The 54587-nt window shown below is 55.4% G+C and carries 65 protein-coding genes and 1 pseudogene (2 of these 66 cut by a window edge); 43 read left to right on the top strand and 23 right to left on the bottom strand.

Going from position 1 to position 54587, the window contains the following annotated elements; all coding sequences use genetic code 11:
* The 16 genes from urtC to ACGK9W_RS12355 form a co-directional block, all read left to right on the top strand.
* A protein-coding gene (urtC, locus tag ACGK9W_RS12430; RefSeq protein WP_053112905.1) for an urea ABC transporter permease subunit UrtC crosses the window boundary here: on the top strand, positions 1-75 show its 3' portion. It extends 1050 nt beyond the left edge of the window; only the last 75 of its 1125 coding nucleotides appear in the window; its start codon lies beyond the left edge, outside the window; the stop codon is at positions 73-75.
* Complete coding sequence (gene urtD / locus ACGK9W_RS12425; protein ID WP_053112904.1) at positions 72-896, top strand: urea ABC transporter ATP-binding protein UrtD; 825 nt, start codon at positions 72-74, stop codon at positions 894-896. Before urtC ends, urtD begins: the two co-directional genes overlap by 4 nt.
* A complete protein-coding gene (gene urtE, locus ACGK9W_RS12420; RefSeq protein ID WP_405417012.1) occupies positions 896-1594 on the top strand; it encodes an urea ABC transporter ATP-binding subunit UrtE in 699 nt (232 codons plus the stop codon). The genes urtD and urtE overlap by 1 nt, the downstream gene beginning before the upstream one ends.
* Positions 1591-2487 carry an urease accessory protein UreD gene (locus ACGK9W_RS12415; protein WP_092031968.1) on the top strand — a complete coding sequence of 299 codons (897 nt, stop codon included), beginning with the start codon at positions 1591-1593 and terminating at the stop codon, positions 2485-2487. Before urtE ends, ACGK9W_RS12415 begins: the two co-directional genes overlap by 4 nt.
* A gap of 41 nt (positions 2488-2528) precedes the next feature.
* Positions 2529-2831: an urease subunit gamma gene (ureA, locus tag ACGK9W_RS12410; RefSeq protein ID WP_092031965.1), complete on the top strand. Its 303-nt coding sequence runs from the start codon at positions 2529-2531 to the stop codon at positions 2829-2831.
* 10 nt (positions 2832-2841) lie between these two features.
* Positions 2842-3159, top strand: coding sequence for an urease subunit beta (locus tag ACGK9W_RS12405; RefSeq protein ID WP_008175206.1), 318 nt, complete (start codon positions 2842-2844; stop codon positions 3157-3159).
* Entirely contained in the window at positions 3156-4859 is a 1704-nt protein-coding gene (gene ureC, locus ACGK9W_RS12400) for an urease subunit alpha (RefSeq protein WP_092031962.1), read from the top strand. The genes ACGK9W_RS12405 and ureC overlap by 4 nt, the downstream gene beginning before the upstream one ends.
* Positions 4860-4906: 47 nt before the next feature.
* A complete protein-coding gene (locus ACGK9W_RS12395) occupies positions 4907-5491 on the top strand; it encodes an urease accessory protein UreE (RefSeq protein WP_092031960.1) in 585 nt (194 codons plus the stop codon).
* On the top strand, positions 5457-6176 hold the full coding sequence (locus ACGK9W_RS12390) for an urease accessory protein UreF (protein ID WP_092031957.1): 720 nt from the start codon (positions 5457-5459) through the stop codon (positions 6174-6176). The genes ACGK9W_RS12395 and ACGK9W_RS12390 overlap by 35 nt, the downstream gene beginning before the upstream one ends.
* A gap of 22 nt (positions 6177-6198) precedes the next feature.
* Positions 6199-6837 (top strand): urease accessory protein UreG, encoded by a 639-nt coding sequence (ureG, locus tag ACGK9W_RS12385; protein ID WP_041645525.1) that lies wholly within the window; start codon positions 6199-6201, stop codon positions 6835-6837.
* 44 nt (positions 6838-6881) lie between these two features.
* A complete protein-coding gene (locus ACGK9W_RS12380; protein ID WP_139216036.1) occupies positions 6882-7067 on the top strand; it encodes a hypothetical protein in 186 nt (61 codons plus the stop codon).
* A 173-nt stretch (positions 7068-7240) separates the two neighbouring features.
* Positions 7241-8077, top strand: coding sequence for an NERD domain-containing protein (locus ACGK9W_RS12375; protein ID WP_405417008.1), 837 nt, complete (start codon positions 7241-7243; stop codon positions 8075-8077).
* A gap of 127 nt (positions 8078-8204) precedes the next feature.
* Positions 8205-9392, top strand: a complete 1188-nt coding sequence (locus ACGK9W_RS12370) for a DUF3800 domain-containing protein (RefSeq protein ID WP_405417006.1) — start codon at positions 8205-8207, stop codon at positions 9390-9392.
* A gap of 217 nt (positions 9393-9609) precedes the next feature.
* Positions 9610-10092, top strand: a complete 483-nt coding sequence (locus ACGK9W_RS12365) for a hypothetical protein (RefSeq protein WP_405417004.1) — start codon at positions 9610-9612, stop codon at positions 10090-10092.
* The gene (locus ACGK9W_RS12360) at positions 10092-10859 is read left to right on the top strand and encodes a DUF1828 domain-containing protein (RefSeq protein ID WP_405417002.1); all 768 of its coding nucleotides are present in this window, start codon (positions 10092-10094) and stop codon (positions 10857-10859) included. The genes ACGK9W_RS12365 and ACGK9W_RS12360 overlap by 1 nt, the downstream gene beginning before the upstream one ends.
* 51 nt (positions 10860-10910) lie before the next feature.
* Complete coding sequence (locus tag ACGK9W_RS12355) at positions 10911-11387, top strand: hypothetical protein (RefSeq protein WP_405417000.1); 477 nt, start codon at positions 10911-10913, stop codon at positions 11385-11387.
* 98 nt (positions 11388-11485) lie between these two features.
* Here the strand turns inward: ACGK9W_RS12355 and ACGK9W_RS12350 are convergent, their stop codons facing one another.
* The 4 genes and pseudogenes from ACGK9W_RS12350 to ACGK9W_RS12335 all read right to left on the bottom strand — a co-directional run bounded on the left by ACGK9W_RS12350 (position 11486) and on the right by ACGK9W_RS12335 (position 16428).
* On the bottom strand, positions 11486-11845 hold the full coding sequence (locus ACGK9W_RS12350; RefSeq protein ID WP_405421062.1) for a 4-oxalocrotonate tautomerase family protein: 360 nt from the start codon (positions 11843-11845) through the stop codon (positions 11486-11488).
* Between the two features lie 104 nt (positions 11846-11949).
* Positions 11950-13493 (bottom strand): IS3 family transposase gene (locus ACGK9W_RS12345; RefSeq protein ID WP_085986444.1). Its coding sequence is split into 2 segments (ribosomal slippage): positions 11950-13022 and positions 13022-13493, totalling 1545 coding nucleotides; the frame shifts between segments, so codons are not numbered across the junction.
* Between the two features lie 498 nt (positions 13494-13991).
* A pseudogene (locus tag ACGK9W_RS12340) lies at positions 13992-14151 on the bottom strand (transposase); the annotation flags it as partial.
* 114 nt (positions 14152-14265) lie between these two features.
* A complete protein-coding gene (locus ACGK9W_RS12335; RefSeq protein WP_405416999.1) occupies positions 14266-16428 on the bottom strand; it encodes a hypothetical protein in 2163 nt (720 codons plus the stop codon).
* Between the two features lie 330 nt (positions 16429-16758).
* On the opposite strand from ACGK9W_RS12335, the gene ACGK9W_RS12330 reads away from it, so the two are divergent.
* From ACGK9W_RS12330 to ACGK9W_RS12315, 4 genes are all read left to right on the top strand, one after another.
* Positions 16759-17616, top strand: a complete 858-nt coding sequence (locus ACGK9W_RS12330) for a hypothetical protein (protein WP_405416997.1) — start codon at positions 16759-16761, stop codon at positions 17614-17616.
* 114 nt (positions 17617-17730) lie between these two features.
* Positions 17731-19236, top strand: coding sequence for an IS21 family transposase (gene istA, locus ACGK9W_RS12325; protein WP_082640780.1), 1506 nt, complete (start codon positions 17731-17733; stop codon positions 19234-19236).
* A complete protein-coding gene (istB, locus tag ACGK9W_RS12320) occupies positions 19223-19963 on the top strand; it encodes an IS21-like element helper ATPase IstB (RefSeq protein ID WP_053112996.1) in 741 nt (246 codons plus the stop codon). The genes istA and istB overlap by 14 nt, the downstream gene beginning before the upstream one ends.
* An 88-nt stretch (positions 19964-20051) precedes the next feature.
* Positions 20052-20330 carry a helix-turn-helix transcriptional regulator gene (locus ACGK9W_RS12315; protein WP_405416995.1) on the top strand — a complete coding sequence of 93 codons (279 nt, stop codon included), beginning with the start codon at positions 20052-20054 and terminating at the stop codon, positions 20328-20330.
* Between the two features lie 173 nt (positions 20331-20503).
* Here the strand turns inward: ACGK9W_RS12315 and ACGK9W_RS12310 are convergent, their stop codons facing one another.
* Positions 20504-20935, bottom strand: coding sequence for a tautomerase family protein (locus ACGK9W_RS12310; protein ID WP_273070600.1), 432 nt, complete (start codon positions 20933-20935; stop codon positions 20504-20506).
* A 242-nt stretch (positions 20936-21177) separates the two neighbouring features.
* Here ACGK9W_RS12310 and ACGK9W_RS12305 point away from each other — a divergent pair, with 242 nt between their 5' ends.
* The 4 genes from ACGK9W_RS12305 to ACGK9W_RS12290 all read left to right on the top strand — a co-directional run bounded on the left by ACGK9W_RS12305 (position 21178) and on the right by ACGK9W_RS12290 (position 23919).
* Positions 21178-22089, top strand: coding sequence for an alpha/beta hydrolase (locus ACGK9W_RS12305; protein WP_405416993.1), 912 nt, complete (start codon positions 21178-21180; stop codon positions 22087-22089).
* 383 nt (positions 22090-22472) lie between these two features.
* Positions 22473-22937, top strand: coding sequence for a nuclease-related domain-containing protein (locus tag ACGK9W_RS12300; protein ID WP_405416992.1), 465 nt, complete (start codon positions 22473-22475; stop codon positions 22935-22937).
* A gap of 22 nt (positions 22938-22959) precedes the next feature.
* A complete protein-coding gene (locus ACGK9W_RS12295; RefSeq protein ID WP_405416990.1) occupies positions 22960-23499 on the top strand; it encodes a hypothetical protein in 540 nt (179 codons plus the stop codon).
* A 117-nt stretch (positions 23500-23616) separates the two neighbouring features.
* Complete coding sequence (locus ACGK9W_RS12290; protein WP_273070596.1) at positions 23617-23919, top strand: hypothetical protein; 303 nt, start codon at positions 23617-23619, stop codon at positions 23917-23919.
* A 135-nt stretch (positions 23920-24054) separates the two neighbouring features.
* On the opposite strand, the gene ACGK9W_RS12285 is transcribed toward ACGK9W_RS12290, so the two are convergent.
* Positions 24055-24228 carry an RSP_7527 family protein gene (locus ACGK9W_RS12285; RefSeq protein WP_405416987.1) on the bottom strand — a complete coding sequence of 58 codons (174 nt, stop codon included), beginning with the start codon at positions 24226-24228 and terminating at the stop codon, positions 24055-24057.
* Positions 24229-24354: 126 nt separating this feature from the next.
* Between ACGK9W_RS12285 and gcvA the strand changes: the two genes are divergently transcribed.
* Both gcvA and ACGK9W_RS12275 read left to right on the top strand, forming a co-directional pair.
* Positions 24355-25233, top strand: a complete 879-nt coding sequence (gcvA, locus tag ACGK9W_RS12280) for a transcriptional regulator GcvA (RefSeq protein WP_288367380.1) — start codon at positions 24355-24357, stop codon at positions 25231-25233.
* Positions 25234-25283: 50 nt separating this feature from the next.
* Entirely contained in the window at positions 25284-25946 is a 663-nt protein-coding gene (locus ACGK9W_RS12275) for a hypothetical protein (protein ID WP_104270657.1), read from the top strand.
* 66 nt (positions 25947-26012) lie between these two features.
* Here ACGK9W_RS12275 and ACGK9W_RS12270 read toward each other — a convergent pair whose 3' ends face one another.
* Positions 26013-26567, bottom strand: a complete 555-nt coding sequence (locus ACGK9W_RS12270; RefSeq protein ID WP_092034361.1) for a hypothetical protein — start codon at positions 26565-26567, stop codon at positions 26013-26015.
* Positions 26567-27460 (bottom strand): hypothetical protein, encoded by an 894-nt coding sequence (locus tag ACGK9W_RS12265; RefSeq protein WP_139216092.1) that lies wholly within the window; start codon positions 27458-27460, stop codon positions 26567-26569. The genes ACGK9W_RS12270 and ACGK9W_RS12265 overlap by 1 nt, the downstream gene beginning before the upstream one ends.
* Positions 27461-27943: 483 nt before the next feature.
* Here ACGK9W_RS12265 and ACGK9W_RS12260 point away from each other — a divergent pair, with 483 nt between their 5' ends.
* Complete coding sequence (locus ACGK9W_RS12260) at positions 27944-29335, top strand: hypothetical protein (protein WP_092034365.1); 1392 nt, start codon at positions 27944-27946, stop codon at positions 29333-29335.
* 84 nt (positions 29336-29419) lie between these two features.
* On the opposite strand, the gene ACGK9W_RS12255 is transcribed toward ACGK9W_RS12260, so the two are convergent.
* Positions 29420-30220, bottom strand: a complete 801-nt coding sequence (locus tag ACGK9W_RS12255; protein ID WP_092034366.1) for a class I SAM-dependent methyltransferase — start codon at positions 30218-30220, stop codon at positions 29420-29422.
* A 131-nt stretch (positions 30221-30351) separates the two neighbouring features.
* Positions 30352-30894 carry a nucleoside 2-deoxyribosyltransferase gene (locus ACGK9W_RS12250; RefSeq protein ID WP_008172520.1) on the bottom strand — a complete coding sequence of 181 codons (543 nt, stop codon included), beginning with the start codon at positions 30892-30894 and terminating at the stop codon, positions 30352-30354.
* Positions 30895-31024: 130 nt separating this feature from the next.
* On the opposite strand from ACGK9W_RS12250, the gene rho reads away from it, so the two are divergent.
* The 8 genes from rho (at position 31025) to ACGK9W_RS12210 (ending at position 35312) form a co-directional block, all read left to right on the top strand.
* Positions 31025-32095, top strand: coding sequence for a transcription termination factor Rho (gene rho, locus ACGK9W_RS12245; protein WP_008172519.1), 1071 nt, complete (start codon positions 31025-31027; stop codon positions 32093-32095).
* Between the two features lie 38 nt (positions 32096-32133).
* Complete coding sequence (locus tag ACGK9W_RS12240) at positions 32134-32346, top strand: hypothetical protein (protein WP_092034368.1); 213 nt, start codon at positions 32134-32136, stop codon at positions 32344-32346.
* A gap of 31 nt (positions 32347-32377) precedes the next feature.
* Complete coding sequence (locus tag ACGK9W_RS12235) at positions 32378-33010, top strand: nucleotidyltransferase domain-containing protein (RefSeq protein WP_273069025.1); 633 nt, start codon at positions 32378-32380, stop codon at positions 33008-33010.
* Positions 32973-33392: a hypothetical protein gene (locus ACGK9W_RS12230; RefSeq protein WP_008172514.1), complete on the top strand. Its 420-nt coding sequence runs from the start codon at positions 32973-32975 to the stop codon at positions 33390-33392. Before ACGK9W_RS12235 ends, ACGK9W_RS12230 begins: the two co-directional genes overlap by 38 nt.
* An 87-nt stretch (positions 33393-33479) precedes the next feature.
* Complete coding sequence (locus ACGK9W_RS12225) at positions 33480-33659, top strand: DUF1294 domain-containing protein (RefSeq protein ID WP_081467527.1); 180 nt, start codon at positions 33480-33482, stop codon at positions 33657-33659.
* Between the two features lie 97 nt (positions 33660-33756).
* The gene (locus ACGK9W_RS12220) at positions 33757-34197 is read left to right on the top strand and encodes a DUF4174 domain-containing protein (RefSeq protein WP_273069023.1); all 441 of its coding nucleotides are present in this window, start codon (positions 33757-33759) and stop codon (positions 34195-34197) included.
* Between the two features lie 167 nt (positions 34198-34364).
* Positions 34365-34910 carry a ferric reductase-like transmembrane domain-containing protein gene (locus ACGK9W_RS12215; protein WP_008172509.1) on the top strand — a complete coding sequence of 182 codons (546 nt, stop codon included), beginning with the start codon at positions 34365-34367 and terminating at the stop codon, positions 34908-34910.
* 6 nt (positions 34911-34916) lie between these two features.
* Positions 34917-35312 carry a hypothetical protein gene (locus ACGK9W_RS12210; protein ID WP_008172508.1) on the top strand — a complete coding sequence of 132 codons (396 nt, stop codon included), beginning with the start codon at positions 34917-34919 and terminating at the stop codon, positions 35310-35312.
* A 157-nt stretch (positions 35313-35469) separates the two neighbouring features.
* Here the strand turns inward: ACGK9W_RS12210 and gtfA are convergent, their stop codons facing one another.
* Both gtfA and ggpS read right to left on the bottom strand, forming a co-directional pair.
* Entirely contained in the window at positions 35470-36912 is a 1443-nt protein-coding gene (gene gtfA, locus ACGK9W_RS12205; RefSeq protein WP_008172506.1) for a sucrose phosphorylase, read from the bottom strand.
* A gap of 17 nt (positions 36913-36929) precedes the next feature.
* On the bottom strand, positions 36930-39203 hold the full coding sequence (gene ggpS, locus ACGK9W_RS12200; RefSeq protein WP_405416980.1) for a glucosylglycerol-phosphate synthase: 2274 nt from the start codon (positions 39201-39203) through the stop codon (positions 36930-36932).
* A gap of 284 nt (positions 39204-39487) precedes the next feature.
* Between ggpS and ACGK9W_RS12195 the strand changes: the two genes are divergently transcribed.
* Positions 39488-40375 (top strand): MFS transporter, encoded by an 888-nt coding sequence (locus ACGK9W_RS12195; RefSeq protein ID WP_405416978.1) that lies wholly within the window; start codon positions 39488-39490, stop codon positions 40373-40375.
* 121 nt (positions 40376-40496) lie between these two features.
* Here the strand turns inward: ACGK9W_RS12195 and ACGK9W_RS12190 are convergent, their stop codons facing one another.
* Both ACGK9W_RS12190 and ACGK9W_RS12185 read right to left on the bottom strand, forming a co-directional pair.
* Positions 40497-40931 carry a DUF3010 family protein gene (locus ACGK9W_RS12190; RefSeq protein WP_053115454.1) on the bottom strand — a complete coding sequence of 145 codons (435 nt, stop codon included), beginning with the start codon at positions 40929-40931 and terminating at the stop codon, positions 40497-40499.
* Positions 40932-40958: 27 nt separating this feature from the next.
* Positions 40959-41303: a PBPRA1643 family SWIM/SEC-C metal-binding motif protein gene (locus ACGK9W_RS12185; protein WP_104270645.1), complete on the bottom strand. Its 345-nt coding sequence runs from the start codon at positions 41301-41303 to the stop codon at positions 40959-40961.
* 260 nt (positions 41304-41563) lie between these two features.
* Here ACGK9W_RS12185 and ACGK9W_RS12180 point away from each other — a divergent pair, with 260 nt between their 5' ends.
* Positions 41564-41857 carry a hypothetical protein gene (locus tag ACGK9W_RS12180; RefSeq protein ID WP_008172497.1) on the top strand — a complete coding sequence of 98 codons (294 nt, stop codon included), beginning with the start codon at positions 41564-41566 and terminating at the stop codon, positions 41855-41857.
* A gap of 27 nt (positions 41858-41884) precedes the next feature.
* Here the strand turns inward: ACGK9W_RS12180 and ACGK9W_RS12175 are convergent, their stop codons facing one another.
* The 5 genes from ACGK9W_RS12175 to ACGK9W_RS12155 form a co-directional block, all read right to left on the bottom strand.
* Positions 41885-42499, bottom strand: a complete 615-nt coding sequence (locus ACGK9W_RS12175; protein ID WP_014578102.1) for a PEGA domain-containing protein — start codon at positions 42497-42499, stop codon at positions 41885-41887.
* A gap of 36 nt (positions 42500-42535) precedes the next feature.
* Entirely contained in the window at positions 42536-43087 is a 552-nt protein-coding gene (locus ACGK9W_RS12170) for a hypothetical protein (protein WP_139216062.1), read from the bottom strand.
* A gap of 200 nt (positions 43088-43287) precedes the next feature.
* Positions 43288-43968, bottom strand: coding sequence for a hypothetical protein (locus ACGK9W_RS12165; protein ID WP_008172492.1), 681 nt, complete (start codon positions 43966-43968; stop codon positions 43288-43290).
* A gap of 30 nt (positions 43969-43998) precedes the next feature.
* On the bottom strand, positions 43999-44166 hold the full coding sequence (locus tag ACGK9W_RS12160; RefSeq protein WP_273017554.1) for a hypothetical protein: 168 nt from the start codon (positions 44164-44166) through the stop codon (positions 43999-44001).
* Positions 44167-44287: 121 nt separating this feature from the next.
* Positions 44288-44731: a YHS domain-containing (seleno)protein gene (locus ACGK9W_RS12155; protein ID WP_405416974.1), complete on the bottom strand. Its 444-nt coding sequence runs from the start codon at positions 44729-44731 to the stop codon at positions 44288-44290.
* 196 nt (positions 44732-44927) lie between these two features.
* On the opposite strand from ACGK9W_RS12155, the gene ACGK9W_RS12150 reads away from it, so the two are divergent.
* Entirely contained in the window at positions 44928-47069 is a 2142-nt protein-coding gene (locus ACGK9W_RS12150) for an ATP-binding protein (RefSeq protein WP_405416972.1), read from the top strand.
* Here the strand turns inward: ACGK9W_RS12150 and ACGK9W_RS12145 are convergent.
* Positions 47066-47713: a response regulator transcription factor gene (locus tag ACGK9W_RS12145; protein WP_008172487.1), complete on the bottom strand. Its 648-nt coding sequence runs from the start codon at positions 47711-47713 to the stop codon at positions 47066-47068. The two genes, ACGK9W_RS12150 and ACGK9W_RS12145, sit on opposite strands and share 4 nt — an antisense overlap.
* A 172-nt stretch (positions 47714-47885) precedes the next feature.
* On the opposite strand from ACGK9W_RS12145, the gene ACGK9W_RS12140 reads away from it, so the two are divergent.
* Entirely contained in the window at positions 47886-48683 is a 798-nt protein-coding gene (locus ACGK9W_RS12140; protein ID WP_405416970.1) for a hypothetical protein, read from the top strand.
* Between the two features lie 9 nt (positions 48684-48692).
* Positions 48693-49982, top strand: a complete 1290-nt coding sequence (locus ACGK9W_RS12135) for a hypothetical protein (RefSeq protein ID WP_405416968.1) — start codon at positions 48693-48695, stop codon at positions 49980-49982.
* Positions 49983-50132: 150 nt separating this feature from the next.
* Here the strand turns inward: ACGK9W_RS12135 and ACGK9W_RS12130 are convergent, their stop codons facing one another.
* The 3 genes from ACGK9W_RS12130 to ACGK9W_RS12120 form a co-directional block, all read right to left on the bottom strand.
* Positions 50133-50339, bottom strand: a complete 207-nt coding sequence (locus tag ACGK9W_RS12130) for a cold-shock protein (RefSeq protein WP_008172483.1) — start codon at positions 50337-50339, stop codon at positions 50133-50135.
* A 282-nt stretch (positions 50340-50621) separates the two neighbouring features.
* Complete coding sequence (locus ACGK9W_RS12125) at positions 50622-51431, bottom strand: OmpA family protein (RefSeq protein ID WP_405416966.1); 810 nt, start codon at positions 51429-51431, stop codon at positions 50622-50624.
* Between the two features lie 27 nt (positions 51432-51458).
* Positions 51459-51845: a DUF4398 domain-containing protein gene (locus ACGK9W_RS12120; RefSeq protein ID WP_405416964.1), complete on the bottom strand. Its 387-nt coding sequence runs from the start codon at positions 51843-51845 to the stop codon at positions 51459-51461.
* A 228-nt stretch (positions 51846-52073) separates the two neighbouring features.
* Here ACGK9W_RS12120 and ACGK9W_RS12115 point away from each other — a divergent pair, with 228 nt between their 5' ends.
* From ACGK9W_RS12115 to ACGK9W_RS12105, 3 genes are all read left to right on the top strand, one after another.
* Complete coding sequence (locus ACGK9W_RS12115) at positions 52074-53831, top strand: DEAD/DEAH box helicase (protein WP_405416963.1); 1758 nt, start codon at positions 52074-52076, stop codon at positions 53829-53831.
* Between the two features lie 89 nt (positions 53832-53920).
* Entirely contained in the window at positions 53921-54403 is a 483-nt protein-coding gene (locus ACGK9W_RS12110) for a peptidylprolyl isomerase (protein WP_008172475.1), read from the top strand.
* Between the two features lie 16 nt (positions 54404-54419).
* Positions 54420-54587, top strand: the beginning of a protein-coding gene (locus ACGK9W_RS12105) for a metallophosphoesterase family protein (protein WP_039881955.1). The gene runs 288 nt beyond the window's last position; only the first 168 of its 456 coding nucleotides appear in the window; the start codon lies at positions 54420-54422; its stop codon lies off the right edge, out of view.

Raw genomic sequence — 54587 nt, 5'->3', positions numbered from 1 at the left:
GCCGGGCTGCTGCAGAAGCGTCGGAAAGCCAGGGAAGATGACGATACCCCCACCGAGCAGGAGGCGACTGTATGAGCTTTTTTCAGGAGCTGACCGACCGCGAGCATGTGTTCGAGTTTTTGACCCAGGTGCAGTCCCCGGTGGACGTGCGCCACGGGCCGATCCTGTATCTGGAAGACGTGAACGTAAGCTTTGACGGCTTCAAGGCCATCAACAACCTCAACCTCACCATCGACGACGGCGAGCTGCGCTGCATCATCGGCCCCAACGGCGCGGGTAAAACCACCATGATGGACATCATCACCGGGAAAACCCGCCCGGACACCGGCTCGGTCTGGTTCGGTAGCCGCCACAATCTGCTGACCATGAACGAGCCGGACATTGCCTCCCTGGGCATCGGCCGCAAGTTCCAGAAACCCACGGTGTTCGAGGCCCTCACCGTGTTCGAAAACCTGGAACTGGCCATGGCGGCGGACAAGCGCGTGTTTCCCACGCTGACCGCCGTGATGAAAGCCGAATACCGGGACCGCATCGACGAAGTGCTGGAAATGATCGGCCTCGAATCCCTTCGGGACCGCCTCGCCGGCATCCTCTCCCACGGTCAGAAACAGTGGCTGGAAATCGGCATGCTGCTGATGCAGAAGCCCCGGCTGTTGCTGGTGGATGAGCCCGTTGCCGGCATGACCGAGCAGGAAATGGAACGCACCGCCGAACTGCTCACCAGCCTGGCTGGCAAACAGTCGGTTGTGGTGGTGGAGCACGACATGGGCTTTGTGCGCTCCATTGCCCGCAAGGTGACCGTGTTGCACCAGGGCAGCGTGCTGGCCGAGGGCAGCATGGACCAGGTCTCCAACGATCCGGAAGTGATCAAGGTGTATCTCGGGGAGGAGGCGTAATGCTGAAAATTGAAAAACTCAACCAGTTCTACGGCGAAAGCCATACCCTCTGGGATCTGGACCTGGACGTGCCACAGGGCCAGTGCACCTGCGTGATGGGCCGTAACGGCGTGGGTAAGACCACCCTGATGAAATGCATCATGGGCGAGGAAACCACCAAGAGCGGCCGCATTGAATTTGCCGGCGACGTGGAACTCACCAAAAAGAAAGTGGAAGACCGCTCCCGGCTGGGCGTTGGCTACGTGCCCCAGGGCCGGCAGATCTTCCCGCTGCTGACCGTGGAAGAAAACCTGCGCACCGGGCTGGCGGTGCGCAAGGACGGCAGCAAGAAAATTCCCGAACGGGTGTACGAGCTGTTCCCGGTGCTGAAAGAAATGCGCCACCGCCGAGGCGGTGACCTGTCCGGCGGCCAGCAACAGCAACTGGCCATTGGCCGGGCCCTGGTGATCGAACCGCGTCTGTTGATCCTCGATGAGCCGGGCGAAGGCATCCAGCCCAACATCGTGGCCCAGATTGGCGAGGTAATCCGAAAGCTCATCGAGGAAGACGGTCTCACCGTGTTGCTGGTGGAGCAAAAGCTTCCGTTTGCCCGCAAATACGCTGACCGCTTTGCCATCCTCGACCGGGGCCGCCGCGTGGCGGACGGTGAGATTGCCGAGCTGACCGATGAACTCATCAAGAAGCACCTGACGGTATGACGGTTTTTGAACGCATCGAACCCGCCCACGACTCCGGCCATCGTTTCGACGCCGGGCGGCACTGGGCCGCGTCCATTGCCCTGGGCTTCGACGCCCGGCCGGATGGCAGCAACACCGCCACCCGGATGACCCATGTACGCCACAAAGGCCCGTTGCGGGTGCAACGTCCGTTTTACCCGGAAGGCCGTCATGGCTGCTGCCACGTGTACCTACTGCATCCGCCGGGCGGATTGGTGAGTGGCGATGCACTGAGTATCGAGGCACGTGTAGGTAAAGACTCGCACACCCTGCTGACCACGCCAGCGGCGGCCAAGCTCTACAAGGCCGACAGCCATGGGGTGGCCTGGGCCCAGCACACCCGGCTGAAGGTGGAGCAGGGCGGCATTCTCGAATACCTGCCCCAGGAAACCCTGGCGTTTGATGGTTCCCGGGGCGAACAGACCACCACCATTGAACTGGAAGCCGGCGCCCGATGCATCGGCTGGGAAATCCTTGCCCTCGGGCGCCCGGCCAGCAAACTGCCGTTTGTTTCGGGCCACCTGGAGCAGAAATTCCGCCTGCTGATGGACGGCCGCCCCCTGTGGCTGGAACGCCAGTTGATGGACCCGAACCACGCCAGGTTCAAAGGCCACTGGGGCCAGGGCGGCGCCACCGTGCAGGCCACCCTCTGGGTGGTCGGCCTGGACGACGAAGCCGCCGCCATTGAAGAACTCAGGGAAACCCTTCCGGAAAGCCACCGCTGGGCGGTGACCCGCCGCCGGGGTGTGGTGCTGCTGCGCTACCTGGGGCAGGAACGAAACGAAGCCTGGGCCCTGTGCCAGCAAGCCTGGGAACTGATCAGACCAAGACTCACCGGCCAGCCTGCCAGCGTTCCCCGAATCTGGCTGACCTGAATAACAAGCAGAATGCGACGCGATCAACGGAGCAAACAACGATGGAATTAACGCCAAGAGACAAAGACAAACTGCTGCTGTTCACAGCAGCCCTGCTGGCCGAGCGCCGGAAAGCCAAAGGCCTGAAGCTCAACTATCCGGAAGCCGTGGCCCTGATCAGCGCCGAAATCATGGAAGGCGCCCGCGAGGGCCGCACCGTGGCCGAGCTGATGGCCGCCGGCACCGAAGTCCTCACCCGTGATGACGTGATGGACGGCATCGCCGAAATGGTCGACGAAGTGCAGGTGGAGGCTACCTTCCCCGATGGCACCAAGCTCGTCACCGTCCACAACCCCATCGTGTAAGGAGCGCGCCATGATTCCCGGTGAATACCAGCTCAAAGACGGCGACATCGAACTCTGCGAAGGCCGTGAGCGCATCCAGATAGACGTGGCCAATACCGGCGACCGCCCGATCCAGATCGGCTCTCACTACCACTTTGCCGAAGCCAACCCGGCCCTGGATTTCGACCGTGCCAAGGCCCGTGGCTACCGCCTGGACGTGGCGGCCGGCACCGCCATCCGCTTCGAACCCGGCCAGAGCCGCGAAGTGACGCTGATCCCGTTTGCGGGCGGCCGTGAAATCTACGGTTTCCGGCAGGAAGTCATGGGCAAACTGGAGGGCCAGAAATGAAAATTACCCGACAAGCCTACGCCGACATGTACGGCCCAACCACCGGCGACCGGGTAAGGCTCGGCGACACCGACCTGTGGATTGAAGTGGAAAGCGACGCCGCCCACTACGGCGACGAAGTAAAATTCGGCGGCGGCAAGGTTATCCGCGACGGCATGGGCCAGAGCCAGCGTGCCGATGCCGCCGTGATGGACACCGTGATCACCAACGCCTTGATTCTCGACTGGTGGGGCATCGTCAAAGCCGACGTGGGCATCCAGAAAGGCCGCATCGCCGCCATCGGCAAGGCCGGCAACCCGGACACCCAGCCGGACGTGACCATCGTGATCGGCCCCGGCACCGAAATCATCGCCGGTGAGGGCAAGATCCTCACCGCCGGCGGCATCGATGCCCACATCCACTTCATCTGCCCCCAGCAGGTGGAAGAAGCGCTAATGAGCGGTATCACCACCATGCTCGGCGGCGGCACCGGCCCGGCCACGGGCACCAACGCCACCACCTGCACGCCGGGCCCGTGGCACATTGGCAAGATGCTCCAGGCGGTGGATTCCCTGCCCATGAACATTGGTTTTCTGGGCAAGGGCAACGCCTCCCTGCCGGAATCCCTGGAACTGCAGATCCAGGCTGGCGCCATTGGCCTGAAGCTGCATGAAGACTGGGGCACCACCCCGGCCAGCATCGATAACTGCCTCACCGTGGCCGACAAATACGATGTGCAGGTGGCGATTCACACCGACACCCTGAACGAATCCGGCTTTGTGGAAGACACTCTGGCCGCGTTCAAAGAACGTTGCATCCACACCTACCACACCGAAGGCGCCGGCGGTGGCCACGCACCGGACATCATCACCGCCTGCTCCAAGGATTACGTGCTGCCGTCGTCCACCAACCCGACACGACCCTACACCGTGAACACCATCGACGAACACCTCGACATGCTGATGGTGTGCCACCACCTGGACCCGAACATCCCGGAAGACGTCGCCTTTGCCGACTCCCGCATCCGCCGCGAGACCATCGCCGCCGAGGACATCCTGCAGGACATGGGCGTGATCTCCATGATCGCCTCAGACTCCCAGGCCATGGGCCGGGTGGGCGAAGTGGTGTGCCGCACCTGGCAGACCGCCCACAAGATGAGACAGCAGCGCGGCCTGCTGCCGGAAGACGAAGACCGTGGCGCCGACAACCTGCGCGCCAAACGCTACATCGCCAAGTACACCATCAACCCGGCCATCACCCATGGCATCGCCCATGAAGTGGGTTCCGTGGAAGTGGGCAAGCTGGCGGACCTGGTGCTCTGGAGCCCGGCGTTCTTCGGCGTGAAGCCGGCCACCATCCTCAAAGGCGGCATGATTGCCGCTGCACCCATGGGCGACCCGAACGCCTCGATTCCCACGCCCCAGCCGGTGCATTACCGCCCCATGTTCGGCGCCTTCGGCAAGGCGGCCAGTGCCACCCGCCTGAGCTTTGTGAGCCAGGCGGCAATTGATGCCGGTATTGGCAAAGAGCTTGGCCTGGACAGCCCATTATCCGCCTGCAAGGGCGTACGTGAGGTGCGCAAGGGCGACATGAAACTGAACGACGCGTGCCCGCACATCACCGTGGACCCGCAAACCTACGAAGTGCATGCCGATGGCGAACTGCTCACCTGTGAGCCCGCCACCGAACTGCCCCTGGCCCAGCGCTACCATCTCTTTTAATCAATACAGCTCAAGGCTGTTCTGAGCCGGGTACTGGAGAACTGATTATGTTGGAACTGACAAAACGCCTGAGCGAACAGGAAGCTGCCGAAATCGACAGCTCCGAAATCCTCGATAACCTGATTTTGCCGTACGAGCTGCGCATCCGTGGCCGCCTGCGCGCCACCACCCAGACCAGGGTGGACGTGGGCCTGTTTCTTGATCGCGGCCCCGTGCTGCGGGACGGCGACCTGCTACTGGCAAAAACCGGAGAGATCATTCGCATCCGCGCGGCCGAGGAACAGGTGGTCACCGCCCGAATCGAAAACGGCCAGCCCCTGGCGCGCCTGTGTTACCACCTGGGCAACCGCCACGTGACCCTGGCCATCGGCATGGACGACAAAGGCGCCTACGTGCGCATTACCCCGGACCACGTGCTGGAAGAACTGGCGGAACGCCTGGGTGCCACACTTGTGCACCACACCGCGCCATTCGATCCGGAACCCGGAGCCTACACCCAGGCCGGGTATTCCCATGGAAACGGGCACAGCCACGGCCATTCCCACGGCCATTCCCACGGCCACAGCCATTCACACGATCACGACCACGGGCACAGCCATGGCCACAGTCACAGTCACAAACACACCCACTGAGGCCGCCACCCCGCAGGTGGACGACCTGGCATTGCTGGGCCTGATGCAACTGGTCAGCCCCGCACTGCCCATCGGCGCCTTCGCCTGGTCCCAGGGCCTGGAAAGCGCCTTCGAACTGGGCTGGGTGAACAACGAAGCCGAACTGGCCCAGTGGATTGAAGGCGTGCTGGAAGACGGCCTCAGCCGCTGCGAACTGCCCCTGCTGGTGCGTTTGCAGACCGCCTGGGCCGAAGGTGATGCCATTGCGCTGGCAAAGTGGAACGACTGGCTGCACGCCACCCGGGAAACCGCCGAACTGAGCGACGAAGACACCCGCCTCGGCGGCGCCCTCGTTACTCTCTTGCGCAACCTGGAGCTGCTGCCAGAGCCACACCTGATTCCGGAAGAGCCCGGCTACATCACCATGTTCGCCTGGGCCGCCCATAAACGCTTTTTACCGGTGCGCCAGACGCTGCTCGGCTTCGCCTGGGCCTGGCTGGAAAACCAGCTCGCGGTGGCCTGCAAGGCATTGCCCCTCGGCCATACCGCCGCACAGCGCATTATCGAACGGCTGCGGCCGCAACTGGCGGTGGCGGTAGACACGGCCCTGGAACGAAACGATCACGAACTCGGGCCCATCCTGCCGGGACTGGCGCTCGGAAGTGCACTGCATGAAACACAGTATTCACGGCTTTTCAGAAGCTGAATAACAATTGAGGAGATCTGCCATGACACATTGTCTGAGAGTTGGAGTGGGTGGCCCGGTTGGTTCCGGCAAAACCGCCCTCTTGCGCCAGTTGTGCAAAGCCCTGCGGGATCACTACGACATCGCCGTGGTGACCAACGACATTTACACCCGGGAAGACGCCGACTTCCTCCTGCGCCACGAAGCCCTGGCCGCAGACCGCATCCTCGGCGTGGAAACCGGGGGCTGCCCCCACACCGCCATTCGCGAAGACGCCTCCATGAACCTGGCGGCCATCGACGACCTGCAAAACCGCCACCCGAACCTGGAACTGGTGCTGGTGGAATCCGGCGGCGACAACCTTTCCGCCACCTTCAGCCCGGAACTGAGCGACCTCACCCTCTACGTGATCGACGTCTCCGCTGGCGACAAGATCCCCCGCAAAGGCGGCCCCGGCATCACCAAATCCGACCTGCTGATCATCAACAAGATCGACATCGCGGAACAGGTGCACGCCTCCCTGGATGTGATGGAGCGGGACAGCAAGAAAATGCGCGGCGAACGCCCCTTCGTGTTCACCAACCTTTACGACGGAGTAGGGCTGGAGACGATCATCAGCTTCATTCTGGAGCGGGGCATGCTGCCGGAGCGCCGGCCTGAGAAGCTTGCCGAGACTGCTTAGAGAAACCGGATTTTGAGATTTAAACGAACTACGGAGAGAAAACTATGCAACTGACTAACCGATTGACTATGACTGCCGGCCTGCTACTGATCTCAGGTGCTGCCTTTGGTCACGCCGGCCATGAAGCACTTGGTGATGGAGTGCATATTGAATACTTCCTGGCGGCTGGTGCTGCGGTTGCTGCTGGCATCTACGCGCTGATGCGGCATAAACGAGGCGGGCAGGATTGAGGAGAGACCTAGACTGATTTGCTCCTTATTGGTTTGAAAAGCCGCTCCTGATTCGGGCGGCTTTTCCGTTTTTGAATTACTAAATTTTACGTCCGAAGGGTAGGAAGTTACCTTACGATTAGGCTAGTGTGTATTCAGAAGAAACGGACTGACGCCGCTGTTAAGGATAACGGATGGACCACACCCAGCTACTGCACACCCTCCAAAACGCCATTCCAACGGCCATCTGGTATCTGATTCCGTTCTTCCTCGTTGCGGCGGTCATCAAATCGCCTTGGTTCAAAGGCAGAGCCGGGGAAGCGGTGGTTAACCTTTCCGCCAAACTCTTTCTCGATAAAACCCGTTACCACCTAATCAAGAATGTCACCCTGCCCACGGAAGACGGCACCACCCAGATCGACCACATCATCGTTTCCCGGTACGGGGTGTTTGTGGTGGAAACCAAGAACATGAAGGGCTGGATCTTCGGTAACGCCAAACAGCGGTATTGGACACAGAAGATCTTCAAGTACTCGCAGAAATTTCAGAACCCGCTGCACCAGAACTACAAACACGTTAAGACACTGCAAAGCCTGTTGGAGCTGAGTGATGAGCAGGTGTTTTCGGTAGTGGTCTTTGTGGGGGATTCGACGTTCAAAACGCCAATGCCGGAGAACGTGACCCACGGTGGTGGGTATGTCCGCTATATCAAAGCCCAAACCGAGCAGCGGCTGTCGGATGTTGAGGTTCAGAAGGTAATCGAAGCCATTGAATCCGGGCGGCTGGCGGCTACGTTCAAAAATCACAGATATCACGTCAAGCATGTGAAGGAGGTCGTGGCGAAGAAAAACAGTGAGCCACGATGCCCGAAGTGCCAGGGTGAGATGGTAAAGCGCACGGTGAAGCGTGGAGAGAATATTGGGAAGGACTTTTATGGCTGCAAGGCATTTCCCAAGTGCCGGGGGATGGTTGGTGCTTCGTTATTGCAGAAACGAAGCTCTCAAATGATTACGGAGCGACCAGAATGTTAACGCAACGGAGCGTATTGATTTAAGTGGTTTAACTGGCGAAATCTGAGTTTTTGGTTCTGAGCTTTTATTGACGCTCAAATGATTCCAATAAAGAAGCGCGCTATCTATTTACTGTTAGGCTTAAATTATGTTTTTCCACATCGACGAGTCAGGGAATACAGGCAACAATCTTTTTGACGAAGCTCAACCTCGACTAAGCTATGGGGTGCTCTCTAGCAAGAGAAACGTCGATGCACTGTGCCTTTCTACACATAAAAAGATATTAAAGGAAATTGGCCAACCTCAAATACATGCAAATGAGCTAGGGTTTGGTGGTCTCGTAAAAATAGCTGATCACTTGATCGAACTTCAGGAAAGGATGGAATTCGACTTCGACTACTATTTTATCGAAAAGCCTGATTATGCGCTTGTTTTGTTTTTTGATGCAGTATTCGATGCTGGACTAAATGAGGCAGTCAAGTGGGATGTTTATTGGACTCCCATGAGATACCTTGTAATTCACAAATTATCTATCTTGTTCGATGAAAAGCTACTTCGCGAGTCGTGGCGCTTATGCATAGCAAAGCGAATAGAAAGATATACCGATGACATTGTCAATCTGCTTTCCGAAGTGCGAGACCGCGTTGTCCAGTCTGGGCTGGACGCTCGCTCTGTAGAAATCATCGTTGATGCGATGAATTATGGGATTGCGAATCCACTGCATTTAGACTTTGGTCACCCAGATCAAAAGATGATTTCTCCAAACGCAGTGGGCTTTCAGTTTGTGGTTTCATGTATTGCTCGTCGGGTTCGAAAGAAAAGGCGAAAAAGAGCTAACTCAATAATCGTCGATAGACAGAATCAATTCAATAATGCTCAGATTGGAACCCATTACAACCTTTCAAGAATTTCTGAGGGAATTAGGAAGGCGCCTCAGAAAGAGAAGGACATTTATCTTAATCATCCACTTTTTTCTACATTTGAAAAATCTGAAATATTGAACGAGGGCCTTTCTGATAAAGAGCTCACGATTTCAAAGAGTTCGGATTCTATAGGTTTGCAAATCGTTGATGTCTATCTCTGGATAGCAAATAAAATAGTTTCCGGACAAGAGTTGCCTTATGAACTTTGGAATCTATGGTCCATGTTTGTTGACAGGAGTACTATTGATGGTATTTCTTTAGATGGTATGGCGGCGCGATTTAAAACTTTTGAGAGGACATTGCCAAAGCTAGAAGAGCTATCTGAGGAACAAAAAAAGGTAGTAGCACAGTCTGTAGAAGCACACCGAAAAAAAGTTCAGGCGCTTGGAAGCGATAAACATTCTGAAGCCTAACAAATCGCGTCACTCGGAGGTTCTGTATCCCTGTTCAATGGAAACAATATTCGGGTAAAGTACCCGCACCGTCGACCAGGTGGCGGAATTAAGATTGTAATCCAGAATTCATCAGAGCATGGGACTGAAGAATATTCCGCTCAACACGTAGTTGATAACAATATCAGGATCATTGGCCGCGTATTTTGGTGGTCAGTACTGAGGTAGGAGGAAATGGATGTTCACCCGCCAGCAGGTCAGGGACCATATCAGGCACCCAAAGGCCGTCCGCTCCATCGTTTTTAGACCCGCCAGCAAATCGAGGGATATGCCGAAGTTCCTCAACATGAAGAGTCGTAGGGTCGAACACACAGATTTAATGGATGCTGGTGGGAACTACCGAGCTTTGTTTCTATGGCGAGATGGCGCCTACTTTGACAAGCGAAAATTCTCAGCTTGGCTATTCTTATCGCAGGGTGAAGATCTTATTCCAATCGCAAGAATGGACTATCACCCGTCGCACAAAGGGTTTCACGTCCATTTCAACTGTGAGGATGGCCGTGATTTAACCAATAGAGCTCTTCCAGGAGTCAAGGAGTTGGCTTTCGGTAAAACTCGACGGTTGGACCCGAAATTGGATATTGATCGTATTAATTTGGTCGACCAAGCTCTAAAATGCCTTGGCATTTCGTTGCCCAGCGAGCAGGGAGGGCTGTTCTAATGGACACAAAACAACTTCAGTCGGAGCTATGCAAAGGCTTCTATATTCGTCCGACAGAAGCCGGAGGTGTATCCATTTCCACGCCTTTCACCTATGACGACGGTGACAGCGTTGTTCTATTCGTTTTGCCTATATCCGACGGAACCTTCCGAATAGACGATAACGGCGAGGCCGCATTTCGGCTGATGACGGATGGCGTCAGCATCGAAAAAGGCAAGCCCCAGGCTTGGATCAAATCTTTGGAGTTCAGTCACCAGGTATTTTGGGACGAGGTGGACGAAGAGTTATTTGCTGTAGCTAGTTCAGCTGCTGAGGTGGCTGACGCGGCAATGCGTGTAGCAGAGTGTTCCGCGCAGATGCAGGTCCTGTCTGCGTTTCGGCAGGATCGCAAGATATCTGACTTCAAAGATCAAATCATGAGTGTTCTTCGGGAAGTGGAGAAGGAAACGCAGATTGAAGCTCGCTATGACTTCGCTGCTGACCCGAACCAGCAGATCTTTGTCGACGCTTACTTCATGTCGAAAATTCCGATTTCCGTTGTGGTTGCAACCTCTGGCGAGCGCTTAATGGAAGCGGAGCTACTGTGGAGCATGAGCCAGCAATTGAAGGATCCCATGCGGGTAATCGCAGTGTTTGAAGATATGACGAAATTCAGCGACAAGCAGTTGGCGCGGGCTAGTTATTACACAGATAAAGCCGTTCCTTGGAAGGGCATGCCTGCAGCCTTTCGTAAGCTTATGACAACGGAAGTTACCGGAAAACACTGATGTGGAAGTTGCTTCTGGTGTTTTCCTCTTGCCAAGGAAATTAGGTGCCCAATGAAAAATGAATCTGCTGACGATATGTGGGCGGAGCTGAAGTCCAGCAAACCCAAGATGATATTCATGATCGTCTTGGTTGTTGGTGCTCTGGCCGGTGTTTTCAGCAAAAGCTTCCAGATCCCCGGTTTTCAGGCCGAACACCTAAGCCTGTCCTATGACCAGATGATGGATCAGATCTATACTTCTGGTCTCACGTCAGCCCAGGAAGCTGAAAAGAAATCCCAGTTCGTCGGCAAGCGCGTGACCTGGACGGGGACCGTTATCGATGTTGAGCCGGGCTACCGGGGCAATAGGATTGAGCTTAGCGACGGGGATCAAAGAGCGCTGGCCGATTATTTCCTTGAGGAAGTCCCCGACAATCAGGCGCTCTCACTCTCCCAAGAAGACGTCATCCGCTTTACAGGAACGATCGATAGATTCACCGATGGAGTGCTTACCGGATATGTCCATTTTACTGATGTCGATTTAAAGTAACTCCCTGCTTTATTTGCAATACTCCGACAGCTTTAATATCTATCTATTTGCGCTTTGTCCTCAATTTTCTGAAAACCGGGACAGATCTATTAATGCGGTTATTTGGGCAAGTTGGCGCGCTTTTCCGGAGACATTCCCTTTTCCCATTCAGCTTCCTCTCCCGGCGCTGGCAAAAACCGCCCAAACTCGATCATCTGGGTGGCCGGAACGTCTTGCAGATAGATCCAGACATTTTCAGCTGTGATGTCCACGATTTGGGCAATTTCTTCAAGCATCTGGCTCATCAGGGCTTGTTTGATCTGGGTGGTTCTGCCCTCCCGAACCAGGCCGTACACATACACCTCAGGCGCGGTGTTCACTCTGCCACCCACAAAGTGATCGCCCTCATTGGCCGCATAAAACAGAACCTGGGCAAAGAACCGGGGAGCGCCGGTTTGGGCGTTGTGGGCCGTTGTGATGGCCTCGGCGATCTGTGATTTCTGCTGCGGCGACAGAGACAGATTCGCGACCGTGACGGTGCGGAGTCTGTCAACGTAGATGTCGCGTTTAAGTCATCAGCTCTTTAACAATTGGCCGCCTTTTCCGGGTTCAGAGTGACTGATTCCGGCAAGCTGAAGTTTCGGATATCACCAGACCAGCGACGCGGGTTCTCGGCTTTCGCCGCTTCGATAATCTGTTTTCGCTGGGCCAGGATCTGATCAGCTTCGCCCGTATGGCGTTGCTGAGGTGTTACGTAGTTCAAGGCGCTGTGTCGGTGCTCGGTGTTGTACCAGCGCACGAACGCCAGTACCCATTTGCGGGCCTCCTCGATCGTTCTGAAGCCGTTTACCGGGAACCCCGGGCGGAACTTCAGGGTTTTGAACAACGACTCCGAGTAGGCATTGTCGTTACTGACCCGGGGGCGACTGTTCGAGGGCGTAATACCCAGATCGTACAGTTTCTCCAAGAAGGTCGAGGCCTTCATGGGGCTGCCATTGTCGGAGTGCAGCACTAGAGGCTTGTCCTTCGTCGCCAGGTGTTCACGCCAGTAGGCCTTCTCGATGAACTCGCTGGCAAGCTCGCCGGTCTCACTGTGATAGACCTCGTGACCGACGATCTTGCGGCTGTATACGTCCAGCATCAGATACAGGTAGAACCAGGTGCCTTTTGCTGGCCCCGGCAGCCATGAGATATCCCACGACCACAGCTGGTTCGGTTCTGTGGCCTTGTGTGTAGTTGCCCTGCGCTTGCTCTGGGGCGCTTTTTGCCGACCTCTGGGGTGTACTTGATCCTTCTCCCGCAGAACCCGATAGAAGGTGGATTCCGAGGCCAGGTAGCGACCCTGATCCAGTTGATCCGCAACGATGAAGGCCGGCGGACAGCTTCGATATTCCTTCTGGTTGCACAGTGAGACCACGGCCTGACGCTCCGCCTCCGAGAGTTTATTGGTGGGTGCTGGTCTGGGCACCACCGGTCGTTGATCGGCGCTGACGGCCTTATCTGCCGTCCAGCGCTGATAAGTGCGTATACTCAGGTTCAGCAAGGCGCAGGCCTTGACCAGCCGGGCTCCGTTACCCTGAGCCTCTTGGATCAGGGTAACCGCCTGCTGGCGATCCGGGAGGCTGGTCATTCGTCCTCGTCTTTGGGGCCCCAGATCGCCTCGGCTTTTTTTGACAGCGTCAGCAGTGCAGCCGTTTCTGCCAGAGCTTTTTCCTTGCGTCGCAACTCGGCTTCGAGTTTTTTGACTCGTTTTTTCTCAGCCCTGGCCGCTTGCCGATTCTGCTTGGCCTGTTCATCCGACAGGGCATTGGCTCCCATGCAGGCGGCTTTCCAGGTTTCGATTTGTTCCGGGTAAAGGCCGTTCCTACGGCAATATTCACTAACTTCCGCCTCCGTCATCGGGGCGGTTTCCAGAACAATGCGGAACTTCTCTTCGCTACTCCACTTGTCTGGATGAGCTGAATTCGATGGCAAAACGGCACCTCGTCCTCTGGCGGCTTTACGCCAATTGTACAAGGTTGCGGTACTGATGCCTTCCTGGCTGGCCAACTCGGCAACAGTCAGACTGTGAGGTGGGGCCATCTTCTGGAGAATGGCTTCTTTACGTTCCGGTGAATAATGGGGCATGGTTGTCCTCTGAAATATTCAGGCGACAACTACGCTGACACATAGGGGGTGTAAGTGGGCATGGGAAACTCCTGCCATGGGTTGTACGTTTGCACTGGATCTCGCCACTATTGGAGTGAGGCGGGTTTGTTTCACTATAGCAACGCTTATCTGCCGGGCCCCGGCGATTTACGCTGCCGATCACGGTTGGACGGTTGCAGGTACGTGAAGACAGTGTGGTTGGTGAGATTATTGAACTGGCGGTTTGATCAGATGGGGGAGCCGTGACATGCTCCGGTTTCTGCAGGTTTCAAATTCGACTCTCACCTAAGTCGATATACCGCCGAGTTAAATAGGGAGAAGCCTTTAAGGGCCCCGCCTGCCGTATTCGCAACCTTCGGTACGACAATTAACGGAAAACCGGGACAGATTTATTTTTGACTAGGTGACAGGACAGTCACAAGATAATTAAGAGGAAACACAATGCAAAAAAGGAACGCAGTAGCCCTTTCGGCTGTTCCGGATCTGGTTTTCCATCCGGTTGTTGTCGATGGGCACTGCGCCATCGTCCAGGTAGCGCGTGATGCAGTGTATCGGCAAGCGGTTTGGCTCTGGTTTGTCGGATTTTCTAGCGCTTATCCGGTGGCAGGTCTTTGGTTTCCCGCTCGATTTCGTAGAGGGGTTCTACCCCGTTACTGCGGACACTTCTAAAAAGAGGCACAATATGCCAAAGGACTGTTAACGTCCTCCGGGCTGCACGCAGCATGCCCAGAGAACGGATCGTCCATCGAATTTACAAACCTAAAAATGCGCTGGTTTCGGCTTCGGTTCCCTGTGGAGTTGCGACCACAGAATAGGTATATTCACACACAGACTCGCTACCATCGATAGACCAAGACAACGTAATGGTTTCCGCGAGTTCTCCAATAAATGCACCTTGCTCTGAATCCCAAGTGTATGACTCGCTGATATCAAAGACATTTTCAAAGATGTCACCCGGTTCGCCCGTTGGATCAGCTTCCGTTTCTTGATAGGTCTTACCAACCGTCAGAGTCGACTGAGTGAAATCCAGAAGCCAGAATGATCCGGGCTCAGAGGCGTCACTGGTTACGGTAACCTCTGTCCCGTCTCGAGACCACGTCTGGGTTTCGGTTCCTACTTCACCCACGGTTGGGCCCCCGCCCGAATCACACTGCATGGTCGCAGACTCGGTTTCAAAAAGATCACCCTGAGAGTACGCAGTCAGCTCGGCTTCCCAGCTTACCGTAAGCTCTGGATTAGCATTTTGCTCAGCGACATAGGCCTCAGCATCACTTTTATTTAGAAAATTTAGAAATTGCTCCGAAGCGGGGCACTCTAAAGCTGCCAGTTCCGTGTCCGCGGAGCACGCGTAAAATGCCTGCCGGTCAGAATCAAAAGATTTGCGAGCGATGTATTCTCCAAAACCTGGCCAGAAGATAACCCCAGAAGACAGCACTTCATAACTTCCGGTTTCGATATCCGTTCCGGTCCCGCAAAGATCCAGTGTGTAGCTGGTGCCATCGAAAGACGTTTCTTCCACTAACCAGTCAGGCCCGCAGTCCTCAGGTTCCTGTAGAGCGGCGTACCAGGTTAAGTTTTGAAGTTCGCTCTCAGTAAAGGCAAGCGCCCTCGGTTGTGTCGCCGGATCTTTCAGGAAGGTGGTTGGTTCTTCGCTATTAGGATTGAACACAATTGACGTGTCAGATATCGATGCGCTGATCGTGCTTGGAGATCCCACGCCATTGACAGGTCCGGTATCGCCGTTGTTGTCGAATAAACCGGTAAAAGTGATCGCGTCCGAACCCGGTGAAACAGAGTAAGTGCCCCATTCCATGCCTGACGTTTCTGGCTGCTCATCGAACGGTGCCTGCTCGTCGATTTCCATGTGCACGTAGGTGCCATCAGCGAAAAAGATGAGCGCGAGGGTATCGTTGAAGTCGGCAACATTAGCAACTTTCCAGATCCCGACAAGCTCGTCCATGGTCTCTGAGGCTGAGCGGGAAAAGACTGTGGACTCACCGTCATCGATACTTGAATTCCCGTTTTCGTCGATTTCAAAGGTGAGTTGATCACCAGATACTCTGGCGAAAATATCGAGACCGCCATTCACACTGCTCGTGAGGCCAGTGTCGAGGTTCCGATCGAAATCGATGTCGACGGTCAGAGCTCTCGTCTCTGGATCGAGCGAATATGTTCCCCATTCCATACCTGATGTCTCAGGTTGCTCGTCCAAAGGCAGCTCTTCATCCACTTCAAGGTGGACGTATGTGCCATCTCTGAAGAAGACGAAGGCCAACAGTTCATTGTCGGTATTTTCATTCACCCATATACCGTTAATGCCAAGGTTCGCAACAAATTCGACGCCTTCGCCCACCAAAATGCCCTCGAAATGCTCAAGAGCCTCGCTGGTGCTGATGAGACTGGTAGTCGGAGAGCCAGAGTTTTCGACTAGGACCTTAACTGCCGTCAAGTTTTGAAACTCACTTTCACTGATAAAGAAATCAACTGGGGTCGCGTTGTCTTTAGCCAACTGATTGATGGTGATTCCAGTACTTGTAATGCCGTCGTCATCTAAGCTTTGGAGCAGGCGAATGATATTGATGACAGTGGGGTCGGAGGTGTCGGTAGAGCCCGCGAGGTCCAAAGGAGTGACTTTTTCAGTGGCGGGCGCAGGCGGAAATTCAAGGTCGCCGATGAAGAAAGTAACGGTCTCGCCCTCAAGGTACTTGAACTGACCATTAGCATTGGTCACGCCATCGGGAATAGATTCTGTGCGGTATCCGATGTTAGCGACTGGGCTGTCGATAAACCGGCCGGTCGAAGTGGAGGGCTCTGATACAGGAGGTGAGCCATCTGATGACGAGCCTCCGCCACCACAGGCAGTAAGTAAAAACTGGCCCAGGACAAGAGCTCCCATCCCTGACAATCCTTTCATGGGTTTTCCTCTCTTTAATTGTCGAATTCGCTCAATAATTCGTGCCGCCTGATCTCGTCCGCCGAACCAAGTGCTTGGACGTACAGTTTTTAGACACAAACCAATTAAAAATGACAGATTTTGTGATGCATTTAACATCCACACAGGGCGCCAGGCGTATTAATAAACTGGCATGCACTGGTGACGGCGAAACTCTGCGCCATCCAACAGACTCGTGGAGTAAAGCGACGTTCACGCGGTTCACCTGTGGCTTCAAATTAACCAAAACTCAGGCTATCCACATACATCAAATGGAGTATGCGCACTCATTGCCAAGGAGACAGACCAAGCATGATGGATAAAAGCTCAGTGCTAGATCTGGTCGGGGAGATCTATGAAGCTGCCTATCGACCAGAACACTGGGTAAGCGTGATTCAGCAATTATGCGCAGCGCTAAACGCAAAATCTGCCGGCATTTTTTGCGAAGACTATGTCGAGAAACGTCGCACTCTGTTGGCAGCGCACGGGTTACCGGCGTTGAGCAGCTACTCTTATCGACTCGGACTTGGTCGGTATGACCACGCCTATCGAGTAATGCTGGAAAAAGCGGAGGGTGCAAGCTCAACGATTATTGATCATCAAAAAGTTAAAGAAGATCATCCTATGTACTATCGGCTACTGCTAAAGCCGAATGACGTAGGCTATGTTGCAGGTTTGAATATTTTCAAGAATGCCGAGTGGCACGTGGGTCTGGGGATACATCGATCATTTGAGGCAAACCCATTCAGTGAAGAAGACCTCCATCTCATCCAGCTTCTACACCCTCACTTCCAAAGGGCACTCAAAATCCAGCGCGCCTTCCAAGCTATCAAGAGCCACAATCAGAGCATGAAAGCGGCTTTATCTCACTTGGCAATGGGTGTGGCTCTGGTCAAAAAAGATTTAACCATAGTGTTTCTGAACGAATCAGCCAAAACCATTCTCGACTATCACCCTGCCCTTGGAGTAAAAGATGGGCAATTGAAGGCGTGGAAGAACGAGCACCAACTTGAGCTGAGCGAGGCGATTGAACATTCTATACAGTCCGAGTCCAACGAGACGAAATACAATGCACGAGCAATTAGCCTCCATCATTCGGAGGCTTTGGCACCTTTGTCCTTAATCTGCGGCGAAAAATCAGAGGCACCTGTTAGTGGCCAATTAAAATGACCCACTACTGGCCATTTATTTTGACCCACCCCCGGGTGGCCGTCAGGCCACAGAACCAGCTACTGTCCCCCGCTTTTATCGATAGCCGGGGGCATGTCAGTGAAGGAGTGGGTTGTGATACACAAAATCAAGGCACTGCACGATAACGGCAAAGGGTTGTCGATCCGCGCCATCAGTCAGGAACTGGGGCTGTCCCGCAATACCGTCCGCAAGTATCTGCGGATGAATGAGAACGCGATTTCAGAACAGATTGAAGATCCCTCACGCACCAAGCGCCTCGATGATCACCGGGATTATCTGGTGCATTTGCTCAAGCAATTCCCCAAGCTCAGCGCCGTCAAGATTGCCCGTAAGCTTCAGGCAAAGGTCGGCGACTTACCGGCCTCAGACCGTTCCATTCGCCGTTATGTGCGAGTGCTCAAGGAGGAAGTGGCCTCGGCCCAGATGCGCTATTACGAGCCCATTCTGGAGGATGTGCCCGGTGTTCAGTGTCAGGTGGACCCCGGTGAGTTGCGCGGCGTGCTGATCGGTGGCGAAGAACGCACGCTGCATTTTGTGGTGTTCGTGCTGTCGTACTCGCGGTTGATGTACGTGGGCCTGGCCTTCCGCCCGCTGGATACCCAGACGTTTATCCAGCTCCATGACGAAGCCCTGCGGTACTTCGGTGGCCTGCCGGATGAGTGCGTTTACGATCAGACCAAGCTGGTGGTGATCAACGAACAGTACCGCGAACTGACGCTCAACCAACGGTTTCATGAGTATGCCACCACGGCTGGATTCCGGATCCATGCCTGCGAAGGCTATGACCCGGAGAGCAAGGGCAAGGTGGAAGCCGGTGTTAAGTACGTCAAGCAGGATTGCCTCTACGGTGAAGTCTTCCGGGATCAGGAACACGTGCGTCAGCACGTGCAGGACTGGGTTGAGAGCGTGGCCAATGTCCGCATCCACGGCACCACCGGCGAACCACCGCGGGAACGCTTCGAACGGGATGAGCGAGAACATCTGGAGGCCTACCTGTCACCGGCTTGCGTACAGCCTGTGGCCCGCGAGACACGGCAGGTGGACAAGACCGGCCTGATCGCCTGGAAGGCCAACAAGTACTCCGTGCCCATGGCCTGGCAGCAGGCCCGGGTGGGCGTTCTGGAGTCCGGCAGTCAACTCCATATCAGCGACCTGAACACGGGCGAAGTCATTGCCAGTCATGCGCTGTGCGCCGACAAGGGCAAGGTGATCAAGAACACCCATCACTACCGGGATCATGCCCAGCGCGTGAACAAGCTGGAAGCTGGTATCAACGCCCTGATCAGCGACGAGACCGGGCACCGGTTGTGTCAGCAGCTCAAGCGCTCCGAGCCCAAGATCTACAAGGATCAGTTGGTGGCTGCCCGTGACCTGCTCAAGCGCCATGCGCCGGTGGATCCAGAGTTGATCACAGCGCTGGCAGAACGCCCCGGCATGACGGCCACACGACTGCAAAACTACCTGGAAGCAGCCCAGGCGGCCGTTCTGCGGGAGCGACAGCCGGAATCGTTACCGGAACCCAAGCAGGCATTGGATCTGAGCGCCTACCAGCGTCTTGGCCGCTCCAGTGGCCAGGGGGTGACCCATGAGCCAGCTTGAACAGACTGTAGCCCGTTACCGCAGCCTGCGCCTGAGCGCAGCCGCCGATGAACTAATCAACCTGCTGGCCGAGGCAGAAGCCAACGAGATGTCCTATCTCAGCTTCGCGGATCGGCTTGCCGAACACGAACTGGTTCAACGGCAGGACAAGCGCATCCACCGGAATCGGAAGATGGCCGCGTTCCCCGCCGAGAAGCGCCTTGAGGGCTTCGACTACCGGCACCAGACCACCATTAATAAACGCCAGGTGAACGCCTTGCTGGACTTCCAGTTCCTCGACGAACGGAACAACCTGGTGTTCATTGGCCCGCCGGGTGTGGGCAAGACCCACCTGGCCATCGGTATTGGCCACAAGGCAGTGGAAGCTGGTTACCGGGTATTGTTCCGCAATGCCCTGGATCTGGTGGAAGAGCTGGAACTGGCCGAGATGAAGGGTGAGCTGAAAAAACGGGTCAGCGCCCTGGCCAAATACGACCTGCTGATCATTGATGAGCTGGGTTACCTGCCCATGACCCGGCAGGCCCGCTACAATCTGTTCCAGTTGATCAACAGCCTGTACGAATACCGGTCGATCATCTTGACCACCAACAAGGACTTCACCAGTTGGGGCGAGTTCTTCCACGACGACAACGTGGCGGTGCCGATCATTGACCGGGTCATCCACCATTCGCACATCTTTATGTTGGGAGGAGAAAGCTATCGACTGAAGCAAAAAGCCACAAGATAGACTATGAAAGGTGGGTCAATTTTATTGGCCAAAGGTGGGTCAAAATAAATGGCCATTGACAGCACCTGGCGAGGTTTCGCTTGTAAGTATGCAAGACGTCGCGCTCCTTTTTATAAGCGATCCTGAGACCAATATCCGCGTCTCCGCCGATGTCTTAAAACAACTTTACGAGCTCACCCCTGCAGAAACCAAATTGGCGATCGGACTTCTCAATGGCTTGAACCTGGGAGAAATCGCTGAGCTAAACGGTAATAGCGTAACAACGCTTAGAGTTCAGTTAAGAAGTATCTTTGATAAAACGGGAGTGAAAAGACAACAGGAGTTGGTAAGACTTCTTGTCATGCTATCTGTTAACCGATCCGATTAAACGGCGATCACCAGACCCACATCGGCGATTTGTAGTGGTCAGCTAATCCAGGAAAACCGGGACAGATTAGGGAAACCGGGACAGATTTATTTTCGGGTGAGGATAACGGATCTGGTCGCGCGGCTTGACTGAGGGTGGGAGCGTTGAAAACCGCAACAGACCTATCATTGCGGTTATTTGGGTAAACTGGCCCGCTCTTCCGAAGACATCCCCTTTTCCCACTCAACTTCCTCCCCCGGTGCTGGCAAAAACCGCCCAAACTCGATCATCTGGGTGGCCGGAATGTCCTGCAGATAGATCCAGACTTTCTCAGCTGTGATGTTGATGATTTGGGCGATTTCTTCAAGCATCTGGCTCATCAGGGCCTGTTTGATTTCGGTGCTTCTGCCCTCCCGCACCAGGCCGTGCACATACACCTGAGGCGCGGCGTTCACTCTGCCACCCACAAAGTGATCGCCCCCACTGGCCGCAGAAAACAGAACCTGGGCAAAGAACCGGGGCGCGCCGGTTTGGGCGTTGTGGGCCGCTGTGATGGCCTCGGCGATCTGTGATTTCTGCTGCGGCGACAGAGACAGATTCGCGACCGTGACGGTGTAAGTGGGCATGGGAAACTCCTGCCATGGGTTGTGCGTTTGCACTGGATCTCGCCACTATGGGAGTGAGGCGGGCTTGTTTCACTATAGCAACGCTTATCTGCCTGGCCCCGGCGATTTACGCTGCCGATCACGGTGGGGCGGTTGCAGGTGAGTGAAGACAGTGTGGTTGGTGAGATTATTGAACTGCCGGTTTGATCCGGAAGCAATGAGCTATCCTGAGACTCTCGACCTTCAAGCATGCGAGCCAAACAATGATCGAAACGCCCCTGGAATTTCAGAGCGATGGTACAACCTGTCGCGGTGTTCTCTATACGCCGGATGCCGGCAGTAAAGGTTTACCGTGTGTCGTCATGGCCCATGGTTTTGGGCTGACTCATGCCAGTGGTCTTGCACCGTTCAAAGAAGCTTTCTGCAATGCGGGTTATGCAGTGTTTGCCTTTGACTACCGCCATTTCGGCGACAGTGATGGCCAGCCACGCCAGACGCTGAGCCCCCGGAAGGAAGTGGCGGATTGGCTGGCGGCACTGAATTTTGCGCGGCAGCTGGATCGTGTCGATGGCAGCCGCATCTGCCTGTGGGGAACGTCGTTTTCCGGCGGGCTGGTGATTGCGGCCGCGGCAAAGGATGGAAGCGTGCAATGCACCATCTCCCAATGCCCGATGATGGATGGTTTGGCGTCGTTGCTGGGGGTTGTCGGTTATGCCGGCTTCATGCAGGCGATGCGCCTGACCTGGCACGGAACAGTCGACTGGTTTCGTCGTGGGCTGGGGATGTCTCCCCGGTATATTGCTTCGGCCGGCCGCCCCGGCGAGTTGGGCATGATGACGGCTGAGGACTGCCAGGAGGGCTATGTTCTCTTGCTGGCGGATAACGCGTCGAATTACGTCGCCGCGGGCGTGAGTTATGCCATTCCTCTTTTCCGGCCCATCCGGTTGGCCAGCAAAGTCGCCTGCCCGGCACTGGTGTTGATTTGCGACCACGATACCGTCGCTCCGGCGAGCTCTGCGGTCAAAGCGGCCCAGAGGATGCCGAACGCGGAAGTGAAGCACTATCCGGTCGGTCATTTTGATGTCTATCGGGGCGAAGCTCTGGATCGGTCCATCGAAGATCAGCTGGATTTCTTGGCCCGGTTTTTCAAACAAATCGGAGCCCGAAGTGATTAAGCCCAGTTGTTACAGTTGCCGAATAAGGTTTGAGCCGTCTGAGCTTCGGGTCTCTTACTCGAAAAACTACTGTGAGCGCTGTGGTGTTGGGCTGTTTGGTGACGATTATTTCGGTTTCACCGCTAAGCCTGCCCCAACTGTCCGCAAGAACCTGGCGGTCCATTTTGCAGTGCTTCTTCTCGGGAGTGCTGGCTTGCTGTTATGGCTTTTGGCGGGCCGGTCGTGACCGCTCAGAATCGGAAACGGCCTATTTGCAGAGAACCGGGACAGGTTTGTTTTATGTGGTTTACTAAATTTTTCGTCTCCCGAGTGGGAAGTTTCCCAAGGGTTGGACTAGTGTGTAGTAATAAGAAACGGATAAACGCCGCTGTTAAGGATGACAGATGGACTACGCCCCGGCATTACTGCCCCTCTTCGATTATATCTGGTACCTGATACCGCTCTTCATTCTTGCGGCGGTTATCAAATCCCCCTGTTTCAAAGGCAAAGCCGGGGAAGCAGTGGTTAATTTCTCCGCCAAACTCTCTCTAGGTAAAACCCGTTGCCACCTGATCAAGAACGTTGCCCTGCCCACCGAAGCCGGCACCACCCAGATTGACCACATCATTGTTTCCCAGCACGAGATCTTTGTCGGGGATTCCACATTCAAAACACCCATGCCGGAGAGCGTGGCCCACGGTGGTGGGCATGTCGGCTTTATCAAGGCTAAAATCGAGCAGCGGTTGTCGACTGTTGAAGTTCAGAAGGTGATGGAAGCCATTGATTGCAATAACGAAGCGCGCTACCTAGTCACTGTTAGGCATGCAAATGCGGACAGATGTTTTACAGACCACGAAAAAAAAACATAACAATCAGGCAAAGGGGTTGTTTATGAATGTCATGTTATTTCCGAGTTACGTTTTGGTGGTATTACTTGTTTACGGTAATACAGTGTTTGCAGACTCACTTTCTTATCGGGACAAGGCAGGCCAATGTTCTGAGCATGGATACAAACTCTGTTGGCGCTATTGTCTTGTGGCCGCTAAACAACAAGAGGCAGGTCAAACGGTTAAGCATGGAGAGCAGTGTGATGCTGAACACAACAAACAATTTACGCATACACCCTATCAATCGAAATCCGATCCAGATTATCTTCCTTCAGGTTCGTGGTTGTTAGGTAGTGATGTTGTAGGCATATATCGACATAATGCTGGCAGGAGTAGACATATCATTGACGCACCATCACATCCGGAATGGAAAGAAAAATGTGCAAGTACAGTGCGTATTGAGCCACCTATGATCAAGTCACTGATGAAAAATGGAAAAACGTTACAGAAAGGAATGAAAGTTCATTTGAGCAAAATACAAGTTAAGGCAATATCAGGCAATCGATTTGAATGCAAAGCGGGGAAGGTTGAGGTGCTTGATTAACCATGGAAAACCGCGGCAGAGCTATTTTGGATGGGGTTAAGGACATAGAATTGGCGAATGGTATCGACTGGGTGTGGATGTGCACTCAGATAACAACCGCGGCGACAGGCCCTCACTATGAATGTGGATAAAGCAAAAAAGCGTATTGCGAAGCAGGTTAAGAAGGGCTTTCACGGCTATCCGTTGGTTTCGCTGGAGTACTTTGGTAAGTCGAACTCTGGCAAAACGCCCGATTCAGCCAGCGAGGTTGTGATTTCTTATACCGAGGAGGAGGGCGCGGAGCCCCAGAAGCAGACGTTCGCAAGTGGCGGTGATGCCAGGGAAGATGAAACCATTCAGTCCACACTCCTCAAAATCATTGAGCGCGCGGATGCTAAAACGGTGACTGAGGTCGACGGCGTTTCTGATCTCCCTTCTTGAACGTCGCTATTACGTCAATCTTGACGCTATTTCCCACCTGTATGTCGGAAAAGCCTAAAAGCAGGCTGGTTCGCCAGCGCCGGCGAAACCAGCCAATTCATACTTAAGGTCATTGAGCACTGAAGGGAACACAGGTCAATGGCTGGTAGACAGCTTTGGCAGCTTCACGTGGAAAAAGGATTTGATGTTGGCTTTCAGTGACGCCGCCATCTGCGCGATGTGCTCACTACGCTGTTGCTTTGCAAGCTGGGTGTAGTAATTGATGTCGATAGAGCCGTCTTCGTTCAGTTTCGGAGTTTGGTAACTCATGATGCTGTGTCCTCGTTTGATAAGTGAGTCATTTCGATAGGGAGCATATTAATGAGTATGGGGCTGTTGAAAAAGCGATCCTTTTTCATCAGACTCATGAATTAATCTCACCAGTCGAGCGAAGTTATGCGCCACCTGCCACCCCTGAATGCGCTCCGGGTATTTGAGTCAGCCGCAAGACATCGCAGCTTTGCCGCCGCTGGCAAGGAACTTTTCGTGACGTCATCTGCGGTTAGTCATCAGGTGAAGACACTTGAAGAATATTTGGGGCTTTCACTATTTGACCGAAGCAGGCGAACGGTGACGTTGACCCCTGAAGGCGAGCAATACCTGACATCTGTCAGGCACGCGTTCGATGAGATTGAGATGGCCACCCAGCGCCTGACTGAGAACCAGGAATCCAACGTGGTCAAGATCAGCGTTGCCCCCAACTTCCTCACCCGCTGGCTGATGCCGCGCATGGCGCGATTCCAGGCCTTGTACCCCGATATTGAACTGGAAATTAATGCGTCTATGGGGCTGCTGGATTTCGATCGCACAAGTACCGACATGGCGGTCTATTTCGGGAGTGGTGAATGGGACGATATCGAAGTGCATTTTCTGCGCAGAGTAATGCTGGTGCCGGTGTGTAGCCCGCAGCTATTGGACGGTGAGTTACCGCTCGAAAAACCTGAAGACCTGGCTAAACACACTCTGATCTATGTCAGCAAACGTAAGTGGGAGTGGGAGAACTGGCTGCAACAGTCGGGCGTTGATTTTATATCCGCCCGGGGCAGCCTACAGATGTCCAGTGGGCAACTGGCCACGGCGGCGGCCCAGGAGGGCCTGGGAGTTGCCCTGGCTGATAGCACCCTGACGTCCCGTGAGATTAAATCGGGTAAGTTGGTGGTGCCGTTCGACATCCAGCTCGATACGAATAGGGCCTTCTATCTGGTCTACCGCAAACAACGTCCGCTGACCGTCGGGATGAAAGCCTTCAAGGAGTGGCTGATGAGCGAGATGTAACGAAACCGGGACCGGGACAGATTTATTTTCTAAGAGCGTTCGACATAACCATGCATAGCAGCAGCCTGCGAGGCAGCGATTTCAAAATTACCCAGCATGGCGAGGCCATTCCGCACGCGGACTTGTTCTCGTCGTTTCAGGATACGGATCGCCTTGGCATCGTTGTCCCTCGTCGGTTTGAGGGCATTGGTGCAATGACCCTCATCATGGCCTACGTTACCGCCTTCTATGACCGCTATCGCGAGCGCGGGCCAGAGTTTTATGCCTACCCGGATTTCTTTACGTTTCAGCGGGAGGCCCCGTGTGCCGACTATGGCATGTTCGACATCTGGCCAAACCACAAGAACGTCCACGTTCCACAAGGCGCGCAGCAGACCGCCGAGGCCATTACCGGGCGGGGCGTGAACGTTTTACTGGTTCCCGACAACGACGCGCGGGAGGTAGTGATCTCACCGGTTGAACGGGAAAGCGCCAGGCGCAATGTGCAGCACTGCTTTGCCTACTCCGGGTCCGGTACTGCGGCGTCGTCCGATCTTGTCATCGAGTGCCGGAGTGAACTGCTCCGGAGTTATGCATTGTCGGTTCTCGATTCCCTGCCTGCCGACGATTCAGTGCTGGAACAGCGCAGGCAATGGGAAGCACGACTGGCCGGAGAGACATTGCGCCAGACGTTTCGTGAATTGGACCTCGAGGATGCTTTGCGGAGGTTATAATTCGAACTATGGCCGACATTGCTGGATGCTGGCTTTCGTGGGTTGCTGGGCTACGCTCGCCCTGTTTTAGAGTATTTCCTCAATCGGATAGACGTACTGCAGGTACAGGTAGAAGAACAGCAGAGAGATCACCAGGATGATCACACCCAGTACTGGTGAACTGACCTTGATGCCGGAGGTCGACGCTTCCAGCGTGGAGACGCCCCGATTTCCTTCCTTGTCGGTCGCTTTCAGGTCCGCCCGAAACTGCAGCCACGAAAAATAGATGCCAGCTCCTACCAGGACAATGACGACGACAAAGATGATCCGCGACGACAACAATTGCCACTCGAATACGCGTTGTCGGTGGCCGTATCCTTCCGTACGGTAGTCGTAATAGGCCTTGAGGGCGGACTTCATAGCGGCTTGCCCTTCCGAGTCCATCAAATTTCCAGAGATGATCACCGGGGCCTGTAGCGGTTGGAGACCGCTCTGATCGTCCTCCGCTTCGAGGGCAGACTTCATGGCATCGATCCGTGAAGTATCCGCCAGTTCAGAGCTGTTTTCACGTTCCTCGCTCCAGGACATCGCCATCGGCCCCATCAACAAGGCACTTACGAATAATGCATGCCAAAATCGCATTATATGTTGTCCTCCAGGGCTGTCAGGAATTGGATGCTGCGCAGGCGCCAGTTGATACGCTCGTAATAGCCTTTGTCGGCCTCGGTTTGCTGGTAGGCCTCGAACTCAGCGTCGGTCAGGATGTTTCTGAGGATGGCCAGCAGATCGTTTGCGAGGCCGCTGCCCCAGTCATCCAATGCTTCGGGCAGCTCCGGCAGATCGGCGCCCTGAACCTGGATAGCTATGGGAGACATTATGGTGCCATCCGGACTAACGTATTCAACCAGGCCGTCCGGTCTCAGGCGCCGCTTTGACCCGTCCTGCCATGTCAAGACGATTGAGCCGTCTTCAAGAATGGTTCGTGTAGCGTCGGATGTCCCGACTGGGGTCTCCGGGGTGACGGAAGGCGGGCCGAGATGGACCTCTTCACGCTCCAGGATGCGAAATTCCTGGTTTCGATGCTCGGGCAGTAGCACCTCGAATTTCGGCAGGGCTTGAATGAGCATGAGGGACAAGTTAACCGCTAGTGTCTGGCAATGAGTGTTGTTGTCTTCGATGGCCTCTTGGACTTTGTCTCCCGGGTCTATGCGGGCGCAGAGTTGGTACCGGCCCGGTGGAATGTCTTTTGGCAGTATTGCCGAGGTGTGATAACGCGCGCGTTGCCGTGGAGGCAAGGTATCGGTATTGCTGACGCGTCCACCCTTGAGCAGGACGCCATCGAAGTAGTGTTCGTCGTAGCGGGCATAGCCAGTGGGCATGATTTTACGGGTTATGAAAATGTCGATCATGTAGCCGTTGTTGGATGACCGGGTCCCCTGTGCCACATGATCCCCGCGGTTTATGGCAGTCAAGGTGAGAGAAGTGCCGATGTCTTCTCCGGCGTTTGCGGTATCTGGCGCTTCTAGCCCGATCATCAGATCGGGCTGAGCCCAAGTCAGTCCGGGAGAGAGGGATAAGCCGAAAATCACAAAGAAGCAAAAATAAAACGGCGTATTTATGTTCTGGGGGGCGTGCCTTTGCAAACTGCTTTTTTTGTTAGACCCGTTCTCAATCTGGTCTTTGAGTGACCTAATCCCGGATGAAATTTTTTCCTTGAGTCTATTCATTTCGCCACATCCTTTTAGCCTGTTGATAGCGGCACAGATCGATAACTCCGGAAATATCTCGACCTAACGTTGTATAAAAAATATACACCCATATTGTTTGATTGTCGTCGGACAGCAAAAACATCCCCCGCGCCATGGCTTGCTGGATGCTGGCTTTCGCGGCCTCCTGAGCTATGCTTGCGTTATCTGGAGGCGGCCTTGGGGCGGCTTACAGGAGAAGCTAATCGAATAAGTGCAGAGTAGTGGCTGTAACAGGAGGTTCTGCCCAAGAAAATCGAAAAGGAATTTGTCATGAAAGATCGCTTCAACGGCACCCGTCTTGCTTTCATTATTGCAATAGTTCTCTCACTGTCGGCCTGTATTTCCCATCAGCGTTACCGTACCGAATCTGGTTTGTGTATTTCCGCCAATCCTCTTGACGAGTGCGCTCAGCATTCGCTTCAGGTATTTCAGTCGCCCAACGCCATTGATGAAAAGTATCATTTGGGCTTTGTCGAGTTCGACGACCAGGGGCAGCTCTGGGATCGCGAGCAATTGAGGGAGGTGATCGGCCAGGTTAATACCTTGGCCGCCAATCAGGATCTCTTGATGGTGGTGTTCGTGCATGGCTGGAAGCACAGTGCCCAGGCTGGAGACAGTAATATATCCAGCTTTCGAGAGTCTCTACGTCGATTGAGTGCGCTGGAGTCAGCTATGAGCACGAAGACCGGTGTGCCGTCAAGGGAGGTGGTGGGCATCTATCTGGGCTGGCGCGGTGGTTCCGTGAGTTTGCCTGGATTAAAGGAGCTGACATTCTGGGAACGCAAGAATACCGCCCATAAAGTAGGGCGCGGAGGCGCTACTGAATTACTCAGTCGCCTTGAGCTTGTGCAGAAAACAAAGCGGGCCCAGGCGCTTGCCGATGGTAAACCCCACCGAACCCGTTTTGTCGTGGTAGGGCACAGTTTTGGCGGAGCGCTGGTCTTTTCTGCGATGAGCGAGATTTTAGAGAACGGATTTGTACAGACTCATGGCCCGGACGCGGTGGTGAGCGATACTGTCGGCTTCGCGGATCTGGTTGTCCTGATTAACCCGGCTTTCGAGGCTGCGCGCTATGCAACGCTTAGTGATATGGCAAATGAGCGGCGGCGGTACTTTGAGAGCCAATTGCCAGTATTGGCGGTACTCACCTCTGAGGATGACGACGCCACTGGCCTGGCATTCCCCCTCGGCCGCTGGTTTTCTACGCTGTTTGAGACCGAGCGGGACGCCCAGCGTCTCAATCCCGTTGCCGGGGAGAACGAAGTTATCGATCAGGGCTCTGCGAATGTGACGGCATTGGGCCACTTCGATCCCTATCTGACCCATTACCTTCGTGCGGAGGAGACCCGTGCGGACGACGAGCAGGGCGGTTTCAGCGCATCCACGGCAGTTCAGACGTTCGTTGCAGCCAGCAAGGGCTGGGAAGCAGACAAGCCAGGTAGCCGCATCCCGTTTGAAGGCGCAGTGCTCGAGCGCACGGATTCCTCGGCCGGGCGAAATCCTTATTTGAATATAAGGGTGGATGGCGAATTGATTCGGGATCACAACGATATTTATGATCCAAGAATTGCGAGCTTCATTCGGCAACTGATTCTGATTTCTTCCCAGAGCCAGGATGAGGAAGATCGGGCAGATGCGCGAATAAAGATGGCCAACCCGTAGATACGGAGACAGATCCATCTTACTCGAAAAACCACTGTGAGCGCTGCGATAGTGGGCTGTCCGGTCGTGACAGTCATCCGTTCTCTATTTCGAACAAGTGTACAGAACGCGCAATAAACGCCTCTCGCTCGTTAACCTGTGAACGCCGGCCAAAAATCGCTGCACGCCCAGAAAGTTCTCTTCACCCTCACAGGCGATGAGTGCGTCTTTCCGTTTTTCGCGCGCATCGTGCCAACGTTTGGACAACAGAGCACAATTCGCGGTGGTATCGCGAGCTTCAAGCAGCTTGAGACCGGATTCCTGTATTAATTGCTCGTTGATGCCGGGAGGGCTGAAAAAATACAGACCGTCTGGGCATCGATTCTCAAGCTCTTCATAGGAAATCAGTCCCCCAATCACCAAAGCGTCGCTAAAGACGAATTTCCCACCAGGTTTTAGCAACCGTTGTGTGTTGGAGAGAACTTCTCGCCGACGAGGGACATGGCACAGGACATCCGTGGAATAGATGGCGTCGAACGAATCATCTTCATAGGGCAATTCTTCAGACGCATCGTGTTGCTCGAATTTCACGAGGTCGCTGACCTTCTCATCTTCGGCCAACGCATTCGCCGTTTTCACGCCCGATTCATTTATCTCGAACCCTAGAACCCTACAGCCTATACGCTTTGCCAGGCCGACAGCGTACCCGCCAGATCCACACCCTATGTCCAGGACCGATGAATCCGATGTCAGCTGAAGTAACTCGGGTATCTCGTGGGATTCTTCAGTCGAAACCCAGCTGGTTTGCCCATAATCCTCGCCATAGGTCTCCAGCCGGACCTCGCTGTAGGTTTCCAGCGAGTAATTGCTGTACGAGCTACTGTAGAGATCGATCTTTTTGCTCATGGATTCTTCCCTTCCTGTGCTGCCGGCTTTCGCTGCTAGGTAGTGGATACGGCAAACCGGTGGTCTTGTTTCACTGTAGCAACGCCTGCACTTCGTCACCACGAGCTAGCTTGGGGGAAACCGGGACAGATTTATTTTTTTATCGCCCTCACGCAACGACGGAACAGCTCGGCCGAAAAGTACCGGTGTTCGCCGGGCTGCTCTGCCACGAAGAGCTGGCCACCGGAACTGTAGATTCCGCCCTCGATCATCAGGTTGTCGCTCATTTCAAAGTCTTCAATGGTATGGCCCAGTTCGTCCAGGTCGGTGGCGCCTGCTCGTTCCCGGTAATATCGGCTTTCGAGGGTAAACCCGAAGGCGGGTTTACCCTGTCCGATCATGTAACCCACCTCAAAGACGGTGCCCGGGTCCGCGCTGATGCCGCGGAAGGGGGTCAGGTTGGCGATGATGGCCTGGCAGCTGTCCATCAGTTCCCGGTTGGCCCGGTAGATCCGATGCCCGCGCCTGAATTTCGCCTCGTTGGCGGACAGCGCCAGTTCAGTATCCAGCGGGTCTACGCCCTCCAGTCCGTTTTCCTGAAGCAGGCGTTTTTTCTCGGCCACGATGGCCTGATGTTCAGCTGCGGGGAAGAAAACTTCCGGGCCGGCGAGGTAGATTCGTTTTGGCTTCGTCATGGGTGCCTCATAGAGCTGATGAAACTGCAGGATAGCATCCAGTATTTTGGAGGTAGCAGAAATGGTGCAGCGTGGTCATACTCGCCAGCCTGTTTTCACGTTCCTTTGTGACCGTTCGGATGAGTGAAAATTGGGACAGACGTATTTTGTGCACGCTGGTGTTTTGCCTTGGGCGGTGTTTTTCGAAAAATATTTATCAAACAAGAGCTATCAAACAATCATGACGAGAAAGACATTAGGTTTAACCGGAACACGAAAAAAAGACCCTAAACCAGTGGCTACGGAAACCGAAGCTAAGGTTGAGGTTGAAAGTGAGGCTGATCCACAAAAACGTTTTTTAAATGCTGTGGCTATCAATCCCGCGCCGGGGATTCGCCTGGAGTTGGGTTCCGAACAGCTCACGGTGCGCGCGATGGATTTGATCACGCCGATTGGCATGGGGCAGCGAGGTTTGATCGTTGCGCCGCCGGGGTCTGGAAAATCGACGGTTTTAAAACATATTTGCCAGGCGGTGGGAAAGGCGTATCCCGAGATTAAACTCTACGCGTTATTGATAGATGAGCGACCCGAGGAGGTCACTGATTTCAGGCGTAGCGTCCCGGCTGAGGTACACGCTTCTTCTTCGGATGAAAGCTATGCTCATCACGTTCGCGTTGCCGATGAACTTCTTGATATCGCTCGCCAACAAGCGGGCGAGGGTCACAACGTTATGATTGTGATTGATTCTCTCACGAGGCTTTCGCGTGTGCATAATGCGGAGCGAAAGAGCAGCGGTCGTACTATGTCTGGCGGGATGGATGCTCGAGCGATGGAGATCCCGCGGAGGTTGTTTGGCGCTGCACGAAACATTGAGAATGGCGGCTCGCTGACCATTCTGGCAACCGTTCTGGTGGATACGGGCAGCCGCATGGACCAGGTTATCTTTGAGGAATTCAAGGGCACGGGGAACATGGAGCTGGTGTTATCGAGAGACGTTGCGAATCAGCGAATTTTTCCCGCGCTGGATATTTCGAAAAGCAGTACACGCCGTGAAGAGCTGCTGTTGGATCCAAAAGATTTAGACAAAATAAGAGCATTGCGCCGGGCGCTTGGCGGTCTCAAACCGCTAGAGGGCACAAAAAAGTTGGTGGAGCTGCTTGAGAAGTACCCCACAAACGCCGAGCTTCTGAAAAACATCCCCCATTCTTTTGACAAGGCGTAAGCGTAGCGTTCAAGACAGGGCGTTTTTGAGGAGTAGGTATGTTCCACATTCACGTCGAGCGGGTGCTTGAAAAGGATATTGATACGGTTTTTGAGGCCATGGAATCGGCTTTTCCTTTCGGGCTCTTTCGAGCCGAAGATGAACCCGGCGATGCCAACGATGCAGTCCTCGGCGCCAATGTCGCAGAGGTTTTCTGTGGTTTCTTCAGCCACAGTTTTAGAGAGGTGCTTTCCGACCCATTTTGGGTATAATTGTACCTTAATTGGGTATTTCGGGGTTTGTATGGGAAATCAACAGCTTTCGAAGCAAATGGGAATGGCGGAAGCGCTTTTCCCCGCGACCCGGCAAAAGGTTTTAAAGCTTTTTTTCTTGAGGCCCGATGCCGAATTTGCTCTACGTGAGGTAATTGATGCGGTTGGCGCAGGGTCTGGTGCAGTGCAACGAGAGGTAGCGCGGCTGGTCGATTGCGGACTCGTTTTTCAAGATCATCGAGGCCGGCAAAAGCGCTACAGAGTAAATCGAGAATCCCCGATTTACTTTGAGCTCGCCTCTCTGGTGACGAAATTGCTCGGCCCAGAATCTCAGATCGATGCTGCGTTGCAACCTCTGTACCCTGAGATTGATATCGCGTTGCTTTACGGCTCGGTGGCGAAGGGTGTTGATCACGCGGGAAGCGATGTTGATCTCTTGCTAGTATCCGACACTGTGAGTCTGGAAGATATTTTCGAGACCCTTGATCCGGCAGAACGTTCGCTCGCTCGGACAATTAATCCTACGGTGTATACTCGAAGCGACTTCAGAAGCCGTATTGTGAAAAAGCAATCTTTCCTTACCAGGGTCCTGGATGGGCCTTACATCCTACTTAAAGGGAATTTGGATGAATTCGGAATCTCTCGACAATCTGGTCAAGATTAATAAGCTCCATCGGGAGCCTCCCGATGCAGAAGAAATCAAAGGATTGATACGCTCTGGGACCGTTCGTTTGAACGATGCACGTTTTGAATCGCTTAGCATCGAAAGCCGTTTTGATCTCTCGTATAACGCTGCACATGCGCTGTCACTCGCCGCTTTACGGCATTGCGGTTATCGGTCGGACAATCGCTATCTCGTCTTTCAATGTTTACAACACACCCTGGGGTTGTCGGCGGCGAAATGGCGGGTGCTTGATCAAGCCCATAAAAAGAGAAATCTGGCGGAATATGAAGGGGAGATCGACCTGAGCCCTGCCTTGGTTCAGAGTGTTCTCAAAATTGCAGAAGAGATCGAGGAGGCCGTTCTCAGGCTAACGGGCGATTGAAGAACGTATCGTCAAACTCTTGCATCGAATCCAGGGCTGCTCACCTCATTGAGCCAATAAAATCCAGTCGAAGCATTCGAAGCCCAAATTGGGTACAAAAATACCCGATTTGGGTATTTTGATAAGCGGTCAGCAAAGCGGGGCGGTCAGCGCATCGCGGAAAACACGCTGCACCTGTTCGAGCTGTGTTGTCACTGGCCCGGCGCACTGGTCGCCCAGCAGTTGGGCTTTGATTTGTCGAAGTCTTTGCAGCCGCTTATCTGGTAATCGCCACTGGTTTCACGATCCACTCAGGCAGTTCGCCTGATCAACTGAGCACAAACTCTCGTAGCTCTACAGGGAGAACGATAACGGGAGCAAGCAAATGAGCTTCAACTTAGCCGTCAACAAAAATCGCACCATTCTGACGTTGATGCTTTTACTCATCACACTGACTACTCAAGGGGCCGGCATGAACAGCCTGAGCGACTATCAGTGGAAAAACCGACTGATTCTGGTGCAAGCCACAGATGAGAATGCCGGCGAGATTGACACGCTCAGGAGTGCCCGGGCCGAAGTAGATGACCGTGATATCGTCTGGTTTGTAAACACCGGCGCAGACCTGGTTTCAAATCAGGATGGGGTTTCGAGCAGTCTAGAGAGCGAGATCAAGGCTCTGCTTGACCAGTTCCGTTCGGATGAGAGGGTTCTGTTGATCGGCAAGGACGGCGGTATGAAAAGCCGAGAGCCCAGTCTCGATCTCGACGCTATTTTCCGCCGTATCGACCGCATGCCAATGCGCATGCGAGAGATGCGCTCTGATTGAAGCACCAGGCTCTATCTCCGTGTTCAAGGGCTATACTGGAAGGGCCTTACGTCGACTGAGATTGACATTCCACTCCATGCCACGTGACCCCATCGGGGTGAGGGTTTCTGGCAGGCTTTGAAGTTGGGTAGATTGAATGACCAAAGGAAGGGAAGCAAACTAGCCAGATGAAACCGCTTTTTCTGATCGTTGCTTACCTTGCCGCTGTCACCCTGCCGTTGCTCCTGTCCGCATGGGTGGGAGGTCCACCACGCCAGTTCCACCAGGAACTGGCCTCCGGCTTTGGCATTCTTGCCTTCTCGATGATCCTCGTGGAGTTCATCCTGTCCGGGCGTTTCCGGGCCATTTCAAATGACGTGGGCATGGATGTGACCATGCGGTTTCACCAGGTCATGGCTCGCACGGCGCTCGCTTTTGCTCTGCTGCACCCGTTTCTTTACCAGGGAACGCCGACAGGAGGGCAGCGCCCATGGGCCCCCACGCGCCAGTTGACGCTCACGACTGATTTCTCCGATCTGGCGACAGGCATTGTTGCCTGGCTGCTGCTTACCGGCCTTGTTGTCATGGCCATCGGGCGCACCCAGCTGGGCTACCGATACGAGACATGGCGCCTGTTACACGGGATTGGCGCGCTGCTGATCGCGGTACTTCTGTTGCACCATACCGTGTATGCCGGGCGTTACGGATCGCAGCCGGTGATGACCTGGGTGTAGTTGGCCATGACGGGTGTGGCGATTGGGTCGCTGCTGATGGTGTACCTGGTGGTTCCCTGGCTGCAGAAGGCTCGCCCCTGGCGCGTGACGTCCGTGGTCCGGTTGACGCCAAAGCAATGGGAAGTGACCGTGACCCCCAACGGTCACCGTGGTCTGGATTACCGGGCCGGGCAATTCGCCTGGCTGAATGTGGGGCAAAGCCCTTTCTCGATGAAGGAACACCCTTTCTCCATTTCCATTGATGGCGAGCTGATGGATCGCGTCTTTTCAGAGCTGGAGTTCCGTGACTGGGTGTTTGTGATGTGCGGCCCGGCGGTCATGATGGATGTTGTTGAGGATCATCTTATCCAGCGGGGCACACCCGCTCACCGGATTCTCTCGGAGCGGTTCAGCTATGACTAATCCAATCCAGCGGCTGACTCAGCGGCGGCGGCTTTCTTTGGTTATCTGGGGACTGAATATAACCCTGGTCCTGATCCTGCTGGTTTTTGTGTTGCGCTGATGCGAAGGCAGGCCAGGGGTATGATCAGGTGAGCCCGATGCGCATCCAGCGCCTCGGTCAGCACTCCAGGTGTCGGGTTTCCCCCGTTTCCACATCGGTATAAGTGACCTTCACGGTTTTGAAGTTCAGGTCTACAAACAGGTGGCAGTAATAGTCGCCATGGCGCCAGGCCATGGCCACGCTTGAGTTGTTGGAATAGTTCAGTTCGAAGTGCCCATCAAAGGCCGGGTAGTTGCTGCGGAATTTCATCAGGTTCAGCAGTCTTTGCACCACCGGTTTCTGGATGTCCTGCTCCACCTCTTCCAGGCTGTAGTAATGCCGATTGATGTCTCGCAACTCGCCACTTTGTTCCATCAGTTCGTGATCGTTACAGCCGGCCAGCAGCCCCACGTAGTAAACCTGTGGGATGCCCGGGGTGAAAAACTGGATGGCACGGGCGGCGATATAGGCGTCGTCGTTTTGCATCAGCGCGTCATAAAAGGTGCAGGTGAGCTGATAGATGGCACCCACGCTGTGAATGTTGGCCGCTGAGCGCCGCATGATGGGGTCCGCGCTGCGGGCGTCGATGTTGTCGATCAGTACTTTGATTTTCTCATCCGGCAAAACGCCTTCCACATCGGGAATGCAGATGCCGTCATGGGTATCCAGCACGGTGACCATGTTGCGCGGGCACATGCGCAGCCAGTTCTTCAGATACACACTGTTGGCGTCCAGCAGTGAATACAGCAGCAGCGGCGGCAGGGCAAAGCCGTAGGGGTGCATGTTGCGCCGGCTGATGGCGTATTGGTAGCTGGTGTGGTCGTGTACTTCCGGCAGGCATTCCGCCCCGTGTTTCAAGGCAACCTGGTTGACCCAGTCGAGGATCTGATACACCTCCGGTTCCACCAGAAAGCAGCTGGTGCCGATCCGTTTGGTGGTGTATCCGAAGGCGTCCAGCCGCAGCAGATTAACCCCTTTTGATGTCAGAAATCCGATGTAGCTTTCCATCAGCTGATAGGCCAGGTCGGATTCGTAATTCAGGTCGATCTGCTGCTCGGTGAAGGTACACCATACTCGGGTTTTGGTGCCGTCGGACAAGGTCACTTCCCGGAAGGGTTCTTTCTCCTTGCGGATGTGAATCTTCGCCATGTCGTCCGGTGAGATCTCGCCGAATTTGTCCACGTGCACAAACAGATCGGCGTATTCCGAGTCGAAGCCGTTGGCAATGAAGTCGGTGAACTCCGGCGATTCGTCCGAGATATGATTAACCGTCAGATCCACGCACAGATCGTACTTTGCCGTAAAGGCTTCGATGTCGTCCCAGGTGCCCACCTTCGGGTCCACTTCCTTGTGGGTCAGCGGCGAGAAGCCGCCATCGGCGTTGGAGGGAAAAAACGGCAGGATGTGCAGCCCGCCGATGGCCTCGGACAGATGCGTGTCCACCACGGTGTAAAGGTCTTTCAGATTGTTGCCGATCCGGTCCGGGTAACAGATCAGCTGCACCGCATTTTTGAGCAACATGGTGTGGTTTCCTCCGTTCAGGCGGCGCAATGACCAATGGGCAGAATCTTTTCCAGTTTGGTGGTGCGGCGCTGTTCGGCGGTGTCGATGAATTCCCGCCCCCAGTAATCGATGTCGTAACGGCTGACCACTTCAAAGGCCTCGCTGAGCCGATTCTGTGCTTCGCTGCGGCTCATGGCCAGGGCGTAGTAGCAGGTGTCGGCAAGGTCCTGGGGGTGATGGGGATTGGCCAGGATGGCACCGCGCAGTTCGGCGGCGGCGCCGGCGAATTCCGAGAGCACCAGCCTGCCACTGCCCTGGGTCAGGCCCTGGGTGGCAATGTATTCCTTGGCCACCAGGTTCAGCCCGTCTCGCAGCGGTGTAATCCACATCACGTCCGCCATGGTGTAGTAAGACACCAGTTCCTCGAACGGCAGGGCGCGGAAGAAGAATTGCACGGGCGTCCAGCCCACCTGTGCGAACTGGCCGTTGATGCGACCGACCGTCTGCTCGATCTGCGAAAGCAGTTCCTCGTAGATGGTCATCCCGGCGGCCGCCGGCACGCAGACCATCATCAGGGTAACTTTGGTTTTCAGCTCCGGGTGCTCGTTGAGCATGCGTTCGTAGGCATCCAGTTTTTCGATGATGCCTTTGGTGAAGTCGAGGCGCTCGACCGACAGAATCAGCCGAACGTCCATCAGTTCGTTACGCAGGGTTTCCATGCGGTCAATCACGCTCTGGTCCGCCAGGGCATGTCGCACCCGGTTCAGGTCCAGCCCCACCGGGTGGGCGCCCAGGCCGATCTTGCGATCATTGACCTTGATTTCGGTGCTCATCTCATCAAGGCCCACGGCACAGCCGTAGGTCAGGAACCGGGGCGCACAGCCGGCTTTCTGAGTGACTTCCAGGGGCGTGACACCGCGAGCCACATCGACAAAGTTTTCCGCCTGCCTGGGAATGTGGAAGCCGATGTGATCGCACTGCAACAGGCTGCCAACGATTTCACGGCGCCAGGGCAGCACGTTGAACACGTCTGCTGAGGGGAAATAGGTGTGATGGAAAAAGGCAATGGTGAGGTCCGGGCGAATCTCGCGCAGATAGGCCGGCACCATCCATAGATTGTAATCGTGAATCCACACCACCGCGTTCTCGGCGGCTTCCTCGGCCGCGCGCTCCGCAAACTGCTTGTTGACCTTGAGGAACACCTGCCAGTGATCATCGTGGAAGGTGGCGCGCTCCCAGAAGGTGTGCAGGGTTGGCCAGAAGGCTTCCTTGGAGAACCGCTTGTAGAAAATCTCGACGTCGTCTTTGCTTAGGGGCACCCGCGCGGCCACCAGTTTTTCGTAGCGGTCGGTATCCACTTCGGTGTGGGTCTGGAACGGGCCCAGGTCCGGGTCGTCAATGGACCAGGCCACCCAGGAGCCGGCTTTGCCGTCGGCAAAGAAGCTCAGCAGCGTGGGGATGATGCCATTGGGGGATTTTGGGCGACGGCGGATCAGTTCGCCGTTTTCCACCACTTCTTCGTAGGGCAGGCGGTGGTACACGATTACCAGGTCGGATTTGCCCCGGTTCATGTAGTCCGGCGCTTCCGCTTCAATGCCCAGATGGCCGAGATACCCGAAGTGTTCGAACGCCTCAAGGATACCGCCGCAGCCGGCTGCCCCGGCGTGAAGAACCCTTGCCTTGTGCATGGTAGCGTCCAGCAGGTCGGGCTCAGATTCGCCCACGCACACGCCTTTGAAGCCGTGCTCGTACATCGACAGGTCATTCAGGGTGTCGCCGGCCACCAGCACGGATTCCGGGTCGACGTTCAGGTGTTTCACCAGTCGTGACAGGGTACGCCCCTTGTTCACGCCCCGGGGCAGGATGTCCAGGTACTTGTGGTTGGAGAAGAGCGCATTGCAGGACAGCGCCTCGATGCGGGCGACCATCTCGTCAGTGACCACATCGCCGTCGCAGAAATAGGACACGCGGCGTTCCTGGGGGACTTCCTGTCGCTGCAGGCCGTCAAAGGGGAGCAGGGCGTCTTCGATCATCTGTTCGCCCGGCCAGAGCTCGTCGATCTCGCCTTGCAGCGGTTGGATGGCCTGCTGGGTCTCGCCGTGAACCACGGTGCAGCCGACGTCACAGATGATGTAGTCCGGCTGCGGAATGGTGGGGTCGGACAGCAGCGGCAGCACGGATTCCAGGCCGCGACCGGTCACGAATACCAGGTCTATTTCGGGGTGGGCGGCAACCAGTCGGTAGAGCTTGAGGCGGTTATCGGGATCACCCGCGAGAAAAGTACCATCGAGATCGGTGGCCAGTAACATAGTCTGCTCCTATCGAAACTTTTGCTCAGATAAGGAATGCGTTGCAGCTTTCATACCGGAATCGGATTTAACAGCGTCACCTATGGCGCAGCGATTGCAGGCCAGTAAGCAGTGGCACGGCGATCAGGGCGATACAAAAACTGAACAACACACCCCAAGTGCTTGCTGTCTGAGGCAAACAAGCCCTTTCATTTCAGGGCAGGGAGGTGTGTATCTGGACTTTAATGCGCCCTATTGGTGCAATTCTCGCGAGTGTCGCGCTATTACAGCTCGGCAGTGGCTTGTTGAATACGCTGCTGGCGGTCACGGCCAATGAGCAGGGTTTTTCCACGGCGCGGATCGGCGTCATCATGTCTGGTTTTTTCGTGGGGTTCGCCTGCGGCATCTTTATCAGTGGCCGTTTGATCCGCCGCATGGGCCATATCCGTACCTTTGCCTTCTGCGCGGCGGTGTGCGCGTCCATCGCGCTGCTGCACTCCCTGTGGGTTGATCCCTGGGCATGGATGGCGCTTCGCTTTCTTTACGGATTGTCCCTGGTCACCCTGATGACGGTGACGGAGAGCTGGCTAAACGCCCGCGCTGAGAAGCACGAGCGCGGGCGGGTCTTCGCCATGTATATGGTGGTCAACCTTGGGGGAATTGCCCTTGCTCAGCAACTGCTCAGGCTGAGCCCGGGCGAGCTGTTGGTGCTGTTTTCGGTGTCGGCCATCCTCAGTTGCTGGGCGCTGCTGCCCATCACCATCAGCAGTCGCAGCCAACCCCACATTCCCGAACGGGCTAAGAGCAGTCTGAAGAAAATCATCGGCTTTGCGCCGCTGGCCGTTGCTACCTCGGCGCTCTCCGGCCTGGCCATGGGCGCTTTCTGGGCAATGGCGCCTTTGTACGCGAGCAAGCTCGGATTCGGGTTGTCGGAGGTGGGGCTGTTGATGAGCCTCACCATTGTGGTCGGTGCGCTGCTGCAGATCCCGATCGGCCGGTTCCACGGACATGCTGGTACTGCACGGAGCGGGCGCTGCCCTGGCGCCTCTGCTCGTGGGTTTGATTATGAATCTGGTGGGCCCTCAGGGCATGCCTGTTTACATGGCGGTTGTTCTGGGCTTGCTCGCCACCTATGCGATCTATCAGGTTCGCCATGTCTCCGTGCTCACCGCGGGCGAGCAGGCGCATTTTGAGCCGATGGCGCAGTCGTCCCATGAGATTGTTGAAATGATTGAGCGATAGATAGTTGTCGCACCGGCTCACCGCTCCAGGGACGCTGAGTGACCCGCGTTCGAGCTTCCGATAGCCGGGAAGTCATTGGCTCTGTAGCTGCCCTACATAGGCGGAAACGAAGGCCGCTTCCTGGAAGGCCTTCAACCCCGTCTCTGCAAACGCAATGGGCAACGGATTGGCTGCCAGGGTGGACTTGATGAGGGCGGAGGGCAGCAGTGTCACCGTCAATTCGATATCGGTGATCAGTTGAATGGCGGCTTCCATTTTGAAGCTGACAGCACCACCGGCAAATTTGCCTTTGGGCATTCGCTCTTTGATCGCGACGTGAGTCACGCCGTACTCGGCCATTAATGCCGCAAAGGCCGCCTGGAACTGCTTCAGGTCTTCACGGCTATGGTTTTTTGGCAGTGACAGTTTGCGCACCTTGCATTCCGGCAAATTGAACTGCCCCCGGTCCATATTCAGAAAACACACCACTGCATCACTGCCGGTAAGCTCAACGCCGCAAACAATCATAGCCATTTCCCCCGTCTCCGCCGGTTATCAGCCGCAGCACTTCTTGAATTTGAGCCCGCTACCGCAGTTGCAGATATCGTTACGTGAAGGCGATTTTACCGTGGTAACCGTCCCGCCTTTGGTCAGGATAGCAGTGAGCTCGGTAATGGACTCAACGGCGCCCTCGCGGGTATCCACCGAAATGTTCGCGTACAGCTTTGCCTTGGCCACTTGCGCTTCGACTTCCTGCTTGCGCGCGTCACTGGTCACCACCAGCGTAAGCGGGTATTTCTTGCTGCCACTCTTCTGGCTGGCGTTGGTCTGAAAGCCGCCGTAAGTGGTGTGGTGCTGGCGTGCGTCCTGCCGGCCTTTGAAGAAAAATTTGTCTGACATGCTGAGATCCTGATGGGGAGAATGCCCGGGCTATTGCCGGGAGGAGTCTTTTAGCATGCTTATGGAGACGGCGATATAGGGAGATACGAAATCCGTCCGCTCCCCCGTGACGGTTTTGTGACCTTTCCTTGATCGACTTTTTACCCAGCCGTGACGGCCGCGTAAGCGTTCCTGCTTAGTCTGCATTCTGATGCTGCTGGTCTTCAGGTATGGGGGCGGCAGTGTCGAATAGACACTATTTCCAATAAGGAGAATGCACAATGAAAAGCCTGACAGCGACGCTTTTGGCCCTCGGTACCACCCTGGCCCTGATGGCCCCGGCCCATGCGGACGACATGGACAAGGGCAACAAGGGAATGGACGACACCATGATGCAGGACGACATGAAAGAAGACGGCATGGCCAAAGACTCCATGAAGTCCGACACCATGGACACCATGCATGACGGGATGAAGACCGAAAGCATGATGGATGAGGACATGAAGAAAGAGGGTATGGAAAAAGACGCCATGAAAAAGGATGGAATGTCCGAAGGGGATAAAACATCCATGTAATGGCCGGAAATTTTCCAGAGTGGCGCTCTATTGAACGCCGTAAACCTCAATAATCGTCTTGGCCAGCTCCAGGTCGTTCTGGTTCGCCAGTGCGAGCTGGTTCAGTGCCCGGATGGTGGTGTCTTTCTGGGAGGCATCGACACCCAGCAGTTGCACGATGGTGTCCACCTTTTCACCGCCACCGCTTGCCAGCTGGTGGCGAAACTCTCCGCTGAACGCGATGATGATTTCCTTGATCTGTCGCGGCTTGGAGGTGGAGATCCCGGTCGGGGTGTCAGGCTTCAGGGTGACGAAGTACTGGTCCGGCGAGAACTCGTGAATGGCACCTGAAACACCATCGGTAGTGGAACCCAGAAGCCCGCCGATCACGATGTTCCCGAAGAACCAGGGGTTGGTTGTGGTAGAGAGCTGAGCGGTGTAGGTCTTGTAGCCTTCCTTCTCAAAGGTAATGGACTGGTTGGAGCCCCGATCCACTGGCACCGTCAGTGGCGTTTTACCGAGCACTCGGCCGGAAACCGTAACGGTGGCTTCTTCGGGCTCGCTGTTGAAGGTGAGCTTCTGGTCGGTTCCTGAGACGACCGACGCGCAACCGGTCGACAGAAACGCGATTGCAGCGAGTGTGAGGAGTAGGGAGTACTTCATGGTTCTTCCTTGTTGTAGAACGTGGTTCCAGAAACGTTATTGCGTGAGGGAGACGTCACCGGGCTGGATTTGCAGTTCGGCGAGTTTGTCGAGCAGACCCTGAATGTTGGCTTTGCCGGAGCCTTCGTTGGCCAGTCTCAGGCGCTTGATAGCGGCGAATGCATCGCCAATGGTGGCGGTGTAGGGGGCGACAACCGTTTCATTCAGAACCACGGCACCGTTGTTATCGCGGTCAGTGAGGATGTATCTCACGTGGGTGGTTACCTCGAAGTCCAGACCGAACATGGGTTGGTCAACTTCCAGCAGGAGCGCTTCGAGCTGGTAGCGGCCGGAGCCTGCGAGCAGTCCCTGTTTCTGCAGGGTTTGCTTCAGGGCGCCAGCGAACGCGTCGTTGTCGATTTCAGAAGTCCAGGCGGGGTTTGTTTTTTCACCGCCAGATACGTTGGTGACATCCACATTGTCTTCCAGGGCTGTGTCGTAGGCCTTCACTGGCCCCTCATACACCATGTTGCCCATTTTGGCGCCGGAGGCGCAGCCGGTGAGGTACAGCAGAGCAGCCAGCACTGCCAGGATCCTTGCGTTTCGCACAGTAGATTCCTTCTTACTTAATTGATTATTTTGAGTTATTCCCTGCCGACACGCCGGAGCTTATGGCGGCGCGCCATGGTAGCTGAGCGTTGGAGAGCTTGCTATGAACTGAGGGGCTAACCGGAGTAAAATCTCGTGAAATGTCACGGAGAGGCTGGTCTGGAGTTTGTTCCAGTGCTGCGGGCTTTTTGTGCTGGACGCTACTCTTTGAGCCGAACGAGCAACCGCCCATCCTGGACCTGGATATAGTCCACGCCGGCTGCAAAGGATTGCCAGAACCCCGGGCTGGCACCGAACTCGTTGACCAGATCCACGTTTTTGAGGTTGCCCAGCCAGGCGTTGGGGATGGGAACGCCCATCAGGCTCACTCCCTTTAACTTAACCAGCGGGCGACCGTTGGCAAAGGAGAGTTCAACTCCTGCATTTACCCGCACCGTTCTGCCGCCGAGTACAGGGAAACCCTTTTCAAAAGGTACGAGAAGCACCGCGCTCAGAAGATCGTCCGAGAGATCGACGGCGAGGCGTTGAGCCAGATCCGTGTTGTTGGCGAGCATGCTATTGAGTTCCCGCTCGCTGAAGCGTACCTCCCGGCTGGCACCTTCCTCACTGTAGGGCTCTGGCTTTAACGGGCCGGCAGATCCACCACCTTGGGTGTCAATCCCCAGGGTGTTCAATTTGCTGTTGAGTGAATCCTGTTCACTGGCATTCAGGGTTACGGGTTCGAAGTTGTCTGGGAACACATAGTGGCTTAACCACCAGTAACCAATGCCTGCCGTGGCAACGATGGTGAGCAGGACAATGCCAAAGACGTGTAAGCCACTGAAGCCCTTCTTTGCGGGTGGTGGCGCGGATGTTGATTTATCGTCGGTTGTTTCACTCATTGCCGATGGCACCGCTTTGACGCGGTGGTTTCAGTTCCCTTTTTTGAATTTCGCTTTGCAGTTCCCGCTCATGCACATGGTGCAGTAATGCTCACGGTCCTCGAGCTTGGTGCCCTCTGTGATCTTGATGCCACAGCCGTTGCAGAGCAGAACGGCAACGTCGCCTTCAAATTTCACAATAGCGTGTTCGTATTCCATAAGACACTCCGGTCCTGATTTAAAATGCCTCATGAGTAGTACGGTATTCGCAGCGGGGCAGACCGCTGGCGGGCTGCTACCACCGGCGTGTTTGAGATTAAACCGCGATAAACTCTTTTCGTCATTCCAGAACCTTTGGCCAGTTTGCGTCTGCCTGTCGAATGAAGCCCTCTGTGTCCTTCAGCCATCGATCCTGAACTGACTCATTGTAGTTGAGATACAGCCGGCCATCGCGGATGGCCCAGTGTTGAGGGTCACCTTTGGCGAGGTAGCCTTGGGCGACCGCCCAGGCGCAGTAGCCGCCGTAGGCAGGCAAGTAGCGTTCAGGATTGGCTTCGAAGCGCGTCAGGTTCTCCGCACTCGCGAATCGCCAGGTTACGCCCAATTGCTCTGTGGTGTATTCGCGCGAGCCTTTGGCTGGTTTTCCCGTTTCGAAGTAGCTGACTGTGTCGTAGCCGCCCGCCCCGGTATTGCTCAGCAGGCCGGTGTAGACGGCAGGCTCAGAGGCCCAGGCGCTGGCGGTCAAGAAGAATACGAGGGTGATGAATGTCAGCTGTCTGTTCATATCGATTTCCTCGAAGGATTTCAGGCATTTTGGAATTCTGCGCCGTGCTATCCGGTTTTAGAACCGGAACTATCAGTTTTGTTTCACTGGATCGACGTTAACGTGGGAAAACTGGCCCCCTCATTCAGGGTGTCGCAAATCCTCCCTTGGGTGGCTAATCTGAAAAGCAATCTATAGGGATTGTGGAGGATTTCAGATGGCACCCAGGCAGAGGTTTCTGCTGATTGCCGTCGTGGCCCTGGCGGCCATTGCCATCTCAGCGCAGGTCGCGCTGTCGTCGCCCTGGCTGGGGCTCGAGCTTTCGCCCCATGATGGGCCGGAAGGGCTCCGGGTCGATCGGGTGCACCCGGATTCACCGAACGCCGGGGTTATTCGGGTGGGCAGCATAATTGTGGGGCTGCAAGCGGCGGATGGTCGGCAAATCCCGCTGCATGGCAATCTGGTGATGGAAGAACCAGACCTGCTAAGCCACACCGATCTTAATCTGTTTATGAAGCGCCAGACCGAGTTGGATCAGGCGCTGCGCTCAGGCGGGGCACGGTTTGTTCTCGCATCCGGTGACCAGGTGCCGGCTGTGGCCATCGATACGCCGTGGCATCAGCTCTCGGGCGGCTTTTCGATTCACACCTTTTACGGGCTGATTGCTTTGATGGTGGCGGTTGGCATCTGGGCCTTCCGCCCGAAAAGCGCAGCGACCCGGCTTTACGCGCTTTCCGGCGTAGCAACCATGGTGAACACCCTGACTCTTGCCATCTACGGCGATCGGGAGTTTGTGCTGAGTGGCGATGTGTTTGCGGTGGTTTCTGCGGTTAACCACCTGGCCACGCTCATGGTGAACGCTTCCCTGGTCTCCCTGTTTTGGGTGTATCCGCGCCCGCTTGCCCGTTTTCCCGTTCCGGCACTGATGATTTGCATCGCGCTGATCATGTGGGTTCTGAGCGAACTCCAGGTGGGCGAAAGCGCCCAGGTGACGGTCTACCTGCCCATTGTCGTCGGTTATGTACTTGGCTTGTGCTTTGCGGCTGCCCAATGGGTGGCCTCGAAAGGTCGCCCCCTCGAACGCGCTGCCCTGAAGTGGTGTGTATTGGCAATTTTCCTGGGCAGTGTTTTGCTGATGGGGCTGGTGATCATACCGCCAGCCTTCGGCCACCCCCCGCTCGTGCCGCTGCTGGTGGGGTTCGGCGCCTACCTGATTCTGTACCTTGGCATCGCGGCGGGGCTGGTGCGCTATCGCCTGTTTGATATTGAGCGATGGTGGTTCAAGACCTGGCTCTGGTTTGCCGGGGGGCTGATGGTGCTGGTGTTGGATGCGATCCTGATCATGGGCGTTGGTTTGACCAGCACCTATGCGCTGACTCTTTCGCTTGCCATTGCGGGCTGGCTTTACTTTCCATTGCGGCAATGGCTTTGGGATCGATTCGGGCAGCGTTCCAGCATTTCTCTGAACGAGGCTCTCAGGGAGCTGGTGGATAAGCTTTTTTCTGCCTCTACGGAAGCGGAAGTTCGCAGGGCCTGGCCGGATCTGCTGCGCATGACGTTTCAGCCACTCAGTCTGGAGATGCCCGATGCGCCGGATAAAAAGGCCGCGGTGGCAGTATCGGCAGACGGTGTGTTGATGGAGCTGCCTGCGCTACCGGGTGATACCCGGCGGGCGAGCCTGGAATTTGCCAGCAATGGGGCCCGGCTGTTTACCAAGGAGGATATGCGGGTGGCGAACCTGCTGTATGACCTTACTGGAAAGGCGTTGCAGGCGCTGCAGGCCCGTGATGCGGGGGCGAAGAAGGAGCGCAGCAGAATCATGCGGGATCTTCATGACGATCTGGGTGCCCGGTTGCTGAGCCTCGTGTACGCCACGGACACAGGAACGGTGCGCGAGGTGGCCCGATCGGCCCTGAGGGACCTGCATGGGCTGGTAGATACCACTGCAGGGACACCAGCCAGTCTGTTGGAGGTGGCCAACGGCTGTGAGGGTGAAATACGCCAGCGGCTGACGGACTCGGGTATCGAACTGGATTGGCAGGCAGATCCCATGAGGCTGTCTGACCAGGAGCTTTCGGCCCGGGCTGCTGCCAATATCGCGCGCATTCTCAGGGAAGCAATTTCCAATATCATCAAACACGCCAATGCTGATCGGGTAGAGGTAACGTGGAGTCGTGATAGCGACCATCTTCTCGTGCGGGTTTCCGACAACGGCAAAGGCGAGACCCTGGATGGCCAGGGTGACGGGCACGGCCTCAGAACCATGCAGGTTCGTGCCGAGGACCTGGGCGGTCGTGTTGATTGCTGGGTGTTGGCGGAAGGCGGCTTTGTTGTGGAGCTGACGCTGCCGGCAGCCTAGCTGTCGATCATACCCATGCGCATGGCTTCCCGGGTGGCTTCCGCCCGGGAGGACACCTCCAGCTTGCGATACACGGTTTTCACGTAACCGGCGGTTGTGTGGCGGGTAATGCCCAGGGCCTGGCCAACCTGAGCCAGCGTGAAGCCTCTGGCAATCAGTTCCAGTACTTCCTGCTCACGCGGGGTCAGGTCCGGCTGTGCGATGGTATCCGGCGGTGCAAAGGTTGCCAGAACCCGCCTGGCCACCGACGGCGACAGTGGCGGCTCATCGTCAATAATACCCGCCAACCGGCGAGCCAGCTCGGATTGGGATTGCTGTTTCAGCAGGTATCCCCTGGCGCCCGCCCGTAGTGCCGGGAACACATGGCGGTCGTCGTCGTGGATGGTTATCACGATGCAGAGGCACTCGGGCACCGCCTCGCGCAGGTCGCGGATAAAGTCGATGCCATTACCGTCTGGCAGGCTGAGATCAATCAGAGCAATGTCCGGCTCAAGATCCGCCTGTTGAAGGTGAGACAGTTTATCCCTTGCCTCAGTGAGCCGGTTGGCAACGGTCACCGAAATCTCCGGAAAAACTTCCTTGAGCACGTCGCGCAGCCAATCCTGAGCGCCTGCGTGATCTTCCAGAATAAACCCCAACTTCATTTGATCGTCCTGATGCTCTTGGGTTGCCGCTCTTTCAACATAGCCCCCTCAAATGGGGGAGTCAAAGCCGGCCAAGGTCCCCTCAGGTGCGGTCTGCTGCCGTTGGTTCATGTCCGATAGCCTAGTGACGGACAGCGTAAAGCAACGGCTTTACGAACAAGGAGGCAGTCGAATGAAAACATTGAATGTTATACTCAGGGTGTTAACCGTTTTGGCCGTGTGCTTTGCCCTGGCGGGCTGCTTACGGAGCAGTGATTCAAATGATGATGACCTGGTTGAGGAAGATTCCAGCGAGGAGGTCGGTGGCGATGATGTCGCTGACAGCGGTGATACCGGGGACAGCAGCGGTGATGGCGGGGGTGGTGGCACAGCCTCTGGCGCACCAGCCGCGCCAGTGGTTACGCCCGCCTACGATGACTGGACGCTGACTTTTACCTGGCCGGCAGTGGCCGACGCAGACTTTTACCGCGTGTTTGAAGACCCGGACGGCGTGAGCGGCTTTACCCAGATAGGTTCGGACCTGACTGCCAACGAATACACCAACAATATCAGCCTCACCGAACGCAACGGCGCCCGTTATGTCGTTGCCGCCTGCAACAGTGAGGGCTGTACCGATTCCAGTGAAGTGACGGTTGATGGCCTGGACAGCGGGATCACGCCCATCGTGGTAAGTGGCGATCCGGCGCCGGGCATTGGCAGTGGCGCCGTGTTCAGCGGTGAAGTTGGCACCCAGCTGAGGTTCGATGTTAATCAGTCTGGCGCCGTCGCAATTCTCGGTGCAACCGATCAAACGGACAGCAGCGGTAGCTTGAGAGACGGTATTTTCAGCTACAGTTCGGGCGCGGGCCTGAGCCTGATCCAGGCCGACGACGCCACGCTGCCCTCAAGCGATGCTACCTACAACGGTTTTTTCAACGTACTGATCGATAACACCGGTCAAATCATCTTCGGCGGTATCCTGAACCAGTAATCGGGCTCGGTGACGGATCAGGTCGATGGGCTTAACAATGAGGTGCTGTTACGCAGCAATGCCGGCACAACGTCTGTGATCGCCCGGGAAGGCGACCCTGCGAGGAATGGCACCGAGTTTCCGACACTGGATGCGGGAAATATCTACTTTACAGAGAATATCCAGGGTAATCGGTTATTCTCGTCCTTGAGTTCAGACGGCAATGGTGCGATTACCTTTAAGCCCGGGTCGAACACGGATGCCTTCAAAGTGGCAGACGATTCGTTTTATCCAGCGGGCAGCGCATTTTGGACGATCACAGGCTTGGGGCAGAAGGCCCAATCGTTAAAGGCCGGTGAAACGCTACTTCCTGGCAATCTCGAGCCTAAAAACTTTGGTTCCCTCGATTTCGACAGCAACCAGGCAGAGCAACTGGTGTTTGGGCTGTCGCTTCAAAACGCGGACGGGACTGCGCTGGCCGGCTCGGAGGATACCGGTATATACGTCCGTAATGCCGATGGCAGCTATCGGGAAGTCGTGCGGGAGGCTGGCGGCTCCGCGCGGGACTTTATTTATAATCTGAACTCGGCGAGACCTCTGCTGACCGATAACGGTGAAGTGTTCTACTACGCCCTTAGAGGGGTTTCCGGGCCGGCCAATCGGGGCATCTACACCGATTCGCTGGGTAACGGTGATTTTACCCGGATCAGCCGTAGCGAGCAGACGCTCCTGCTGGATGATGGCTCGCTCTTTGAGGTCACCGGTTTCATTGGCGGCGCGAACTCGTTCGAGGTGGGCGCCGACGACTCCGTGGCCTTCCTGGTCAACTCGGGCACCCTGGATCAGGAAGACGCTTTGCTGGTCTGGACCAACGACGGAACCAGTGCCACCACGAAGGTGTTTTTCCAGGAGGGGGATCCCGTTCGAGGTTTGCCGGATGCTTCCGGTGTGGAGCTTGCTGTTAGCTTGGGCTCGAACACAACCAGATTGGCGTTCAGCCGGCAATCCTGGGCGGCATTCCGGGCGAGCGATGAGGCGGACATCAATAACCGAAAGAGTCTGCTGCTTGCCTCCAGCCCTTCAGGTTATACCCGCGTGATCGCGAGGGAAAGGCAGCAGTTCGCGGTTGATGGCGTCAATTATGGTGTTGTGACCGAAATCCTGGATTTCAAAATGGCTGCGCCGGCCGAAATGATTGTGTCATTGCGATTTGATGAAGATGGTATATCCGGCCTGCAACCAGACGGCTCTTTTGTGGGGCCAGACGGCAAGAATGGGCTCTTCCGTGTTGTATTGTGCAGCCCCTCAGAGCCCTGTTAACAGGAACTCGTAAACTGCAACATTCATCGGCAAGGTAAACGGCATATCGAAAATAAACGGGTAGGGTGCCAGCAGCGATCTTGCCCGTCTTCTTTCAAATAAAAAAGGCAGCCCTGAGGCTGCCTTTTTTGATCACGTATTGGCTGTTATTTACAGGCCAATAACGTTCTCTGCCTGCGGGCCTTTCTGGCCCTGAGTCACGGTGAACTCAACTTCCTGGCCTTCGGCCAGAGTTTTGAAACCGCCACCCTGAATATTGCTGTAATGAACAAAGACGTCTGCGCCGCCTTCACGAGTAATAAAACCAAAACCTTTTGCTTCGTTGAAGAACTTAACGTTGCCGGTAATTGTAGACATAGATAGTTATCCTGAAATTAATCAATAAGGTGCCGTCAAAGGATCGTTGTGATCATTGATCAGCGATATGCGGGAAATAAAAAAACGTGCAGGATCAAAAACAGGACAAAAGGTGTGGCAACACAAGAGGTCTTATTCGTGAAATGCTTTGCTAGATCTTTCCAACGAGAAGGACAGTACGCTAATTAGGAGGCCCTGCATAGCAAAGTTTTCAACTGTTGCGAAAAACCGGAACAGACTTGTTTGGTGGGCAAACAACCTGTCCCGGTGTGCATTCGCGTTCTAACGTTCTTTTATATTGCCGTCCGCATCGGAAATCACTATCTCGACCCGCCTGTTCTGTTGGCGCCCTGCGGATGTTTCGTTCGTCGCAACCGGGTATTGTTCCCCGAATCCCTGCACTTCAATCCGGGCCCGATCAATACCTCTATCCATCAGGGCCTCTCTTACCGCCTCAGCCCGACGCTCTGACAGTTGTTGGTTGTAAGATTCTGCTCCGGTGCTGTCCGTGTATCCTTCCACGCGCACGCGACGGTTTTCATATTCAGCCATGAAGTCAGCCAGGCGGCCTACTGTCGTTTCCCCGGCAGGTTTCAGTTCAGCACGATTCAGGTCGAACAGAACGTCACCGAGGGTAAGTACCATGCCACGGTCTGTCTGTTCGGCCTGCATAGCCTCCATTTGACGGCGCAATTCAGCGGCTTCCTGCTGGGCAGCCTGAGCCTGTGCAGAGCGAGCCTGCAACTCCAGTTCCTTGCGTCTTTCTTCGGCGGAATTTATCTGTTGCTGCAGCTTGGCGCGTTCGGCCTGCTCCCGGGCAATCTCGGCATGGCGATTGGCCAGGTAGGCCGCATGCTCGATTTCCGCGGTGCTGGCACCCTCTTCCAGTAATCGTTCAGCGCGGGCCAGCTGATCCCTGGCGCTTCTTAGCTGGCGGTCGCCACTGCGGGCAACGTCTGGATCGGTTCGAATGTCCTCATAGGCCGCCTTTGCTTCATCAACCATCTGATTGTCCTTGGGCGTACTGGCACATCCGGCCAGGAAGACGGAAAAGCCGACAACCATGCTCAAAATCATGTATCGATTGTTCATATCAATCTCCTGTTTAAGCTGGCGCCCTTACTGGCTTCCATTCATGCGTTGGCGAAGAGACTCGATGTTCCTGTTGATCTCTTCCACAGCCTGTCTGGCTTTTGCAGTTTCGGCACGCGCGCCGGCCAGCTGAGCATCGACGGATGCCTGTTCCAAAAGGTGCAGTGCTCTCTGATAATTCTCTTCGCTCATTTCATCGTCGATGAGCTCTTCGGCATCGGCAAGCTTGTTCTGGGCCTGATTCAGCAGCACTGGCTCAAAGTTTCTTGCGTCGGATGACACCGCTTGTTGAACGGAAGATTCGGCGGTTCGCATTTGAGAGGTGGGGGGCTCGACGGAGCCTGCGCAACCGGTGATGGCGACGGCTATGCCGGCAATCCCGACGGCGCCCAATATCGACATATAATTGCTCATGCAATATCTCCTTATACTGGAAAACGGAGGCCTGACTGATTCCTTTAATCCAGTCAGGTTGCTGATCTGTGGTAATGGACCTTGAGGAGAACTCAGGGTATCTGTCAGCTCAAACGCCTCTACTTCCTCAATTCAAAGATAGCAGTCAGTAGTGTTGTGCACATGAGCATTTATCAATGAACATTAAGAATCGAAACACACTGTCTGAGAACGAGTAAGCCCTCCAAAATGAACGCTCCTTTCAAACTCCGGCCTTATCAGCAGGAAGCGGTTGATGCCACGCTGGCTCATTTTCGAAAAACCGATGAGTCCGCCGTTATCGTGCTGCCAACCGGTGCTGGGAAAAGCCTGGTTATTGCCGAGTTGGCGCGTCTCGCGAAGCGAAGGATCCTGGTGGTAACCCACGTAAAGGAGCTGGTGGAGCAGAATCACGCAAAGTATCAGAGTTATGGATTAACCGGCGGGGTTTTCTCTGCCGGGCTGAAGCGGAAGGAAAGTCACCACCAGGTGACCTTTGCCAGTGTGCAGTCGGTATCAGCGAACCTGGATCAGTTTCGGGACGAATACTCGCTGGTCATTATCGATGAATGCCATCGGGTCAGCGGGGAAGAAACCAGTCAGTATCAGCGCATCATAGAGCTCTTGCGGCAACAGAACGATTCTCTGAAAGTGCTCGGGCTGACTGCGACGCCTTACCGTCTGGCCATGGGCTGGATCTATCGCTATCACTATCGGGGCTTTGTTCGGGGCGAGGATGACAAGCCCTTTCAGTACTGCATTTACGAGCTACCGCTGAATTACATGATCAATCGAGGGTATCTCACCCGGCCGGAGCTGGTGAACGCGGCAGTGGCGCAATACGATTTCTCTGCGCTGCCCCAGGACCGCTTTGGCGAATACGCCGAGAGGGACGTTAACCAGCTGCTGAGCAAACATAAGCGCGTGACCCGGGCGATCATTGAGCAGGTTGTGGAGTTGGCTGCCGAGCGTCAGGGCGTGATGATCTTTGCGGCCACCGTGGAGCATGCGCGGGAGGTTGCCGGGTACCTGCCAGAACACGAAACTGCCTTGATAACGGGCGCCACCGATCTGAAGGATCGGGACTTGCTGATTCAGCGCTTCAAGCAGCGGCAGTTGAAATATCTGGTGAACGTGTCTGTGCTCACCACGGGCTTTGATGCGCCCCATGTGGACTTCATCGCCATTCTTCGGCCCACCCAGTCGGTGAGTCTCTATCAGCAGATTGTGGGCCGTGGTCTTCGTCTGGACGAAGGCAAGCAGGATTGCCTTGTAATTGATTACGCCGGCAACCATGTAAACCTGCATCACCCGGAGGTGGGGGAGCCGAAACCGAACCCTGATAGTGAGCCGGTGCAGGTGTTCTGCCCGGGCTGCGGGTTTGCCAATATCTTCTGGGGCAAAACAGACGATGATGGCCGTGTGATCGAGCACTACGGCCGCCGTTGCCAGGGGCTGCTGGAGCCGGTTGACGGGGTTCAGGATGAACGCCCGCAGCAGTGCGATTACCGTTTCCGCTTCAAGGAGTGCCCGCATTGCGGGGCCGAGAATGATATCGCAGCCCGTAACTGCCACCAGTGCCAGAAAGCCATCATCGACCCGGATGATCAGCTGAGAGATGCGCTGAAACTCAAGGATGCCATGGTCATCCGCTGCGCCGGGATATCGCTGGTTGCCGATGGCAGCAAGTTGAAGATCACCTATCACGGGGAAGATGGGGAAGAACTCGGCGAGTCGTTTGATTTCAGCAAGCCGGGCCAACGCGCTGTTTTTAATAAAATGTTCGGGCGTCGCTTTGCCAATAGCCAGGCCCCGAAAGAGTTCAGCTCAGCGGATGAGGTGCTTGAGCTGGAGGCCTTATTGCCGGCACCGGATTTCGTGATTGCGCGTAAGCAGAAGCACTATTGGCAGGTGCAGGAACGGGTTTTTGATTATCAGGGGCAGTTTCGGAAGGCGAATGAAGTTTAGGCCCGGTTTTCCTGTCCTGCTTTTACTTGCCTGCAGTCAGCTCCGCTGCTCGTTATAATGGCGTATCTAAAATCATCGAAGAGAACCCTATGCCAATTGAAAAGAATCAGGTCGTCCTGTTCCACTACAGCGTTCGTGATGAGCAAGACAACGCTGTTGAAGACTCCCACGGCGGCGAGCCGAACGCCTACCTGCATGGCCATGGCGGCATCATCAAGGGCCTGGAAGAAGCCCTGGAAGGTCGCGATGCCGGCGATACCTTCAGTGTGACTGTCACTCCCGATAAAGCCTATGGGCCCCGCAAGCCCGATGCCATCCAGCGGGTGCCGATCAAGCATTTGATGGGGGCCAAACGCTGGAAGGCGGGCATGGTTGCTCAGGTTCAGACCGAGCAGGGGCCTCGCCACGTGGTTGTTGCGAAGGTGGGCCACAAATTTGCCGATGTGGACACCAACCATCCGATGGCCGGCAGAACCCTGACCTTTGATATTGAGGTGATTGACGTGCGCGCCGCGACCTCGGAAGAGATAGCCCACGGCCACGCGCATGGCCCGGGCGGCCACCACCACTAAGCATCTGGGGGCAGGCATGCAGATCGGCGTGATTGCAGATACCCATAGCAAAATGCGTCCAGAAGCCCTGGAAGCCTTGAAGGGCTCGGAGGTCATCCTGCATGCCGGCGATGTCGGGCGGGACGACGTTCTGGACGCGCTCGAGGCGATCGCGCCGGTCATTGCCATCCGCGGTAATATCGAT

The sequence above is a fragment of the Marinobacter flavimaris genome, assembly GCF_045057155.1.
Classification (GTDB): domain Bacteria; phylum Pseudomonadota; class Gammaproteobacteria; order Pseudomonadales; family Oleiphilaceae; genus Marinobacter; species Marinobacter manganoxydans.
Note: the sequence above shows the minus strand (reverse complement) of the source record. Positions and strands in the feature narration are given on the sequence as shown.

Bases quoted from the DNA above. Each gene is read 5' to 3' on its own strand.
- urtD (WP_053112904.1), top strand. From the start codon at position 72: ATGAGCTTTTTTCAGGAGCTGACCGACCGCGAGCATGTGTTCGAGTTT.
- urtE (WP_405417012.1), top strand. From the start codon at position 896: ATGCTGAAAATTGAAAAACTCAACCAGTTCTACGGCGAAAGCCATACC.
- ACGK9W_RS12415 (WP_092031968.1), top strand. From the start codon at position 1,591: ATGACGGTTTTTGAACGCATCGAACCCGCCCACGACTCCGGCCATCGT.
- ureA (WP_092031965.1), top strand. From the start codon at position 2,529: ATGGAATTAACGCCAAGAGACAAAGACAAACTGCTGCTGTTCACAGCA.
- ACGK9W_RS12405 (WP_008175206.1), top strand. From the start codon at position 2,842: ATGATTCCCGGTGAATACCAGCTCAAAGACGGCGACATCGAACTCTGC.
- ureC (WP_092031962.1), top strand. From the start codon at position 3,156: ATGAAAATTACCCGACAAGCCTACGCCGACATGTACGGCCCAACCACC.
- ACGK9W_RS12395 (WP_092031960.1), top strand. From the start codon at position 4,907: ATGTTGGAACTGACAAAACGCCTGAGCGAACAGGAAGCTGCCGAAATC.
- ACGK9W_RS12390 (WP_092031957.1), top strand. From the start codon at position 5,457: ATGGCCACAGTCACAGTCACAAACACACCCACTGAGGCCGCCACCCCG.
- ureG (WP_041645525.1), top strand. From the start codon at position 6,199: ATGACACATTGTCTGAGAGTTGGAGTGGGTGGCCCGGTTGGTTCCGGC.
- ACGK9W_RS12380 (WP_139216036.1), top strand. From the start codon at position 6,882: ATGCAACTGACTAACCGATTGACTATGACTGCCGGCCTGCTACTGATC.
- ACGK9W_RS12375 (WP_405417008.1), top strand. From the start codon at position 7,241: ATGGACCACACCCAGCTACTGCACACCCTCCAAAACGCCATTCCAACG.
- ACGK9W_RS12370 (WP_405417006.1), top strand. From the start codon at position 8,205: ATGTTTTTCCACATCGACGAGTCAGGGAATACAGGCAACAATCTTTTT.
- ACGK9W_RS12365 (WP_405417004.1), top strand. From the start codon at position 9,610: ATGTTCACCCGCCAGCAGGTCAGGGACCATATCAGGCACCCAAAGGCC.
- ACGK9W_RS12360 (WP_405417002.1), top strand. From the start codon at position 10,092: ATGGACACAAAACAACTTCAGTCGGAGCTATGCAAAGGCTTCTATATT.
- ACGK9W_RS12355 (WP_405417000.1), top strand. From the start codon at position 10,911: ATGAAAAATGAATCTGCTGACGATATGTGGGCGGAGCTGAAGTCCAGC.
- ACGK9W_RS12335 (WP_405416999.1), bottom strand. From the start codon at position 16,428: ATGAAAGGATTGTCAGGGATGGGAGCTCTTGTCCTGGGCCAGTTTTTA.
- ACGK9W_RS12330 (WP_405416997.1), top strand. From the start codon at position 16,759: ATGATGGATAAAAGCTCAGTGCTAGATCTGGTCGGGGAGATCTATGAA.
- istB (WP_053112996.1), top strand. From the start codon at position 19,223: ATGAGCCAGCTTGAACAGACTGTAGCCCGTTACCGCAGCCTGCGCCTG.
- ACGK9W_RS12315 (WP_405416995.1), top strand. From the start codon at position 20,052: ATGCAAGACGTCGCGCTCCTTTTTATAAGCGATCCTGAGACCAATATC.
- ACGK9W_RS12310 (WP_273070600.1), bottom strand. From the start codon at position 20,935: ATGCCCACTTACACCGTCACGGTCGCGAATCTGTCTCTGTCGCCGCAG.
- ACGK9W_RS12305 (WP_405416993.1), top strand. From the start codon at position 21,178: ATGATCGAAACGCCCCTGGAATTTCAGAGCGATGGTACAACCTGTCGC.
- ACGK9W_RS12300 (WP_405416992.1), top strand. From the start codon at position 22,473: ATGGACTACGCCCCGGCATTACTGCCCCTCTTCGATTATATCTGGTAC.
- ACGK9W_RS12295 (WP_405416990.1), top strand. From the start codon at position 22,960: ATGAATGTCATGTTATTTCCGAGTTACGTTTTGGTGGTATTACTTGTT.
- ACGK9W_RS12290 (WP_273070596.1), top strand. From the start codon at position 23,617: ATGAATGTGGATAAAGCAAAAAAGCGTATTGCGAAGCAGGTTAAGAAG.
- ACGK9W_RS12285 (WP_405416987.1), bottom strand. From the start codon at position 24,228: ATGAGTTACCAAACTCCGAAACTGAACGAAGACGGCTCTATCGACATC.
- gcvA (WP_288367380.1), top strand. From the start codon at position 24,355: ATGCGCCACCTGCCACCCCTGAATGCGCTCCGGGTATTTGAGTCAGCC.
- ACGK9W_RS12275 (WP_104270657.1), top strand. From the start codon at position 25,284: ATGCATAGCAGCAGCCTGCGAGGCAGCGATTTCAAAATTACCCAGCAT.
- ACGK9W_RS12270 (WP_092034361.1), bottom strand. From the start codon at position 26,567: ATGCGATTTTGGCATGCATTATTCGTAAGTGCCTTGTTGATGGGGCCG.
- ACGK9W_RS12265 (WP_139216092.1), bottom strand. From the start codon at position 27,460: ATGATCGGGCTAGAAGCGCCAGATACCGCAAACGCCGGAGAAGACATC.
- ACGK9W_RS12260 (WP_092034365.1), top strand. From the start codon at position 27,944: ATGAAAGATCGCTTCAACGGCACCCGTCTTGCTTTCATTATTGCAATA.
- ACGK9W_RS12255 (WP_092034366.1), bottom strand. From the start codon at position 30,220: ATGAGCAAAAAGATCGATCTCTACAGTAGCTCGTACAGCAATTACTCG.
- ACGK9W_RS12250 (WP_008172520.1), bottom strand. From the start codon at position 30,894: ATGACGAAGCCAAAACGAATCTACCTCGCCGGCCCGGAAGTTTTCTTC.
- ACGK9W_RS12240 (WP_092034368.1), top strand. From the start codon at position 32,134: ATGTTCCACATTCACGTCGAGCGGGTGCTTGAAAAGGATATTGATACG.
- ACGK9W_RS12235 (WP_273069025.1), top strand. From the start codon at position 32,378: ATGGGAAATCAACAGCTTTCGAAGCAAATGGGAATGGCGGAAGCGCTT.
- ACGK9W_RS12230 (WP_008172514.1), top strand. From the start codon at position 32,973: ATGAATTCGGAATCTCTCGACAATCTGGTCAAGATTAATAAGCTCCAT.
- ACGK9W_RS12220 (WP_273069023.1), top strand. From the start codon at position 33,757: ATGAGCTTCAACTTAGCCGTCAACAAAAATCGCACCATTCTGACGTTG.
- ACGK9W_RS12215 (WP_008172509.1), top strand. From the start codon at position 34,365: ATGAAACCGCTTTTTCTGATCGTTGCTTACCTTGCCGCTGTCACCCTG.
- ACGK9W_RS12210 (WP_008172508.1), top strand. From the start codon at position 34,917: ATGACGGGTGTGGCGATTGGGTCGCTGCTGATGGTGTACCTGGTGGTT.
- gtfA (WP_008172506.1), bottom strand. From the start codon at position 36,912: ATGTTGCTCAAAAATGCGGTGCAGCTGATCTGTTACCCGGACCGGATC.
- ggpS (WP_405416980.1), bottom strand. From the start codon at position 39,203: ATGTTACTGGCCACCGATCTCGATGGTACTTTTCTCGCGGGTGATCCC.
- ACGK9W_RS12190 (WP_053115454.1), bottom strand. From the start codon at position 40,931: ATGATTGTTTGCGGCGTTGAGCTTACCGGCAGTGATGCAGTGGTGTGT.
- ACGK9W_RS12185 (WP_104270645.1), bottom strand. From the start codon at position 41,303: ATGTCAGACAAATTTTTCTTCAAAGGCCGGCAGGACGCACGCCAGCAC.
- ACGK9W_RS12180 (WP_008172497.1), top strand. From the start codon at position 41,564: ATGAAAAGCCTGACAGCGACGCTTTTGGCCCTCGGTACCACCCTGGCC.
- ACGK9W_RS12175 (WP_014578102.1), bottom strand. From the start codon at position 42,499: ATGAAGTACTCCCTACTCCTCACACTCGCTGCAATCGCGTTTCTGTCG.
- ACGK9W_RS12165 (WP_008172492.1), bottom strand. From the start codon at position 43,968: ATGAGTGAAACAACCGACGATAAATCAACATCCGCGCCACCACCCGCA.
- ACGK9W_RS12160 (WP_273017554.1), bottom strand. From the start codon at position 44,166: ATGGAATACGAACACGCTATTGTGAAATTTGAAGGCGACGTTGCCGTT.
- ACGK9W_RS12155 (WP_405416974.1), bottom strand. From the start codon at position 44,731: ATGAACAGACAGCTGACATTCATCACCCTCGTATTCTTCTTGACCGCC.
- ACGK9W_RS12150 (WP_405416972.1), top strand. From the start codon at position 44,928: ATGGCACCCAGGCAGAGGTTTCTGCTGATTGCCGTCGTGGCCCTGGCG.
- ACGK9W_RS12145 (WP_008172487.1), bottom strand. From the start codon at position 47,713: ATGAAGTTGGGGTTTATTCTGGAAGATCACGCAGGCGCTCAGGATTGG.
- ACGK9W_RS12140 (WP_405416970.1), top strand. From the start codon at position 47,886: ATGAAAACATTGAATGTTATACTCAGGGTGTTAACCGTTTTGGCCGTG.
- ACGK9W_RS12130 (WP_008172483.1), bottom strand. From the start codon at position 50,339: ATGTCTACAATTACCGGCAACGTTAAGTTCTTCAACGAAGCAAAAGGT.
- ACGK9W_RS12125 (WP_405416966.1), bottom strand. From the start codon at position 51,431: ATGAACAATCGATACATGATTTTGAGCATGGTTGTCGGCTTTTCCGTC.
- ACGK9W_RS12120 (WP_405416964.1), bottom strand. From the start codon at position 51,845: ATGAGCAATTATATGTCGATATTGGGCGCCGTCGGGATTGCCGGCATA.
- ACGK9W_RS12115 (WP_405416963.1), top strand. From the start codon at position 52,074: ATGAACGCTCCTTTCAAACTCCGGCCTTATCAGCAGGAAGCGGTTGAT.
- ACGK9W_RS12110 (WP_008172475.1), top strand. From the start codon at position 53,921: ATGCCAATTGAAAAGAATCAGGTCGTCCTGTTCCACTACAGCGTTCGT.